The sequence below is a fragment of the Amycolatopsis sp. lyj-346 genome (assembly GCF_046548975.1).
Taxonomy (GTDB): Bacteria; Actinomycetota; Actinomycetes; order Mycobacteriales; family Pseudonocardiaceae; genus Amycolatopsis.
Genome location: NZ_JAJPWT010000026.1, coordinates 1 through 56,753, shown reverse-complemented (window position 1 = coordinate 56,753; position 56,753 = coordinate 1). Strand labels below are relative to the sequence as shown.

Here is a 56,753-nt window from a genome sequence, read left to right as displayed (position 1 = left end):
CCCAGCCGGCGCAGCCACTCGTCCTGGCCCACCGTGGGCCAGTTCGCGGTGCCGTCGCCGACGACTCCCAGTTCCAGCGCCGCCTCCAGGATCGGGCACAGCGCGAACACCACGCCGAAGCCGAAGGTCAGCGTCAGCAGGTCCCGCACGGTGATCGAGCGGGCCGCCGGGACGGTGTCGTCCAGCGGCGCGTCGATCCGGGACAGCACCCGCCGTCCGGCCAGCTCGGGCAGCCACGTCTCGACCGGGTCGTCGAGGCGCAGGCGGCACTCCTCCACCAGGATCATCGCCGCGGCGGCGGTGACCGGCTTGGTGAGCGAGGCCATCCGGAAGATCGTGTCCCGGCCCATCGGCGTGGTGCCGCCCTCGTGCAGCGTGCCGAGCGCCTCGACGTGCACCTCGTCGCCGCGGCCGACCAGCGCGACCAGCCCGGGCACGGTGCCGACCTCGACGTGCCTGCTCAGCACGTCGCGGATCCGGTCCGGCGCGGACAACCCGCCGCCCGTCATCGTCCAGTTCCCCGCTCGATCCCAACTCACTGTCTGTGACATGCCTCCGAGCATCGTGGGGATGCGGCCCGGGAACAACGGCGGTTCTGGCATCGTCTGGATAACACGGCACTTATCGATCCTGGGGGCAGGACTTGGAACTGCGGGACATCGAAATATTCCTGACGCTCGCCGAAGAACTGCACTTCGGCCGCACGGCGGCGCGGTTGCACGTCTCACAGGCCCGGGTGAGCCAGGCGATCAAGAAGCAGGAGCGCGGTGTCGGCGCCCCGCTGTTCGAGCGCACCAGCCGGTCGGTGCGGCTCACCCCGGTCGGCGAGCAGCTGCGCACGGACCTGTTGCCCGCCTACCGGTCCCTGCGGGAGGGCATGGCCAAGGCCCGGCTGGCCGCCGAAGGCAAGACCGGCGTGCTGCGGGTCGGCATGCTGCCGGCCAACGCGCACGACCTGCGGCCGTACTGGGAGGCGTTCCGCGCCCGGCATTCCCGGTGGGGCCTGCACATCCGCCACAACCCGTTCGTCAACGCGTTCGCCCCGATCCGCAACGGGGACATCGACGTGCTCGTGGCCTGGCTGCCGGTGGAGGAACCCGACCTGACCGTCGGCCCGACCGTCTACACCGAACACAGCGTGCTGCTCCTGGCCCCGGACCACGAACTGGCCGGCGAGAAGTCGGTGTCGCTGGAGGTGTTCGGGGACCACGGCATCCTGCAGGGCCCGCCCAGTCCCGATTACTGGGCCGACGCCTTCACCCCGTTCCAAACGCCGAGCGGCCGGGCGATCGACCGCCGCCCGCCGTACATCGCGAGCCTCGACGACATCTTCACCCACGTCGGGAACGGCGACGGCCTGCACAACCTCGGCGGGCACGTGGCGCGCTACCACGCCCGGCCCGACATCGTGTACGTGCCGATCCACGACTGGCCGGGCCTGCGCTGGGGCCTGGTGTGGCGCAGCGACACCGACAACGAGATGGTGCACGCGCTGGCGGCCGTGGTCCGCGACCTCGGCGTCAGCGGGGGGTGAACCCAGCGTGGTCACCTCGACGCTGCCCCCGGTGACGGGGCGGCCAGAGGTGGACCGGCAGGTCGTCCGCCTTCCCCGGCACGACGGCGGCCCGTTCGTGGCCGTGGCGGTGGCCGGCCTTCAGCCGGCCCGCCAGGACGACGTCCTCGTGCAGCGGGCCGGTCGTGAAGGTGAGCCGCTGCGCATGGACCTGACCGTTCACGCGGGACTCGTCGCCGCGGGCCTCGGTGTGTCCGCGGTACCGGGACTCGTCCTCCCGCTGATGACGTTCGCCGGCCTGCGCCACCGGCCGCTCGGCCACCCGCGCACCGAACGCACCATCGCGGTGGTCCGCGTCCCCCACCGCCCGCTGGCCCCGGCGGCGACCGCGTTCCGGGCGGCCATCACCCAGGCGAGCCGGTACGGCATCCCGCTTCCGGCCGAGACGAACTGGCTGTGATCCACCTCGAATGTTCGTCGATTCTTTCGATTATTCGATTGCTTCGACCAGCACTCTTCCGCACCCGGGATCATCGCCGGGTGCGAGCGTTGACGGCGGGTATCAACCATGTTGGAATATGTCCCCCAATGGGCATGAGAGGTAATCCGCCATGACTTCCCGAGCAACGAAGCTCCGGTCCGTCTTCCTGGCCGCCGCACTGGCCGTCACCGCGAGTGTGTCCGGGATTAATCCGGCCACCGCCGCCACTCAGGCGAATGCTTCACAGATCGTCGCCGACATGGGCGCCGGGTGGAATCTGGGAAACCAGCTCGAAGCCAACGCCAACGGCGTCCCCAGCGAAACGGCGTGGGGGCTGCCGACCGTGACCCAAGCCCTCATCGACAAGGTCAAGGCCGCCGGGTTCCGGACCATCCGGATTCCGGTCTCCTACCTCAACCACATCGGCGCCGGCCCGAACTACCAGGTCAACGCCGCCTGGCTGAACCGGATCCAGCAGGTCGTCGACTACGCCTACCGGCGCGGCATGTACGTGCTGATCAACATGCACGGCGACGGCTACAAGAGCATCAACGGCGCCTGGCTGATCTGCGATGCCGCCGACCAGGCCACCATCAAGGCCAAGTACCAGAAGGTCTGGCAGCAGGTCGCGGCCCGGTTCGCCGGCTACGACCAGCACCTGATCCTCGAGTCCATGAACGAGGAGTTCGACGGGCAGTACGGCAACCCGACCCAGCCGTGCTACTCCAACATCAACGCCTACAACCAGATCTTCGTCGACACCGTGCGCAAGACCGGCGGCAACAACAGTTCCCGGTGGCTGCTCGTCCCCGGCTGGAACACCAATATCGATTACACCGCCGGCAACTACGGCTTCCGGCTGCCCACCGACCAGTTCCGTTCTCCCAGCATTCCCGCGAGTGAAAAACGGATCATGATTTCCGTCCACTACTACAGCCCGTGGGACTTCGCCGGCGAGGAAAACGGCACCATCACGCAGTGGGGCCGGGGCGCGACCAATCCATCGAAGAAGTCGACGTGGGGGCAGGAAGACTACCTCAACGCCCAGCTGAAACTGGTGTACGACGCCTTCGTCGCGAAGGGTTATCCGGTCGTCGTCGGCGAATACGGGGCCATCGACAAGTCGGCGTTCGATTCCTCGAACAACCGGTACCGCGCCGACTTCGCCCGCGCCATCGTCTCGACGGCCAAGAAGTACGGCGCGGCCACGGTCTACTGGGACAACGGCCACAACGGCCAGTACGGCTTCGGCCTGTTCGACCGGCGGTCCTACGCGGTGACCCAGCAGGGCATCATCGACGCCATCAAGGCCGGCCTCGCCGGCTGACGACCACGCGTTCCAGACGGTAGAGCGGGCAGGCGCGCCGAGGGGGGAGGAGGCGCACCTGCCCGCGGGTGAGACGCTAGCGGACTCTCCGGCGGTTCGCCGATCGAGCGATCGGCGAGGCCGTCACCTGCAGGTCTTCCCGTTCACCGCGAAGGCCGCCGGCTGGGGGTTGCTGCCCGTGTAGCTGCCGTTGAAGCCGATCGAGACCGACTTGCCCGGCGCCACCGATGCGTTCCAGGGCAGCGCCGTGGCGGTGACGTCCGCTCCGGACTGCGCCCAGGTCGCCGACCAGCCCTGGGTCACCTTCTGGTTACCCGCGAAGGCGAACTTGAGCGCCCACGTCGGCCACGCCGTGGTCCCGGTGTTGGTCAGGGTGAGGTAGGCCGTGAAGCCGCCGGACCAGTTGTACCCCGTGTAAACCACCGAGCAGCCGCCGCCGGAGGGGTCCGGCAGCGTCGTGAACTGCGTCGACGCCGAGTCCGGGCCGGTGAGGCCCGCGCCGTTGCGGGCCACCACGACCAGGGTGTACGCCGTCGAGGGCGTCAGGCCCGCGAGGGTCGCGGACGTCCCGGTGACGGTGGCGAGGACCTTCCGGGTCGCGCCGGTCACGCCGACGACGTCGTAGTTCTTGATCCCGCTCTCCGCGTCCGAGGACGCCGTCCAGGTCACCGTCGCGCCGGTGGCGGACACCGCCGACACGCTCGGCTTGCCCGCCGCGGCCGGGGCGGTCGTGTCCACCGCGGACGGCGACTTCTCCGCGGTCCAGTTCGCCAGCCAGGCCAGCGCCGAGTTCCAGTTGACGGCCACCTCGTTCACCGAATACGCCTGGATGTCGTCGACGAAGCAGCGCTGGGGCGCGCAGCCGGTGAGCAGCCGGGCCGCGGTCGGGTCCTGCAGGCCGCTGTTGGGCCCGCCGGACAGCGCCCCGGGCGGCGCGATCGGCAGCGCCGGGTCCAGCTGGTGCGCCCAGAACCGGTGGTGCACGTTCTGCACGGCCTGGTCACCGTGGCCGGAGACGTAGGAGTGGTTCGCGGGGTTGCGGCCCAGCAGGTAGTCCATGGCCTGGAACGCACCGTCGCGGTACTTGTCCTGCTTGGTGAAGTCGTGGGCCAGTGCGAGCACCACGCCGTTGTTGGCCACGAGGCCGTTGGATCCCCACTCGTACGTGCCGTCGGCCGTGCGGTAGGGCGCGGGGTAGCCCATGCCCGCCATCTGGGCGAGGTGGCTGTCGGCGGTCGTGGTGATCGCCGACTTGATCGCCGCGACGTCCGCCGCCGGCAGGTCGGTGGGCACCAGCGCGAGGGTGATGTCCCCGAGTGCGCCCGTCGAGCCCCAGTCGAAGCCGTGGGTGTTGAAGCTCGCGCCGCGGTAGAGCGAAGACCCGGTGACGTCGGCGCGGTACGCGCTCTTCGCCGTCGTCGCGAACAGCTCCGCGGCCGCCCAGTAGAACTCGTCGGTCACGGTGTTGTCGCCGTAGGCCCCGCCGCCGGTGCCGTCGTTCGGGTCGGCGAGCACGGCCGGGTTGGCCTTCGCCGCGGCGTACGCCTTCTCGGCCGCGGCCAGCAGCTTCGCCGAGTACGCCGGGTCGATCGTCCGCCACAGCCGGGACCCCTGCGCCGCGACCGCGGCCATGTTCAGCGTGGCCGCCGTGCTCGGCGGGGAGAGCCGGCGCGGCTGGCTGTCCAGTTCCGGCCGGGTGGGCAGGCTGGTCCACTGCGCGTCGTGGATCTTGTGGTGCACCATGCCCGCGTTCGGCTTGCCGTCGGGCACCTGCATGGAGAGCAGGAAGTCGACCTCCCAGCGGGCCTCGTCGAGGATGTCGGGCACGCCGTTGGCGCGCTCCGGGATGGCCAGCTTGCCGTCGCCCAGCGCGCTCGCGTCGCCCAGCTTCAACGCACGCTCGTACTCGTCGAGCAGCTGCCAGGTCGCGATGCCGCCGTTGACGACGTACTTGCCGTGGTCGCCCGCGTCGTACCAGCCGCCGCGGACGTCGAGGGTGTAGCCGCAGTTCAGGTCCGACCGGCAGGGCACGTTGTTGTCACCCTGGTTCGGCGCGACGTTGACGTGCCCCGCCGGGCGCGCGTAGGTGGCCCCGACGTACTGGGCGTCGATCGCGACCCCGCTGCGCTGGTGGTAGAAGAACGCCAGCGCGTCGTAGCGCAGCTTCTTCAGCCCGTCCGCGGAGATGTCGAACGGGAAGCTCGTCTCGGTGCCGACGGCCAGCGTGTACCCGGTACCCGCGGTGTCGTAGGCCGAGAAGTCGATGACGTGCACGTTCTCGCCGGAGGGGGCGTCCGCGCCGCGGGGCCGGGTCTGGCCGGTGGTCACCGCGGTGCCGGCGGAGTTGCGCAACGTCCACGTCACGGGCGTCGCCGAATTGCTGATCACCGTGGCGTGCTTGGGCAGGCCGGGCGTGTAACTTTCCTGGTTCACCCGGATGCCGCTCGTGGGTGGCAGGCCACCGGGCGGGATGACTCCGCCGATCAGTGAAATGTTGTCCAGGCAGACGGTGTTGTCCGCCGCCTGGCCGCCGAACCAGAAGGCCAGCTGGCCGTTGCCCGCGTTCGGGAAGTCCAAAGTGGACGTGAAGGTGACGGTGAAGTGCTGGGTGGCGGGGGTGACCGTCAGGTCGGTGCGGGAGATCTGCCGGTAGGGCGAGACGGCCTCGCCCGCGACGGCGGAGATCTGCTGGGTGGTCGTCGCGTGCGCGTCGAACTCCAGCGTGTACTCCTGCCCCGCCTCGAAGGGGACGCCGTTCTGGCCGGCCAGCGCGTCGTAGCCGTTGGCCGTGCCGCCGGTGACGTCGGTGCAGAACTCCCCGCCGGTGACGCGGCCGGTGGTACCCTCACCGGCCCACCAGGGGTCGGGGGTGCTGCCGGCGAAGGTGCCGTTGAGCAGCCGCTCGTAGTCCGCGGCCGCGGCGGGCACGGCACCCGCCGTCAGCCCGAGCGCCGTCACCCCCAGCAACACCAGACCGGTCCGGAATCTCCTTGCCCGCATTCGCCATCTCCTCGTCGTCGAGCTCGGCGGAAATCTTTCGGGGGCTCCGGGTGGCGGAGCCACGGACGTCACTGAGTGGGAGCGCTCCCAGGCAGGGAACTGTAATCATTCGCGCACGCCTTTGGCAATGATCCACAGAAGGAGGGTGGACGCCGCACCGGCCGTCCTCTATACATACGTGGGCCACCGGGTCGGTCGAGCCGAAATTTTCGGTAAGTTTCACGACCGCCGGTGCGAACGGAAATGTTAACGCTAACTTCAGGTCCGCCCGTCCGGAAAGGGGCACCGATGCCCGCACGAACCCGTTCACGGATCCTGCACTTGTTCACCGCGGCGGCCGCCGCGGTGTCGTTGTCCGCCGCGGTCCCGGCGGCCGCCGTCGCCGCCCCCGGGAGCCCCGCGGTGACCCCGCCGCTGGGCTGGAACAGCTGGAACAGCTTCGGCTGCAACGTCAGCGAAACCACCATCCGCCAAGCCGCCGACGCGATGGTCTCCTCCGGCATGCGTGACGCGGGCTACCAGTACGTCGTCGTCGACGACTGCTGGTTCGACCCGCAGCGCGACGCACAGGGCAACCTGCGCGCCAACGCCTCGAAGTTCCCCGGCGGCATGAAGGCACTCGGGGACTACATCCACGCCCGCGGCCTGAAGTTCGGCATCTACCAGGTCCCCACCGACAAAACCTGCGCCCAGCGCACCGGCACCTACCCCGGCTCCACCGGGAGCCAGGGCCACGAAACCCAGGACGCCCGCACGTTCGCCTCCTGGGGCGTCGACTACCTCAAGTACGACTGGTGCTCCCCCGCCGGCACCCGCGACGAACAGGTCAGCCGGTTCGCCCTGATGCGCGACGCCCTGCGCGCCACCGGACGGCCGATCGTCTACAGCATCAACCCCAACAGCTACCACGCCATCACCGGCGACAAGTACGACTGGGGCCAGGTCGCCGACCTGTGGCGCACCACCGAAGACCTGCTCGACATCTGGCAGAACGGCAACACCAACAGCTACCCCATGGGTGTCGGCAACGTCCTCGACGTCACCGCCCCGCTGGCCGCGCAGGCCGGTCCCGGGCACTGGAACGACCCGGACATGCTCGTCGTCGGCCGCCCCGGCCTGTCGCTGACCGAGTCCCGCGCCCACTTCGCCCTGTGGGCCCTGCTGGCCGCGCCGCTCATGGCGGGCAACGACATCCGCACGATGTCGGCCGACATCAGCGCCGTCCTGCGCAACCCCCGCCTGCTGGCGGTCAACCAGGACCGCCTCGGTGCCGGCGGCCGCCGGGTCCGCGACGACGGCAACGTCGAGGTCTTCGCCAAGCCGCTCGCCGACGGATCCGTCGCCGTCGGCCTGCTCAACCGCGGCAGCGGCACCACGAACATCAGCACCACCGCGGCCCAGATCGGGCTCGCCGGGACGTCGTTCACCCTGACCGACCTGTGGACCGGCGGCACGTCCGCCACCAGCGGCGCGATCAGCGCGAGCGTGCCCGCCCACGGCGTCGCCGCCTACCGGGTCTCGGGCGGAACCCCGCTCGCCGCCACGACGTCGCGGCTGCGAGGCACCGGTGCGAACCGCTGCCTCGACGTCGACAACGCCTCGACGGCCTCCGGCGCGGGCACGCTGATCTGGGATTGCCAGACCGCCGCCAACCAGCTCTGGACGACCTGGGAGAACGGCGAAATCCGCGTCTTCGGCGACAAGTGCCTCGACGGCACCACCAGCGGCGCCCGGGTGTTCAGCCGCTCGTGCACGGGGCAGAGCAACCAGAAGTGGACCGTCGGTCAGGACGGCACGATCCGCAATGTCCAGTCAGGACTGTGTCTGGACGTCGAAGGCGCCGCGACCGCCAACGGGAGCCGGGCGATCCTGTGGACCTGCAACGGCCAGGCGAACCAGCAGTGGAGCCGCGTCTGACCGATCGCCGGCGGGTGCGCCCCAATGTGGCCTTCGGTGCGTTGAATCAGCACTGCGGCGCGAAGCGCCTCCGTTGAGGGTGGTGGCGGGGGCATGGATGGAGCACCGAAGGCCACATTGGGTGCACTACCGGACCGCTGTCAACGTCGCCTTCTCACCTGACCGAGGGACACGGCAGCCGTAACGCGCGGGCGGTAACGGAGCGATAACGAGAGGTACGGAACCGCTCGACCGCAGGAGAACTTTCGCGTGGAAACACCGTGCCGAGGCCCCATCGACGTCACCCGGGTCACCGGGTTCGACACCGGCACCGCCGACCCCGACGACCTTCGCCGCGCCGTCACGGCGTCACCCGGCTACACCCGCGCCGCCACCGAGCAGCAGGCGGCGGTGCTGGACATCGTGCTGCGGGTGGGCACCACGCCCGTTCCGGAGCCGAGACGACGGCGCGGGGTCGTCGGGAGGCTGCTCGGCCGCCGGTGAACTCCCGGGCACGAAAAAGCCGCGACCGACGTGTCGGTCGCGGCTTTTGCCTGCGCCGGGTGGGACCGGCTCACCGGCTCTGCCCGGTGGCCGGTCCCACCCGTGCCGGCGTCGGCACCAGGTCGCTGCGTGCCCGGAACCGGAGTTGTGCGGCTCGCTCCCGGTTCCCGGCACGCCGCACGACTTCAGGCGCGGCGCCGGATTCCGCGCCCCGGCCGGCTTCCGCACACACAACGGGCAGCCGCGGCGCGGGGACTCAGTGACCCTGGCTGGTGCCACCGTCGGCGAGGCCGCCCGAGGCGCAGTTCTCCGGGTTCTCGCCGCTGGCCTCGTGCGCGCCCGGCGACAGGATCGGCACGCCGATGCCGTTGAGCGAGTTCTGGATCGGCACCTGGACGCCGAGCACGTTGATGTTGTTGTCGCAGACGCCGAGCACCGCGTTGACGTTGTGCAGCACGTCGGTGTTGTTCAGGTTGAGCAGGCCGAGCTGGCCGGTGTGGCCACCGTCGTGGTGGTCGTGACCGCCCGGCGTGCCGGCGGCCGCGACGCCACCGGCCAGGAAAGCCCCGGCCGCCATGGCAGCCGTGACGAAACCAACCTTCTTCAGCATTTGTTCTCCTCGATCGTTCGGTAAAACGTCCGTGCATCGGACAGGACGGCGGCGAGGTGTGTGTTGCCCGTCCCGCGTGAGGAAAACGTACTGAGAGAATGGGGACCATTCCACTTCAAGCCACCATTGGGTGCGCACCGCAAGCCGCTGACCGCGCCGTGATTGGCCCGATCGGGTCAGCGGGTTTATTGGCGGAGCCCGGCATCGCGCCGACGCATCACGCGGTTGTGGCAATCCCTCCGTCGACGGGAACGACAGTGCCCGTCAGGTAAGCGCCTGCCCGGCTGGCGAGGAACACGGCGACCCCCGCCATGTCGTCGTCGCGGCCGATCCGGCGCAGCGGGGCCGACGCCGCGATCGCCTCGCCGAGCTCGTCGAGGGTTGCCGCCATCATCGCCGACGGGAACGGTCCCGGCGCCACCGCGTTCACCGTGATGTGCTGCGGGCCCAGTTCCTTGGCGAGCACTCTGGTGAGCTGGTGCAGTGCGGCCTTGCTGCTGGAGTACGAGTAGTTGGGCCGCTGGGGGATGTGGATGGCGGCGATGCTGCCGATGTTGATGATCCGCGCGGGATCGTCGGCGGTCCCAGCGTGGCGAAGTGCCGGCAGCAGCGCCTGCACCAGCCAAAACGGCGCCTTCAGGTTGAGGTCGACGACCGTGTCCCATGCCGCGTCCGGGAACGTCGCCAACGGCTCGTCCCACATCGCGCCCGCATTGTTGACGAGGATGTCGAGACCGCCGGCGTCGGCCGTGACCAGGTGAGCGAGGCGCTCACACTCGTCGTGCCGGGACAGATCGGCGGGGACCGCCCGGACGTCGCCGTGTTCGGACAGCTGTTCCTGCGCCCGGGCGCAGGCTTCCGCGTTGCGTGAGCTGATGACCACGCGGGCGCCCGCCTGGAGGAGCCCGCGCGCGATCATCATCCCGATGCCCCTGGTACCACCGGTGACGAGGCCGCGTTTACCACTCAGATCGAAAAGCTCCGTGTGCGTCACGAATTGGCTGTTCACCACTTGCCGCCTTTCCCCGCGATCTTGTCCCGAACGACGCTAAGGGCTGGAGCGCGCTCCAGGTCAACCGTGACCGCAACCCCATGGTCGCGTTCGCACAATCGTTCAGGCCACAACCACTCGAACAACCGCGACCGAATCACGGGCGAAGCCGTAGGCTCAGCGCACGGAACTCGTTCCTCCGACCTCGGGAACGGGTTTCCGGCTGGTGAACCGGCGAGGCGTGAACCCCTCAGCCGAGCCCGCAGCCGGGCGACGCCCCGGCCTCGCCGGTTCCCAGCGGTCAGCCCGAAGGGACGGGCAGGTGGTGGCACAACACCGCGCGGACCGCGCGTTCGGCGTCCGCATCGGACAGTCCCGGCCCGGCGTTGCTGCCGGCGGCCACGACGACCGCGGCCACGTCGCGGAGCTTGACGTTGCTCGACTGCGACAAGGTGACCAGCACGCCGAACGCCTCCGCGGGGGAGCAGCCGCGCAGGAGCATCACCATGCCCTTGGCCTGCTCGATCACCGGCCGGGTGGACAGCGCCTCGCGCAGCTGCGCGTTCTCGACCGCCGGGTCGACGTCACCGGCCACGGTCGCACGCTCCCGCCTTGCCTCGCCCAGCGAAAAGCCGCCGCACGGAACGAGCATCCGTGCGACGGCTTCCCACCGGGTCGGTCAGTGGCCCTGGGCCGTCCCGCCGTCGGCGATGCTGCCGCTGGCGCAGTTGGACGGCGTCGAGCCTTCGGCCTCGTGCGCCCCCGGCGACAGGATCGGGACGTCGATGCCCTGGGCGACGTCGTGCAGCGGGACCTGCACCCCGAGCACGTTGACGTTGTTGTCGCAGACGCCGACGACCGCGTTCACGTTGTGCAGCGCGTCGAGGTTCTGCACGTTGGCCAGGCCGAACTGCTCGCTGTGGTCGGACGGGTGACCGTCAACGGTCACGGTGGCCGCGGAGGCCGAGCCGCCGAACGCGGCCAACCCGGCGGCCAGTGCGGTCGCGACGAATCCGAGCTGCTTGATCACAGGAAGAACTCCTCAACTGCCCGCCCGCCACGGGGCGGTACTTCACGGCGCGACTGCAGCCGCGCCATTTACGGAAATCATTTCTTTCCGCCGGGGGCGGAAATTCACTCGCCCTGGCTGGTGCCGCCGTCGGCGAGCCCGCTGGAGGCGCAGTTGTACGGCGACTCGCCGCTCGCCTCGCTCGCACCCGGCGAGAGGACCGGCACGCCGATCCCGTTGAGCGACTCGTGGATCGGCACCTGGACGCCGAGCACGTTGACGTCGTTGCCGCAGAGCCCGAGCGTGCCGTTGACGTTGTGCAGCACGTCGGTGTTGTTCAGGTTCACCAGGCCGACCTGACCGGTGTGGTCGTAACCGTAGTGGCCGTGGTGGTGGCCGTGCTCTTCGTCGGGCGTCCCGGCGGCCGCGATCCCGCCGGTGACGAATGCCCCGGCGGCCATGGTGGCGGCGACGAAGCCGATTTTCTTCAGCATGGATTCTCCTCGATAAGACAATTGCCAAGGCGGAATTCAAGGCAATGATCCGCCTCGGTGGGAAAACCGTACTGAGGGCCCGCCCGGCGTTCCAGCCGGTTCACCGATCGTGTGGGGTGCGCGGACCCCTGACCGGGGTTCGTATAGCTCGAACGGGTGGCCCACCCCGGGACCTCCAGGATTCGGCCGGACGCGCGGCCGGTGATCACTGAACCGTTACTACGCAACGTGTTCCACCAACCGAGCCACCCGTGCATGTCACGCTTTGGGGTTGCTCGCGGCCCGCGGTTCCGTGTCGGAGCGTGACGAATTCCCGAACCCCATCCTTCGAAAGTGAAGCCACTTCCGCGTTCCTACGCTTTGCCGGGTCACCCGGTACGCGGTGCGGGACGTGAGGAGTCGTTCGTGGTGGATTACGCGGTGCTCGTGGCGTCCGCGGTGCTCTACGCGGTGGGGATCGTCGCGCAGAGCGTCGCGGCGCGGCGGGCCGGGAACCGGCCGGGCGCGGGGCTCGGCCTGCTGGCCCGGCTCGCCGCCGATCGCCTGTACCTGCTGGGTTTCGCCGGCCAGGTCGGCGGGTTCGCGCTCGCCTTCTTCGCGCGTGCTTCCCTGCCGCTGTACCTGGTTCAGGCCGCGTCTTCGTCGGCCATCGGGCTGGCGACGGCGTTCGGGATCGTCGTGCTCGGGTGGCGGATCCGCACCGGGGAAGCGATAACGCTGGTGCTGCTGGCTTCCGGGCTGGTCGTGCTGGCCGGGTCGTCGTCGGCCTCGGTCGCCACGGACCTGCCGCCCGCCGGGGTCGCCGTTCTCGCGGTCGTGGTGCTCGGCATCGGGCTGGCCATGGTCCCCGCGGGCCGCGCGGGGACGTTCCTGCCGGCCGCCGTCCTGTCCGGACTCGCGTTCGCCGTCGTGGCGGTCGCCAGCCGGACCCTCGCCCACCTCGATCTCGCTGCCCTGCCGGGGAATCCGCTGACCTGGCTGATGCTGGCGGCGGCCGTGCTCGGCCAGGCTTCGATGGCGTCCGCCCTGCAGCGCGGGCCGGCGGCCGCGGTGGTGGCCACGGCCGACGCGACCACGATCGTGCTGGCGTCGGTCACCGGGATCGCCGCCCTCGGCGACCACGTCGCCACCGGGCAGGGACCGTGGGTGGCCGCCGGGCTCGCCGTGGTCGTGTGCGGTGTCCTGCTGCTCGGCGTGCAGTCGCGGGCCGGCGCGCCCGCCCTCGCCGGGGAGGCCGCGTGACCCCGCGGCCGCTCGCGAGCGTCTCGGTCGACCTCGACAACCTGTGGGCCTACCTCAAGACCCACGGTGATCCGGGCTGGCGCGACCGGCCCAGCTTCCTGCCGTCCGCGGTGCCGCGGCTGCTGGAGATCCTCGGCGAGCAGCGCCTGACGACGACGGTCTTCGTCGTGGGGGCCGACGTCGTCCGCGAGGACGGCGCCAAGGCGGTCGCCGAGATCGCCGCGGCGGGCCACGAGGTGGCCAACCACTCCTTCGGCCACGAACCCTGGCTGCACCGCTATTCGCGCGAGCGGCTCGAAGACGAGCTGAGCCGGACCGAAGACGCGATCGCCGCCGCGGGCGCGCCCCGGCCGAGCGGGTTCCGCGGTCCCGGCTACAGCGTCACGCGCGACCTGGTCGAGCTGCTCGCCGAACGCGGCTACGCCTACGACGCCAGCACGCTGCCGACGTGGATCGGCCCGCTGGCCCGCGCGTACCACAACCGCACGGCGAAAGCGCCGGAAGAAGGGCTCGACGAGCTGTTCGGCGGCGTCTCCCGTGCACTGGCGCCGGTGCACGCCTACCGCTGGCAAACCTGCGTGGGCAGCACGCTCGTCGAGCTGCCGGTGACGACGATGCCGCTGCTGCGCACGCCGATCCACGGTTCCTACCTCCTGCAGCTGCACGAAATCTCGCCGCGGCTGGCCCGCGCGTACTTCCGGACGGCGCTGCGGCTCTGCCGCGCCCGCGGGGTTTCGCCGTCGCTGCTGCTGCACCCCACCGACGTCCTCGGCGCCGCCGACGCGCCCGGGATGGAGTTCTTCCCCGGGATGGCGACACCGGGTGCGCGGAAGCTGGCCTGGCTCGGCTGGGTGCTGTCGGCGCTGCGGGAGCACTTCGACGTCGTCGGCACCGGGGAGTACGTCCGCCGGACCACTGTGCGGCGCACCCGGCCGGTGACCAGATTGGACGCCGGGAGATGACGATGGTTGCGGTCGTCAGGCCTGCCCGGCGCGAGCACCTCGAGACGGCCCTGCTGCGGGCCCTCGCGTGCGCGACCGTTGCCTTGGCGCCGGTCGAGGGTTACCTGACGGCCGTGCAGGGCCAGCTCGGCAAGGTCGCGCCCGCGCTGCTGACCGTCGTCTGGCTCGCCGTGCGGATCCGGCGGCGGCAGCCGCCCCGCCCGACGCCGCTGCACGCGGTCCTCGCGCTTCTCACCGTGGTGCTCGCGGCGACCGCGGCCCGGCACGCGGCGAGCCCGTTCACCGCCGAGTACACCCTGCGCTGGCTGCCGTTCCTGGTGGTCACCGCGGTGCTCGCGGACGTCGCGAGCCGGGAGGTCCCGATCCGGTGGCTGCTGCTGGCGGCGGCCGCCGGCGCGACCGTCGCCGGCGCGGGCGCCCTCTACAGCCTGGTCGCCGAGGGCGAAGCCCGCGCCAGCGGCCCGCAGCCGGACCCGAACGACCTGGCCTACTTCCTCGTCGCCGCCGTCCCGCTGCTCGCGGCGCTGCACCGCCGCGGCCGGGGGTTCCTCCTGACCGTGGCGGGCGTCGTCCTGGTGGCCGGTGCGACGGCGACGTTCTCCCGCGGTGGCGCACTCGGCCTGACCGCCGCGGTCGGCTGGCTGCTGCTGCGGCGGGTGCTGCCGTGGCGGGTGCTCGCCGCCGCGGCCGTGGCGGTTGCCGGGCTGGGGCTGGGTGCCGTGCTGTTCGCCGGGCCGCAGCTGGACCGGGCGCTGCAGGAGAAGAGCTTCATCGCCGCGTCCAATGTGGACACCCGGGAGCTGCGCTGGCAGGCGGCGGCCCGGATGCTGACCGCCCACCCCGGGCTGGGCGTCGGCCCCGGCGGGTTCCGCGAGCACTACGCCGCCGAGTCGCACAACGCCGAGGTCGACGAGCAGACCCCGGTGGCGCACAACATGTACCTCGAGGTCGCCGCGGAACTCGGCCTGCCCGGGTTCGCGCTGTTCGCCGGGGTGGTCGGTGTGGCCGCGGTGGCGAGCGAGCGGACGGTCCGGCTGGCCGGACCCGGGCCGCGGCGGACGGAAGCGGTCGCGATCCAGGCATCGCTGCTGGCCGTGCTGGTCACCTCGACGTTCCTGTCCGAGCAGTACTACCTGCCGTTGTGGTCGCTGGCAGCGCTGGCCGTCGCGGCCGAAGCACGGATTCGCAATCCGGCCAAAAGCAGGCCGCCCCCCGAATGCGGCACGTGACCGTTGCTACGAAGCCATTCGGCCGTGGCTGTGGCCGGATTGCGAACGATCGACACAGTGCCGAGGAGAGGGGAGCGCCGATGCGGGTGCTGCACGTGATCAGTGAGATGGGGGCGGGCGGGGCGGAGACGCTCGTGGCCGGCATGGTGGCCCGCGGCGAGGAGTACGGCTGGGTGTCCGCTGTCGCCAGTGGCGGGGGTTTCCGCGCCGACGCGCTGGCCGCGGACGGCACGCCGGCGTTCCCCGTGCCGCTCGCCCGCCGCAGCAAGGCGGGCGTGCTGAAGGCGGCCTGGGCCACCCGTCGCGCGATCGCGCGGTTCCGGCCCGACGTCGTGCTGGCCCACAACGTCGGCGCGAGCCTGGTGGCCCGCCTCGCGCTCGCACCGGGACGGCGGCCGCTCACCGTCTTCCACGGCGTCGCCGACGAGGACTACCCGGCCGCGGCCCGGATCCTGCGCCGCACGTCCGGCCGGGTCGTCGCGGTCTCCGCCGCCACCGCGGACCGGCTGGCCGCGGCGGGTCTGGAGCGGCCGGTGGTGATCCCCAACGCGGTGTTCCCCAGCCCGCCGGTGTTCGGCCGCGCGGAGGTCCGCGCCTCCCTCGGCGTCCCGGAAGGCACGCCGGTCGCGCTCTGCCTGGCCCGGCTCGAACCGCAGAAGCGCCACGACGTGCTGCTGGACGCCTGGGCCGCGGTCGGCGGCGACGCCGTGCTGTGGCTGGCCGGCGACGGCAGCCTGCGCGCGGACCTCGAGCGGCGCGCGCAGGCGCTGGGCCGCCGGGTGGAGTTCCTCGGCACCCGCGCGGACGTGCCCGACCTGCTCGCCGCGGCCGACGTCACGGTGCTGACCAGCGACTGGGAGGGCCTGCCGCTGGCGGTGCTGGAGTCGATGGCGGCCGGACGGCCGGTGGTCGCGACGGACGTCGGCGGGATCGGCGGTGTGCTGGCGAGTGGCGGCGGGATCGTGGTGCCGCCCGGGAACCCCACCGCGACGGCCGCCGCGCTGAACACGCTCCTGTTCGACTCGGTGGCTCGGGAAACCGTGGCTGCCGAAGGAATCCGGGCCGTCGAGCGCGACTACGACCCGCACCCGCTCATGAAGTCCTACGACGAGTTGCTCCGAGGTGCCCGATGAAGTCCCGCACTGTTGTCCTGAGCGGCGCCGTGGCGCTGCTGGTGGGTGCGCTCGTGCTGATCGCCGGCCTGACGCGCGCCCCGGAGTACCAGGGCCGGGTGAGCCTGCTCGCCGGCCCCGCGGCGGCGGACGGTGCCCCCTACGGCGAAGTCGTCTCGCTGGCGTTGCCCGCGCTGGTCGAACTGGCCCGCAGCCCCTCGGTGCTGCAGGCGGCGGCACCGGTGTCCGGGTACGGCCCGGACGAGCTGGCCGGGCACGTGTCGGTCGAGCTGGTCCCGGCCTCCGGCCTCGCGCGGCTGTCGGTGCGTGCGCCCTCGGCGGAGCAGGCGGGCGCGGCGGCGATGGCGCTGGGCAAGGCGATGATCGACGCGGACCTGCTCGCACCGGCCGGGAAGCTGCGGACGCTGGACACGCGGCCCGAGGTGATCGCGGTGGCACCGGACGTCCCGCTGGTGACCGGGCTGGCGTTGGTCGGCGCGATCGCGGCGGGTCTCGCGACGGCGGCCCTGCGCCGCTTGACGCCGGGAGGCGCGGGCCCGGGCCCGGTGCGCCGGGCACTGGCCGCGGCGGGGGTGCACCGCCCGGTGACGGTGTTGCCCGAGGAGGACCCGTCGACCGCGGACCGGCTGGCGGTGCTGTCCCGCGCGGCGGGGCGGCCGGTCCGCGTGCTGCCGGTGACACCGGAGCTGACCGAGACGGCGGCCAAGCTGGCGGCAGGCTTGCCGGAGGAGCGAGGAGAGGGCACCTCGGTGGTGGCGGTGACGCCGGCGGGCCGTCGCCAGGCCGAGCTGACGGCCACGGTGGCCGTGCTGCCGGCGGACGCGGTGCTGGTGGCGGTGGTGCTGGCATGAGCTCGAAGCAACCCACTGCCCCGGTCTCCCCCGGCCCCGGCGGGCGGCCTGCCGCCTTCGCCCGCGGCGCGGGCATGTCTCCGAAGCAGCGGCTCGTCCTTCTCCTCGCGACCCTCGCCGGAACCCTGAGCGCCTGGCACGCCCTCCAGCCGTCCTGGCAGGTTCCGCTGCCGACCGCCGCCGTTCTCGGCGAAGAGCGGCTGCAGGACTTCCGCGACGCCCTCTACTTCCCCATCCGCGAATTCCTCGGCGGCGGCAACCCCTACGACCCCGCCGCGATGTTCGCGCACTGGCCGGTCCGCCAGGACTTCAACCTCTACCAGCCCTACCACCTGCTGCTGCACGCACCCTTCGCGCTGCCCGGCTACCGGGCGGGCGCCGTCGCGTTCACCCTCGTTTCGCTGCTGCTGCTGGTCGCGCTCGCCGCCATGACCGCCCACGCCGTCCGGCGGTACGTCCCGGTGCCGTTCGCCGTCGGCACCGCCGTCGTCGCCGCGCTGCTGGTGACCAGCCAGGTCGGGAAGGCCCAGCTCTACGTCGGCCAGATCAACCCGCTGATCGCCATCGGCGTGGCCGGTGCCCTGCTCGCCCGGCGCGACCGGCCCGGGTGGGCGGCCGTCGCGCTCGCACTCGCCTGGCTCAAGCCCCAGTACGGCTTTCCCCTGGCCGTCCTGCTGTTCGCCCGCGGCTCGCGACGGGTGGCGCTGACGGGCACCGCCGTCGCCGCGGCCGCCAGCCTGCCGGTCGTGGTGCTCCTCGTGGTGCGCGGCGGCGGCATCGGACCGTTCCTGGACGTCGTCGTCGCGAACCTCGCCCACGCCCGCGGCACCGACTACGGCGCGGTGGACTCCGTCACCGCGCAACGCATCGACGTCGCCGCGGTGCTGTTCCGCGTCACCGGCTGGGCGCCGTCCGGCGTCGAGCTGGTGGTGCTGGCCGGGGTGCTCGTGACGAGCGCGCTGCTCATCCGGGCCGCCACGGCGCCGGTCGCCGACCTGCTGACCGTCCTCGCCGTCGTGGTCTGCGTGGTGCACCAGCCCGGTGACGTGCTGATCGCCGTGCCCGCGATGGCCGCCGTGGCCGCGCTGTGGTGGCGGCACCGGGCCGAGCCGGGGTGGGGCGCGGCGGGGCTCGCGGTCCTCGCGCTCGCCGTCCCCTTCGCCCATCTGTACACAGTGGACTCCGCCGTGATGTCGGTGTTCGGGTCGCGGGCCGCGGTCACCGTGGACGGGGTCGCGGTCGTCGTCGCGTGGGGCCTCGCCGTGGTCGCCGCACGCCGGGTGCGGGCCGCGTGACGACCGCGCTCGGGACCCGCGCGGTCCGCGGCTCGCTGTGGCTGGGCGTGGTCAACCTGGTCAGCAAGAGCAGCCAGATGCTGGTCACGCTGGTGCTGGCCGCCCTGTTCACCGAGGGACAGCTCGGCGCCGTGGCGCTCGCGGTGGCGCTGGTGAACCTCGGCCAGGTCGTCCAGTCGATCGGGGTCTACGACGTCATCGGCCGCACCGAAGGCGATCCGCGCCGGACGGCGGGCACGGTGCTCACGCTGAGCGTCGGCGCCGGGATCGTCCTGGCCGTCGCGCTGGCCGCCGCGGCCGGGCCGCTCACGGCGTTGCTCGGCACGCCGGACGCCGCCGGGCTGGTCCGGCTGGCCGCGCTCGGCCTGCCGTTTTCGGCGGCGGGCGGGGTGCAGATGGGCCTGATGCACCGCGAGCTCGACTTCCGGCGGCGGCTGCTGCCCGACGGCGGGAGCGCGGTGCTGGGCGCGGTGCTGACGGTCGTCCTCGCCGCGTGCGGCGCCGGCCCGCTGTCACTGGTGCTCGGGCTGCTGGCCACGGCGGTGTCGCAGCCGCTGCTGGGCGCGCTGGCCCGCGGCGGCGTCCGGCCGTGCTGGGACACCGCGGCGGCGCGCGAGGTCCTGCGCTGGGTGGCCGTCGTCGGGCCGGCCGCGGTCGTCGGCGCGCTGCTGGTCAACCTCGACTACTTCGCGGTGGGCCACGTGCTCGGGCCGGACGCGGTCGGCGTCTACTCGCTGGCGTACCGGCTCGCCTGGGTCCCGTACATCATGGTGGCGGTCGTGCTCGGCGCGGTCGCCTTCCCGGTGTTCACGCGGCTGCGGCGCGAGGGGGCACCGCTCGGCGGCGCGGTCACCCGGTTCACCCGCGCGGTCCTCGTGGTGACGGGCGGCCTGTACCTGGCGCTCGCGGTCCTTTCCGGCCACGTCGTGCTGCTGGGCGAGCGGTGGGCCGCCGCGGCCGGCCCGCTGGTGCTGCTGTCGGGCTACGGCGCGGGGATCTGCCTGCTGCAGATCTGGTACCAGGCGGTGAAGGCCACCGGGCACGTCCGCCGCTACCTGGCCCTCGAGACCACGCACCTGGTCCTGCTGGCGGCGGGGCTGGCGACGCTGACCCACGCCGGGATCGAAGCGGTCGCCCTGGTCCAGTGCGCGGCGGCGTGGCTGGTGGTGCCGCTGGCGTGGCGGGTACTGGCCGGGCTGGGCGTGGCGCCGCCGGTGGCCGAACTGGCCGGGATGTCGGCCCGGGTGGCCCTCGCGTGCGTCGCGGGCGCGGTGCCCGCGGTGGCTCTGGGCCGGTGGTTCGGGGACTCGCTACCAGGAGCGGTGGCCGAGGCCGCGGTCCTCGTCGCCGGCTACGCCGGGGCGACCGTGCTGCTGCAACGGACCGCGCTCACCGAACTCCGCCGAGGAGGCCTCCGATGAGGTCACCACAGGCAAGCACGACCGCCGGTCGCCGAGGAGGTCTTCCGTGAAACTCGTGCACGTCTCGCAGCCCGTGACCGCAGGGGTGGCCGCGGTCGTGCTGGAACTCGCCGTGGCCCAGCGAGACCGCGGCTGGTCCGTCACGATCGTCTGCCCACCGTCCGGCCGGCTCGCCGGCCGCGCACGGGACCTCGGGATCGAGGTCCGTGGCTGGACCGCGCGCCGCGCACCCGGGCCCGGCTCGCTCGCCGAAGCCGTGCGGCTGCGGCGGCTCCTGGCCGACCTCGATCCCGACGTCGTCCACCTCCACAGCTCCAAGGCCGGCCTGGCCGGACGGCTGGCCGTGCGCGGTGGCCGCCCGACGGTGTTCCAGCCCCACCTGTGGTCCTTCGAGACGGCGAGCGGCCCCCTGCGCCGCGCGTCCGCCGCGTGGGAGCGGTTCGCGTCGCGGTGGACCGACCTCGTCGTCTGCGTCAGCGACGACGAACTCACCGCCGGCCGGGCCGCCGGGGTGACCGCCGAGGCGGAGGTCGTCTGCAACGGCGTCGACACCAGCCGGTTCGTGCCCGGCGACCGGACGGCGGCGCGGCGGCGGCTCGGGCTGCCCGAGCACGCGCCGATCGCCGTCTGCCTCGGGCGGCTGGCCGAACTCAAGGGCCAGGACCAGCTGCTGTCGGCGTGGCCGGAGGTGCTGCGGCGGCTGCCCGGCGCGCAGCTCGTCTTCGCCGGCGACGGGCCCATGGGTCCCGTGTGGCGCGAGCGGCACCCGGTGGCGGGGCACGCGTCCGTGCACTGGCCGGGGCACACCGACGCGCCGTCGGCCTGGTACACCGCCGCGGACGTCGTCGTCCTCCCCTCCCGCGCCGAAGGCATGGCGCTGGTGCCGCTGGAAGCGATGGCGTGCGCGCGGGCGGTCGTCGCGTTCGACGTCGGCGGGATGCGCCAGAGCATCGCGGACGCGGGCGCGGTGGTGCCGGCCGGCGACGTCGGCCTGCTCGCCGGCGCCGTCGTCGCGCGCCTCGCCGACCCTGGGCTGGCCCGGCGCGAAGGCGAACGCGGCCGCCGCCGCGTGGAACTGTCCTTCGAGCGGGGCCGGATGACCGATCAGATCGCCGCCCTCGTCGACAAACTCACCCCGTCGGAGCGTCTCTCGTGACCCGCATCGCCTATCTGCTCACCCAGGACCGCGGCGGCCCGGTGGACGTCACCGTCCGGCTGGCCGCGACGCTCGCCGCCGACGGCCTCGACGTCCGCGTCTTCGGCCCGGTCCCCGCGCGGGGTGCCGCGCTGCTCGGCGGCCACCACGAAGAACTCGCGGTCTCGGACAAGGAAGACCTCGCGGCGGCGGGCCGGGCCCGGGCGGCGATCCGGGCGTGGCGGCCCGACGTCGTGCACGCGCAGGACCGGCGCGCGGGGCTGGTGATCGCTGGCCTGCGGTTCGCCCGCGGCCCCCGGCCCGCACTGGTCCAGACCTATCACGGCGTGCCCGACGACGTCGCGGAGCCGTGGTTCCGGGGCGAGCGCGGGGCGGCCGGACCGTCGGGCTACACGCGAGCGGTGCTGGCCGCGGACGCCGTCGTCGCCCGCGTCCTGGACCGGACGATCGTGCCCGCCGAGGCGATGGGGGCCTTCCTGCGCCGCCGCCTGCGGGTGCCCGCGGGGCGGCTGGTGCACGTCGACAACTGCGTCGAGCCCGCCGAGCCGCACCCGCCGCGCGGGCCGGTGCGGCACCTCGTCTTCGCCGGGCTCCTGGTGGCCCGCAAGGGCGTGCTCGACCTGCTGGCCGCGTTGTCCGTCCCGGGCGTGCTCCCGCCGGACGCGCGGCTGACGGTGGTCGGCGACGGCCCGGAGCGGGCGGAGGCCGAACGGGTCGCGCAGCGGCCGCCGCTGGCGGGGCGCGTGACGTTCCTCGGCTTCCGGCCGGACGTCCCCGCCCTGCTCGCCGGCACGGACGCGCTGGTCCTGCCGTCCACCATGGAGCAGCAGCCGCTGGTGGTGGCCGAGGCGATGGCCGCGGGCAAGCCGGTGCTGGCGACGGCCACCGGCGGCGTTCCCGCCATGCTCGACGTCCCGGGCGGCCCCGCGTTCCTCGCCCCACCGGGTGACGTCCCGGCGCTCGCCGACCGGCTACGGGCCCTGTTCGCGGAGCCGGACCCGGCGCGCCTCGGCCGTCTCCTCGCCGAACGCGCCCACGCCCGCTACCGCCCGGAGGCCTGCGCCCGCCGTCACCTGGACCTCTACGACCGGCTGACCGGCGTGCGCGCGGCCATCACCGGGCCCAGAGCCGGCCGATCCGGAACTCGTCGCGGATGACCCGCCAGGTACCCCGTTTCACGAGTTGCTGCGGATCCACCAGGACGACCGCGTCCGCGGCTTCCAGCGTGAGCGGCGGCGGGGCCGGGGTGGACGTCGGCGTGGGCGTCGAAGTGGCCGAAGCCGAAGTGGTGGGCGAAGCCGTAGTGATGGTCAAAGTCGGCGTCGGCGTCGGCTTCGGCTTCGGCGTCGGCGGTGGCGGTGGGGCGCCGGGCTTGACCAGCCCCTCCGGGGGCGCCACCGTCTGCGTCGACGCCGTCGTGTTGACCGCGACCCAGCCGTGGGTGAACGTCCGGGTCCAGACGCCGTTGGACAGCCGGCTCGCCGCGTCGATCGCCTCGCCCAGCCCGCTGTCCTGCAACGTCGACCACTCGGGGCTGCGGTAGTCGTCCGTCGTCGCGCGGGTCCAGCAGGTGCGGGGGCCGGCGAGCAGGGCCGCGCTCGCGTAGCCGGACCGCTCCTCACGCGCGTTGTGCGTCCTCGTCACCAGCAGCAGCAGGGACTCGCCGAGGGCGGCCTGCGCGCGCAGTTCCTGGAACTCGTTGCCGCGGAAGGTCAGCAGGCCGCCGGTGCCGCCGCTCTCCCGGAACCCGAAGTTCTCCTCCATCGCGCCGCCGAAGCGGGAGTGCGCGGTCCAGCGGCCCGGTACCAGGTGCGTCTCGGACACGTTGGGCACCAGGAGCTTGTCCGCGTTCGTGAGGGCGTCACCGGCCTTGGCCAGGAACGTGTCCAGGCCGTCGCGGAGCTTGCGGTCGGTCTCCGCGACGTTCGCCGTGCCCGCCAGCACCGCGGACGAGTAGTGGCTCAGCGAGTTGAAGTCGTTGTCCGCGAGCACGCCGTCCCAGCCCTCGCGCTTCACCTCCGCGGCGACGGCGTCGGTCCAGGCCTGCTGGTAGTCCGGGTTCCACACCGTCATCTGCCAGTGCTTCGGGTAGCCCTGCCACTCGATCCGCCGTCCGTTGACGTCCTTGGCGAACCACTCGGGGTGGTGCTCCTGGGCGGCGACGTACCCGATCCCGCTCGGCAGGAAGGCCGCGTCCTGGCCGCCGTCGACCGCGCCCGCGTAGTTGCGCGTGCTCGAGAGGTCCTTGTACACCAGCACCTTCACCCGCGGGTTGAGCTGGTGCAGGCGGCGCATGGCGGCGCCCTGGTCGGCGTTGAGCACGACGACCTGGTAGCGCTTGGCCGCCAGCTCGATCTCCTGCGCCGTCGGCGGCTTGCCGATCCCGTACCACCACGCGCAGGGGGCCAGCGGCTTCGGCGGCGGCGCCGCGATCTCCTGCGCCGAGCTGGCGACGCAGCCGGTCAGGCAGGTGGCCAGCAGCACGGCCGCGGCCGTGCGGCACCCCACCGGGTGCCGTCGCATCAGCGTTGCCTTCGGCACAGCAGTTCTCCCACCGTGAGGATGACGATCTTGACGTCGAGCCACAACGACCAGTTCGCGATGTAGTAGTTGTCGTAGCGCGCCCGGTCCGCGATCGAGGTGTCGCCGCGCAGGCCGTGCACCTGCGCGAGCCCGGTCAGCCCGGTCGGCACCCGGTGCCGGGCCCAGTACAGGTCGTGGACGGCGGAGAACTCGTGCACGAACACCGGCCGCTCCGGCCGCGGGCCGACCAGCGACATGTCGCCGCGCACGACGTTCCACAGCTGCGGCAGTTCGTCCAAAGAGGACCGCCGCAGGAAGCGGCCGACCGGGCCGACCCGGCGGTCACCGGCGACCGACCAGCGCGTCTGCGAATCGTCGACGGCGGCCTGCCGCACGCTGCGCAGCTTGAAGAGCACGAACGTGCCGCCGTCCATCCCGACCCGCACCTGCCGGAAGAGGACCGGGAACCCGCTCTCCACCGCGACCGCGAGCGCGCAGACCGCGATGACCGGCGCGAGGACGACGAGCGCGGCCGCGGCCAATGCGGTCTCCACGGCACGCTTGACCCACCAGCTCGGACGCCGGGTCGGCGCGCCGCCCAGCCACACCAGCGGGTAACTGCGGAGCCGGTCGACGCCCGGCCCGTCCGGGCAGAGCTCGAACAGGTGCGGCAGCACCAGGGTGACGCAGCCGAGGCGGTGGGCGGTGATGGCGGCGTCGACGATCGCGCCGTCGCGGTCGTCGGCGGGGGCGAGGATCACCGTGCCCGCGCGCAGCCGGGCGATGGCCCCGCCGAGGTCGCCGTCGATCCGCTCGACCGGCAGGCCGGCGGGCACCGGCTCCGGCTCCGGGCCGGACGCCGCGACGCCGACCGGCAGCAGCCCGAACTCCGGGTGCTCCAGCATGGTGCGGACCAGCTCGCCGCCGATCCGGCCGGACCCCACCACGACGGCGCGGTCGCAGCGCCGCAGCCGCCGTCGCCCCCACCGGCCGAACGCGAAGACGGCCGGGCGGACGGCTTCGCTGAGCACGGCGAAGCACAGGACCACTTCCTGCATCAGCGCCGTGTCGGCGCCGCCCATCCCGGACACCAGCCCGAAGCCGGTGACGAGCGCGAACGCCAGCGCGGTGGCGGTGACCGAGCGCGGGAGGTCCTGCAGCCACGAGAGCCAGAGGCGGCGGCGGTGGACGCGGCCGGCCACCCGGGCCCCGGCGAGGGCCACGGCGGTCACCGCCGCGCACACCGGGCCGGGCCCGGTCCACAGCACGGCGGTCAGCCAGGCGGCGCCGTCGACGGCGCCGAGCAGCACGGCCACGGCGTTGACCCTGGCGAGCAGCGGGCGGGCGCGGACGGCGTCCCGCGGCCGGTCACCCGGCCGGATCCGGCGCTGGGCCGGCACGGCTTCGGTGACGACCGTGTCTCTGAGTTCAGTCACCGGTCTCGACCTCTACTTGACATGAGGATTCCATTCTCGCTTTCTTCACGACTCAGCCATTCGAGGCAACACCGGCACGATCGAGTGAATTTTTCCGTGCAGTTCCGGAAATGCACTCGATCGGGGCGCCCTACCAACCCGATCCGGTGATTTCCGGAAACAGAAAGTCGTTCTGATGACGCGCATCCTTCCGAGGGACTTCCGGGGCCACTAAAGAAACCACACAACATAGCCGAATAGGACTCGACAGCCGCACCAAACCCGAGTCCAGCCGGGTGACGGGCAAACCGAGCAGAACCAGACGAGGGGAACCGTGGCGCGCGAAGAGACCACTCTGGCCACACTGTCCGAACCGGACCGCACCGGACCGGATCCCGCCGGGGGACGGACCGGCGGGCGGGCGCACGTCGTGCTGCCCGCGTTCAACGAAGAAGCGTCCCTGCCGCCGTTGCTGCACCGGCTCGCCGACGTGGCCCGCACCGAGGAGGTCACCGTCTGGGTCGTCGACGACGGCTCCGCCGACGCCACGGTCGCCGTGGCGGAGTCGGGCTACGGCGGGCTCGACGTCCGCGTCGTGCGGCACCTGGTGAACCTCGGGCTCGGCCGCGCCGTGCAGTCCGGGCTGCGGGCAGCGCTGGCGGAAGCCGGCCCCGACGACGTCGTCGTCGTGATGGACGCCGACGACACGCACGACCCGGCGCTGATCCGCGCGCTGCAGGCGGAGATCACCGCCGGCGCGGACGTCGCCATCTGCTCCCGGTTCGTCCCGGGCGGCGACGACCGGACCGCCCCGTTCGGGCGGCGGCTGCTCTCCCGCGGCGCGGCGCAGCTGTTCCACCGCGCCCTCGACGTCGACGGGGTCCGGGACTTCACCAGCGGCTACCGCGCCTACCGGGCGTCGCTGCTGGCCCGCGCCTCCGCGCACTGGGGCGAGCGGCTCATCGAAGAGCAGGGCTTCGCCTGCATGGTGGAACTGCTGCTCAAGCTGCGCCACTGCCGCCCGGTGATCACCGAGGTGCCGCTGGCCCTGCGGTACGACCGCAAACAGGGACCCAGCAAGCTGAAGCTGCGGCGGACCGTCGTGCAATACCTGAAACTGCTCGTCCGCGACCGGCTGAGCCCGGCGCCCTACCGGAAGCTGTGACCCCGGTGACCCACTCCGGCTCCCCGCACGTCGCCGTGATCGGCGGCGGCATCTGCGGCCTCGCCGCCGCCCACCGCCTCGCCCACCGCGGCACCCGCGTGACCCTGCTGGAAAGCAGCGACCAGCTCGGCGGCCTCGGCACGTTCTTCGCACACGGCGACCGGTGGCTCGAGCGCTTCTACCACTGCATCATGCCTTCGGACGCGAGCCTGCTGGCCCTGCTGGACGAACTGGGCGTGCGGGACGCGGTGCGGTGGCGCGAAACGACGATGGGCATGGTCGTCGACGGCCGCCGCCACCCGTTCAACTCCGCACTCGACCTGCTCCGGTTCTCGCCGCTGCGGCTGCACGACCGCGTGCGCTTCGGCGTGGTCTCGCTGCTGCTGCGCCGGTTGGGGCGGAACCGCGACCTCGACACCCTCCGCACCGAGGACTGGCTGCGCGGGCTCTACGGCGACGTCGTCTGGGAGCGGCTCTTCGCGCCGATGTTCGGCTCGAAGTTCGGGCCGGCCTTCGGCGACGTTCCCGCGTTGTACCTGTGGCAGCGGCTGGGCCGCGAGCGCAACGTCGCCACCCGCGGCTACCCGGACGGCGGCTACAAGACGATCATCGACGCCCTGCGGACGTCGATCGAGGACGCCGGCGGCACGGTACGCACCTCGACGCCGGTCCGGCGGCTGCACAGCACCGGTGGCCGCTCGGTCCTCACCCTGACCGGCGGCGAGGTCCTGGACGCCGACCACGTCGTCTCCACGGTGCCGCTCCCCCTGCTGCGGCGCATCGCCGACGACGCGCTGGCCGCCCGGCTGCCCGCGACCGACCTGCCCTACCAGGGCGTGGTGACCGGACTGTTCTTCCTCCGGCAGCCGGTCACCGAGCACTACTGGACACCGGTGCTGCACTCGGGCACGGAGTTCGACGGGGTCGTCGCGATGTCGGCGCTGGCCGGCCCGTGCGCCGGAAGCCACCTGGTGTACGTCATGCACTACACCGACCGCGACTCCCAGCTGTACCTCGACGACGACACCGCGATCGCGGCGCGCTGGTCGGCGCAGCTGCGCGGCCTGTACCCGGAACTCGGCGCGGACGGCATCGAGGAGGTCCGGGTGTTCAAGGCACCGTTCGTGGAACCGGTGTACCCGCTGGGCTACGGAGCCACCCGGCCACCGGTGACCGTGGACGGCACCGGCCTCCTGCTGGCCACCACTGCCCACGTGTACCCGGAGGTGACGAGCTGGAACTCGAGCGTCACCCTCGCGAACGAGGTCGTCGGCGTGCTCGAGGCTCAGCCCGCGCTCACCGAACCGGCGCGGTGAGCGAGCAGGGCGTCGAGCTCGGTCACGATCCGGGCGGTCGCCGAGCCGTCGCCGTACGGTGACGGGAGGTGCCGGAGGCGCTCGCGGTGGCCGGCCACGTCGTCTAGCCAGCGGGCGACCTCGGCTCCGATGGCCGGGCCCGGCAGGACGCGTGTTCCGAAGGTCCCGGCGATCTCCGGGCGCTCGGTGCTGCGGCGCACCACGACCACCGGTCGCTTGAGGACACTCGCTTCCTCTTGGATGCCGCCGGAGTCGGACACGATCACCGCCGCCTCCGCGGCCAGTGCGAGGAATGCCGGGTAGGCCTGGGGTTCCAGCTCGACGAGCGGGTCGAGCAGGTGCCGCAGGCCGGCCTCCTCGACGCTCTTGGCCGTGCGGGGGTGCAGCGGGAACACCACCGGCAACGGCAGGCGGCCCAGCTCACGCAGGATCACCGCCAGCCGCCCGGGGTCGTCGACGTTCTCCGGCCGGTGGATCGTGGCCAGCACGAACCGGTCCCGCTCCAGGCCGCGGGCCGCCAGCACCGCCTGCCGGTCCTCAGCGGACGGGAGGGCGGCCTGCAGTGCCTCGACGACGGTGTTGCCGGTGACCGCGATCCGCTCGGCGGGCACGTTTTCCGCCAGCAGGTTGACGCGGTTGAGCTCGGTCGGCGCGCAGCACAGATCGGCGAGGTGGTCGATCAGCACGCGGTTGTGCTCTTCGGGCATCGCCCGGTCGTGGCTGCGCAGCCCGGCTTCGACGTGCACCAGCGGGAGATCGTGCGCATTGGCCGCCAGCGCGCCGGCCAGCGCGGACGTCGTGTCGCCCTGGACGACCACCACCCGGCCGGGCCGGTCCGCCAGCACTTCGTCGACCGCGCTGACCGTCCGGCCGAGCTGGCCGCCGCGGCGGCCGGCGCCCACGCCGAGTTCGTGGAACCGGTCGGACGGCGGCAGGTCCGCGCGGATGCGCGAGTACAGCGACCGGTCGTAGTGCTGTCCCGTGTAGACGACGGCGCACTCGTCGCCGAACACCCGCATCAGCGGGGCGAGCTTGATCAGTTCGGGCCGCGTGCCGCAGACCAGCGTGATTCCCCCGGTTCCGGCGGGCCGCGCGGCCGGGGAACCCCCGGTGGCTTCACGGAAATCTGCGGTGGTCGTCGACATGCGGTGCGGTCCTTTCGGGCGGTGAGTTCGCCGCACGCTACTGACCGGAACCGCGGAACCGGTGGCGACTCAGTCGATCGTGTGACGACGCGGTGTCGCACCGGGGGAATGCGGACGCCCTAGAATGACCCGATCGGAATACCGGACAGGACGGCCCCGCTCTTGCTCAAGAAATTCGCGGTACTGGCGCTCGTGGCGCTCGCGGCCGGCGTTTCCGCCTCCGCCTCCGCTCCCCGTGCCGACGCGGCACCCAACCTCCTGCTCCCCGACCTCCGCCAGGCGCCGCCGGGGTGCGCCGGCGGCAGTACCGGCGAGCTCCCGCTGTGCACCGCGTGGGACGTGTGCCCGGTCAACGACCCGGCGGCCCCCAACGGCCCCTGCGTGACCCCGTCGGTGGCGAAGGCCGTCCGGCTGCGGTTCACCAGTGCGGAAGAGAACATCGGCGACGGGCCGCTGCTGCTCTACGGCCGCCGCGAGAGCACGAAGCAGGCGACCATGACGGTCCGGCAGGCGCTGCGCAACGGCACCGACGGCTCGATCCCGGGCAGCTACGCGGCGGCGCAGCGCGCGACCGGCGCCTTCACGTACTACGAGCCCGCCGTCGCCCACCAGCACTGGCACCTGATGAACTTCGAGCACTTCGCCCTGGTTTCCCGGCAGGGCAAGACGGTGGTCACCGACCGCAAGAACGGCTTCTGCCTCGGCGACCGGTTCCGGGTGCACGACGCCGGCCGCCTGTCCCACGTCCCGGGCGACACGGGACCCGACGCCGACCTCGCCAAAACCCTGCGCGGCAACATGTGCCGCCACCACGAACCCACGGCCCTCGAAGTGCTCGAGGGGATTTCGGTCGGCGCCGGCGACGACTACAAGTACCCGGTGGACTTCCAGTGGCTGGACATCACCCACGTCCCGGCCGGCACGTACGACCTGGTGAACACGGTGAACGCCGACCGCACGCTGCTGGAGACGAACTACCGCAACAATTCTTCGGCGGTCGCGCTGTCGGTTTCGTGGCCGCAGGGAATGCCGCGGCCGGACGGGACGATCCCGGCCGCGCCGGTGGTCAAGCTGCTGCGCAGCTGCCCGGGACAGCCCCGCTGCGCCTGACCCGCGGGGGGACCCGGGATCACGCCGCCGGGCCGGCTCCCGGCGGTCCCGGCCGCACGCCGGGGTCGCGGACCTCGTCCGCCGGCTTCACGCAGACGCAGAACAGGTTGTCCTCCGGGTCGGCCAGGACGGCCCAGTCGTCGGCCGGGTCGTCGTCGACGTGGCGCACGAACCGCGCGCCCAGGCCGATCAGCCGGTCGACCTCGCGCTGCTGGTCGTCGGCGTAGAGGTCCAGGTGCATCTGGTCCCGCGTCGCAACCGGGGTCGAGGCCCGCTGCAGCGACAGGTTGACGTGCGGGCCGCGCAGCAGGCGGAAGTCAGCGGCTTCGGACGCCGGCTCCAGGTCCAGCGCCGCGCTCCAGAACCGGGTCATGGTGTCCAGGTCGCTGCAGTTGATCACCGTGCTGCCCAGCCTGATGGCCATCGTCGTCTCCCCGTCCCGCAGGTGCGCTCCGCCACCGGCTACCCGCTCGGCCGGGTGGCGAACCCGAGGTCCTCACCACCCCCGCCGGTGCAGGTAGGCGGCGATCCGCACGCGCAGGGCGCGGATGTCGGCCAAGGCCACGGTGAACGAGCCGCCCGGCTCGGGCTCCGGCGGGTCGCACGGCCCCCAGACGTGGACGAACCCGTCCTCGGGGTCGTACCGGGGTTCCGACCAGACCGGTTCGCCGTCGAGCGTCAACCGGCCCGCGCGGGCCCGGGCGGTCCAGTAGGTCGGCAGCTTCATCACCTCGCCGAGCGCCTTGGCGAAGCCGGGAAGGTCCTCTTCACGCAGGGCCAGCCCGCCCGCCACCCGGGGTGTCCCGGGCGGACGGCCCGCGGGGACGTGCGTGAAGGTGGCCTGCTCGCCGGAGGTCCGAATCGTCCACTGGGGCAATTCGGTCAATGTGGGCACGGTTGCTCCTCGTCCTCGCCGTCCCCCAGAGCACCACCACCCTAGTTGATCTCCGTACGGACGTCGACAGACCCTGGCGAGGCCACAATTGAAAGCGCTTTCCACAAATGGTCGAATACCCGACCGGCGGAGTCGCGGTGACCCTCCCCTGGTCACCTCCACTCCGCCGGTCAGGGCTCGAAGGCCCCGAGATCCGGGGCCTTCCCGGCGTGGGGCAGGCCCACGTCGACGCCGCTGTCGATCAGGCCGATGCCCTCACCGGGCCATCGCGAAACTCGGGTGCGGCGGCTGGTTGTAGGCGGTGTTCTGCCACGCGACGGCCTCCCGGTACTGCCGGTCCTGCATCAGCGAAACGTGCGAGATGCTCGTCGGGTCCGTGGTCGAGTAGATCCGCAGCGCCCGGTTGTCCGAGGTCGCCCAGATCACTTCCTCGCGCCAGTCGCCGAACAGGTCGGCCTGCAGCGCCGGGTTGTTCTTCGTGCCGTTGTTGGCGTGCACGCCGGAGCCGGTCAGCAGGCGGGTGTCGCCGCCGGTGCCGTACTTGTCGATGTGCGTGCCGTCCAGCAGCTCGCGCTGGGCGTCGCCGTCCCACCAGATGACGAAGTTCGTCGACGACGGCTTGCGCCCGATGTTCTGGCCGCTGGTGTTCAGCAGCCCGGACACCGAGGACGACCACGACTCGGCGCCGGGGCTGCCGGCGTAGATGTCGTCCGACACGCCGCGGCCCGTGTCGCAGTTGCAGGACGGGTTCTGCCAGATGATCTGCCCGGTCCTGGCGTCGGCCATCCAGGCGGCCGGCTTCGACTTGTCTTCGTCCACCTTGAACTCTTCCAGACCCGCGCGCGCCGGGATCAGGTCACCGACGTGCATGGCGTCACCGTGCCCGTTGCGGGTGTTCCACAGTGGACGGCCGTTGTCGTCGATCGCCATGGCCCCGAAGACGATCTCGTCCCGGCCGTCGCCGTCGACGTCCGCGGTGGCCAGCTGGTGGTTGCCCTGGCCGGCGTACTGGGAGCCGGCCGAGTTCGAATCGAACTTCCACCGCTGGGTCAGCGCGCCACCGCGGAAGTCCCAGGCCGCGATCACGGTCCGGGTGTAGTAGCCGCGGCTCATGATCAGGCTCGGGCGGGAGCCGTCCAGGTAGGCCGTCCCGGCCAGGAACCGGTCCACCCGGTTGCCGTAGTTGTCACCCCACGAGGACACCGTGCCGCGCGGCGGGTCGTAGTTGACCGTGGCCACCGCGGCGCCGGTCGGCCCGCTGAACACGGTGAGGAACTCCGGGCCGGACAGGATGTACCCGCTCGAGTTGCGGTAGTCGGCGCTCGCGCTGCCGATCACCTGGCCGGTGCCCGACCGGGTGCCGTCCGCGGTCTTCATCGCGACCTCGGCCCTGCCGTCGCCGTCGTAGTCGAAGACCTGGAACTGCGTGTAGTGCGCGCCGGCCCGGATGTTGCGCCCGAGGTCGATCCGCCACAGGCGGGTGCCGTCGAGCCGGTACGCGTCGACGTAGACGTTGCCCGTGTAGCCGGCCTGCGAGTTGTCCTTGGCGTTGGTCGGATCCCACTTCAGCACGAGCTCGTACTGGCCGTCGCCGTCCAGGTCACCGGCACTGGCGTCGTTCGCGGTGTAGGTGTAGCTCTCGCCGGACGGGGTGGTGCCCCCGGACGGCGGCTGGATCGGGACGTCCCGGGTGCTCGCGGCGACGCCCTGGACGCTGTTCAGGGCTAACGAATCCTCCGCGGCGAAGGCCGCCATCCGCTCGACCCCGCCGGCCACCGCGCGCACGGTGTACCGGGCGCCCGCCGGCGCGCCGGCGTCCACGAAGCTCGTCGGCCCGCTGACCGGGGCCGCGGTCACCCGGGCGCCGTCGCGGTAGACGTTGAACGCCACGCCGGCCGGGTCGTCGGCGAGCAGCCGCCAGCCGACGGTGTTGCCCTGTGCGGTGTGGACGCTGACCACCCCGCGGTTCAGCCGGTCGATCTGCGGCGCGGTCACCGCGCCGGCGGCGGCCGGGGCGGGCACGAGTCCCGCCGCCACCACACCCGCGGCCGCGAGGACCAGCCGCTTGCGGAAGTTACGCATGGCTCCTCCAATCAGGGATTTCAGCGCAGGTGGGCGACGAGCGGGAGGTTCTGCTCGCGGACGCCTTGCACGACCAGGTTCGCCATCTGCGTCGCGCCGTACGCCGAGAAATGCGTGTTGTCGGTGACACCGTCGGTGGCTTGGGTCAGGTAGAGCTTCTGCGACGCCGACGGCCCGAGGGACTCCACCAAGGCCTTGCTCTTGGCCGTCAGGTCCAGCACCGGGACACCCGCGCTCCGGCCCAGCGCCCGGATCACCGCCGGCAGGTCGGCACCCACGCCGTTGACGTGCAGCGCGGTCGGGGTCAGCGTGGTGCCGCTGAACAACCGCCGCACCGGCGGCGTCACCAGCACCGGCACACCGCCGCGCTCCCGCACACCGCCGACCAGCTTGGTCAGGTTGTCCCGGAACGCCGTCGCCGACGTCTGCTTGTCGTTGTGCCCGAACTGGATGAACACCAGGTCCCGGCTCTTGATCAGGGGCTTCATCCGCGGGAACAGGGCACTGTTGGCCAGGAAACTGCCCGAGCTTTCGCCGGAGTCCGCGTAGTTGGCGACCACGGCACCGGCCCGCACGGCGGTGGGGAGCAGCTGCCCCCAGCCGGTGTAGGGCGCCACCGGCTGGTCGCAGACGGTCGAGTCACCGGCCAGGTACGTCACCAGCGGGGCGGTGGCCGCCTTCACCGTCAGCGAGCCGATCGCGGGCGCGCTGCCACCGAAGGTGATGTCCAGACCCGCGGTCCCGGTGCCGCCCTGGCCGGTGGGCTGCCCCTCGGGATTGCGCACGTTGACCGTGACCGTCATGGGAACGACCTGGCCCGCGTTCGTCGGCACGGCGGTCAGGACCTGCCGCCGTGCCTCCACCGACATCGAGGTGTTCGCCGCTCTGGTGGCGCTGCCGAGCCCGGCGGTCACTTCGTAGTTCCCCGGTGCGACGGCGAAGTGGCACTTGATCGGCGCGGTTCCCGAGCACTGCGGGGGAAGCGCCTCCCGGACGGCCGCGGCCACCGCGGGTGCGGGAACCAGGGTGGCCGCGGCCAAGCCGGCGAGGACGACCGCTCGCTGCCTGAGTGACAAGAGGACTCCTTTGTCCTTGGTGCGTACAGTCCTTGGTGCGTACAGTCCTTTTCGGATACGGTCCTTTGTGGATACGGATCAGCCGGCCGAGCAGGTGCTGCCGTTGAGCGTGAACGCCGTCGGCGCCGGGTTGGTGCCGCTGTAGGTGCCGTTGAAGCCGATGCCCGCCGAGGCGTTCGGCGCCAGCGTGCCGTTCCAGCTCAGGTTCCTGGCGGTGACGGCACTGCCGGACTGGGCGAAGGTGGCGCCCCAGCCGGGCAGGGTCACCTGCTGGCCGCCGGCGAAGGTGAAGGCCAGCGTCCAGCCGTTGACCGCGCTGGTGCCCGTGTTGGTGATGGTGACGTTGGCGGTGAAGCCGTTGCCCCCGCCCCAGTTCGAGGCGGCGTAGACCACCTTGCACGCACCGTTCCCGCCACCCGCGCTCGTCGTCGCCGTCGCGATCCCGGAGCCGGCCGAGGTGTTGCCGGCGGCGTCCCTGGCCCGCACCTGGTACCGGTAGGTGCTCGAGGCCGTCAGCCCGCTGTCGGTGAACGACGTCGTCGCGGCCGAACCGACCACGGCGAACGTGCCCCCGCTCGCCCCCGGCGCCCGGAGGACGTCGTAGCCGGTGACGCCGACGTTGTCCGTCGAAGCGGTCCAGTTCAGCGTGACACCGCTTGCGGTCACGCCCGAGACGGCCAGGGTGCCCGGGACGGACGGGGCCTGGGTGTCCACCTGGCCGCCGCCGAAGATGGTGGCTTCCTTCGAGGTCTGCCGGACCCCGTTGGCGCCGGTGAGGAACCGCTGACCCCACTCCGTCAGGCTGGCCGGGTCGAAGTTGTTCGTCATGTCGAGGTAGCCGACGTCGCTGCTGTTGCCGCTCCACGACCAGCCGAGGTAGCCGAGGCCGCGGGCCTGCGCCTGGGCCATGATCGTGTCCTCGTCCGGGTTGCCGTCGCTGTGCAGGTGCCCGAACTCGCCGACGACCAGGGGCAGCCCGGCCGTGCGGAAACTGTCGAAGTACGCGTTGACCTCGGCGGCGGTGTCGTAGACGCCGTACATGTGGATGGAGAAGACCGTGTTGCGCTGGGGATCGGCGTTGAACACGGTGCCCGCGTTGTCCCGCATGATGTTCTGCCAGTCCTGGCCCCACATCGGCGCGTCGGCCATCAGCAGGTGCTGCAGCCCGGCGGCCCGCAGCCGCTTGATCGCGTTGCCCGTCGCGGTCGGCCAGGTCGCGCTGACCTGCTGGTCGTTGCCGAACGGCTCGTTGCCCAGGTTGATGACGACGTAGTTCTCCTGGCCCTTCAACGCGTTGGCCACACTGATCCAGTAGCTGGCCGCCTGGTCGAGGGTGGCGGCCCCGCTCTGCTCGCCGTAGCCGGTGGTGTCGTGCACCTCCAGGACGCAGATCAGCCGGTTCTGCTTGCACTGTCCGATGACGGCGGTCACTTCGGCGGCCGGCGTCGGCCCCCACCGCTGCCCGCTGCCGAGGACCACCCGGACCGTGTTGGCGCCGAAGGACTTGATGTCGGCGAAGGCGCGGTTCTGGCCCGGGTACCAGACGTAGGCGTGGTTCACCCCGCGCATCACGAACGGCGAGCCGTTGGCCTCGAGGATCCGGGTGCCGTCGACGTGCAGCCCGGTCGCGGCGGGTGTGTCCGGGCCCAGCGCCGCCACCAGCGCGGGGTACCAGCGGCTCTCGATCTTCTGGATGCCGGTGGTGCTGTTCGGGTGGACGCCGTCACCGGTGTCGGTCGCGGTGTTGAACCCGGTCCACTGGTCGACGACGGTGATCGGCGACGCGGCCGTCGAGTGCGCCTGCGCCCAGCCGGGAATGGCGTTGTTCAGGTCGACGACCCGTTGACCGCAGGCGGCGCAGTTGGCCGGGTTCATCGGGATGATCTTCGCGACGATCAGCTTGGTCGCCGGGTTGGCGGCCCGCATCTGGGCGAGCAGGGTGCGGTAGGCGTCGAGGATCGTGCTCGCCGGGATGTTGCTCCAGACGTCGTTGGTGCCCAGGTGCATCAGGACGATGTCCGGGCGCGTCGCCGACAGCCAGCCGGGCAGCTGGTTGTCCCGGGCGATCCCGGTCGCGAGGAACCCGCCGTGGCCCTCGTTGTCGCCATCGTGGGTGAAGCCGCAGCCCGACGCCGGCAGGGTGCCCACGAAGTCGACGTCGGTGTGGCCGGTGTCCTGGAGGTGTTTCCACAGCAGTGCGCGCCAGCAGCCGGGCGACCCGGTGATGGAGTCGCCCAGCGCCATGACCCGCGTGGGCGCCGCCGCTGTGGCCGCGGTGGCCGCGGACGGCGCCACGACGGCGCAGGCGGCCAGCAGCAGGCCGGCTACGAGCGCGCGGAGGAATCGCCAGTTCATTACCGACCTCCTGGAGAACCACTCGACAGGATCGTTTGGAGCTGGGAGCGCTCCCACGGTAACACGACGGACACGAGCGGAACACCGGCAGCGAGACAGAAACCGGTCAACCTGCTTAACGTTAAGCTGGCCCGCCCGGTGCCCAGAAAGCGTTTTCTCTGCATTGGCGAGAAAGTCCTCATCAGACAGACGCACACGGCCACCCCGTCCCCCTCGGCCGCCGCGGGCGGCGGCTGGACTCGCGGACCACCAGCTCCGGGGTGAACACCACGTGCCGGTGCTCGTGCTCGGACGGCGCCTGCGATTCGGCGATGACCAGGGCCGCGGCCGCGCGGCCGAGCTCGTGCCTCGGCTGGCGGACCGACGTCAGCGGCACCGCCGCGGCCGCGGCGAAGTCGATGTCGTCGTAGCCCACGATCGCCAGGTCCTCCGGGACCCGGACGCCCGCGCGGACCGTGGCCTGCAGCAGCCCCAGTGCCAGCAGGTCGTTCGCGCAGAAGACGGCGTCGGGCCGCACCGCCCTGGCCAGCAGCTGCTCCCCGGCCCGCAGGCCGCACGCCACGTTGAGGGCCGGGGCAGGCAGCACCTCCAGCACCTCCGGTGGCCGTCCCGCCAGCCGGATCGCGTCGCGGGCCCCGCGGTGGCGTTCGGCCGCCTGGTGGAGGCCGGCCGGGCCGGTGACCATCACGATGCGCTCGCACCCCTCGGCCAGCAGGTGGGTGACCGCGACCTCGCCGCCGTGGCGGTCGTCGACCGCGACCGAGCACAGGTCGTCCGCCGCCGTCGGGTGGTCGAGCAGGACCACCGAGATCCCCCGCTCCCGCAGCCACCGCACGAGCTCCGGCGCGGACTGCACCGGCGTGATGAGCACCCCGTGCACCCGCTGTGCGGCCAGCAGCTCGACGTGCGCGCGTTCCTTGGCCACGGATTCGCCGCTGTTGCACAGGATCACCGCGTGCCCGGCCTCGCTGGCCGCCTCTTCGACGCCGCGGGCGACGTCGGTGAAGAACGGGTTGCCCACGTCGAGCACCACCAGGCCGAGCGTGCGGGCGGTGCCGGAGCGCAGCTGACGGGCCGGCTCGTTGCGGACGTACCCCAGCGCGTCGATGGCGGCGAGGACCCGCGCCCGGGTGGCGGCGGCGACCACGTCGGGGCGGTTCAGCACGTTGGACACCGTGCCGACCGACACCTCGGCCCGGACGGCGACGTCCCGGATGCCGATCGGCGGCTTCACCGGCGCTCCCGGGTGCCCACCGCAACCGCGGCCAGCACGAGCAGGCCGGGCGCGACCACCACGAAGGCGGGCGCCTGCCCCACCACGACGGCCACGACGACGATCGCGACGACCAGCCCGATGCTGCCGCGCCAGTCCAGCACCGCTTCCCGGCCGGCCGCCGCCAGCACCTCCGGCCAGCGCCGGCCCGGCCGCCAGGCCGCTGCGCCCCGCAGACCGGTCGCGAGGAGCGCGGCGAGCACCAGTCCCAGCACGGCCCCGAACACCCGGCCGCCGGGCAGCCCGCCCAGTACCGCCACGACGTCGACGCCCCCGACGACCAGCAGGCCCGCCGGGGCCAGCACGGCCACCGGCTGGGCGAGCGCCGCACGGAACAGCCTGCCGAACCGGCGCACGGACGGCGTCCGGCCGTCCGCCGCCACCTCGGCCAGCAGTACCGAACCGGCGGCCGCCGCGGCCAACGCCGTCACGACGAACACCGAGGCCACACAAACCAGCACACCGACATACAGCACCTCGGCCAGCAACCCCAGCGACCGAGCGCCCCAATGTGGCCTTGGTTGCGTTGAACGCACCGAAGGCCGCCTTGGGTGCGTTGAACGCACCCAAGGCCACCTTGGGGCGCTCATCCCTTCAGTCCCGACGTCGCCACGCCCTCGACCAGGTAGCGCTGGAAGGCGAAGAAGAACAGCCCGATCGGCAGCAGGGCGAGCACCGACATGGCGAACATCGGGCCGAACGCCGACTGGCTCGTCTGGTCGACGAAGATCTGCAGTGCCAGCGGCAGGGTGAACCGGCCGGGGTCGTTGAGGTAGATCAACTGCGAGAAGAAGTCGTTCCAGGTCCAGATGAACGTGAAGATGGCGGTGGTGATCAGCGCCGGGCGCAACAGTGGCGCGATCACGTACCGGAACGTCCGCACCGGCCCGCAGCCGTCGATGGTCGCGGCTTCGTCCAGCTCCCCGGGCAGGGCGCGGATGAACTGCACCATCAGGAAGACGAAGAACGCGTCGGTGGCCAGGAACTTCGGCAGGACCAGCGGCCAGAACGTGTTGACCAGCCCCAGCTTCTGGAAGATCACGTACTGCGGGATGAGCACGACGTGCTGCGGCAGCATGATGGTGGAGAGCATGAACCCGAACATCGGCCCGCGGCCGCGGAAGTGCAGGCGGGCGAACGCGTAGGCGGCCAGTGAGCACGACACGACGTTGCCGATCACCGCGCCCACGGAGATGACCAGCGAGTTGGCGAAGTAGTGCCACACGCTGTACCCGGCCACTCCGCCGAACACCTGCGTGTAGTTGTCGCCCGTGGGGTGCGACGGCAGCGGCGAAAGCCCGGCCAGCACTTCCTCCGCGGGCTTGAACGACGCCGAAACCAGCCAGCCGACCGGGTACAGCAGCACCAGCAGGATCAGCACCACCAGCAGGTGCCACGCCCACGACCGGCGGGTCATCGGCCCTCCCCCGCGTAGAAGACGAACCGGCGCGAGCCGCGGAACAGCAGCGCGGTGAGCACGCCGATCACCACCAGCAGCACCCAGGCCATCGCCGAGGCGAAGCCCATCCGGAAGTCGGTGAAGCCGCGCTGGTAGAGGTACAGCGTGTAGAGCAGGGTCGAGTCGCTGGGTCCGCCGCGGCCGCTGCTGACGACGAACGCGCCGGTGAACGACTGGAACGCGTGGATGGTTTCCAGGACCAGGTTGAACAGCAGCACCGGGGACAGCATCGGCAGGGTCACCGACCGGAACCGGCGGACCGGGCCGGCGCCGTCGAGTTCCGCCGCTTCGTAGAGCTCCTGGGGGATCTGCTTGAGCCCGGCGAGGAAGATGACCATCGGCGCGCCGAACTGCCAGACGGCCAGCGCGATCACGGCCGCCAGCGCGAACTGCGGCTGGTCCACCCAGCCGCCCGTGCCGAGGCCGAACGCGGCCAGCACCCGGTCGGCCGTGCCGCCGGTCGAGAACATCGCGCGCCACACGAGGGCGAGGCTCACGCTTGCGCCGAGCAGCGAGGGCGCGTAGAAGGCCGAGCGGTACAGCCCGGCGCCGCGGCGGGCGCGGTTCAGCAGCATCGCGACGGCCAGCGCCAGTCCGAGCTTGAGCGGCACCGACAGCCCGACGTACCGGGCGGTGACGCCGGCGGCGTGCCAGAACCGGTCGTCCCGGGTGAACATCGTGACGTAGTTGTCCAGGCCGACCCAGCGCGGCGCGTCGAACAGGTCGTAGTCGGTGAACGACAGGTACAGCGACGCGATCATCGGGCCGATGGTCAGCGCCAGCACGCCGATCAGCCAGGGTGACAGGAACAGGTACCCGGTGCCCTGGCCGGCCCCGCGACGCGGTCGCCGGGGCTCGGCACGCCGCGGCGTCACCGGCCGGGCCGGCACGGTCTGCGTCATCGCCGGAGTCCCCTCAGGACCCGAGTGACTGCTGCGCGGTCTGCACCACGCGCGCGGCCCCGTCGGCGGCACTCACCCGGCCGAAGATCACGTCGTCGTAGCCGCGCTGGAAGTCGCGCTTGACCGCCGCGGACCCGGTGGGCCACAGGCCGGTCGCCGGGCCGATCCGGTCGGCGACCGACTTTTCGTAGTCGCACACCGCCTTCGTGGCGGCCTGAGCGGCGCCGCAGACCTGCTCGCGGATGGCGGTGTTCGGCGGCAGCCCCCGCGCCACGCCCAGCAGCTTGCCCGCTTCCGGGTCGTTCACCAGGAAGCTCAGCAGCTTCGCGGCCGCCTCCTTGTGCGCCGAGCGCTGCGCGACGGCGAAGGTGACCGGCGGCATGGCGGCCATGCCGGAGGCCGGGCCGTCGGTGGGCAGCGGCGCGGCCTTGATCCCCGGGCCGTAGCTCGACAGGTACGCGCTGAGGCTGGAGTCGTAGTTGAGCTCCGATCCGGCACGCTTGGTGACCAGGCCGGAGTTCGGCATCGAGCCGTCCATCTTCGTGGTGACCTCGGGTGCGGTGACGGCCTTGGCGGCCCGCAGGTCGCCGGTCAGCGTCCAGAACCGCGTCAGGTCGGCGGCGGTGAACCCGAGCTTGCCGTCGTCGGTGTAGAGCTGCTTGCCGTGCTGGTGCAGCCAGACCTCGAACCAGTCGACGGCCCAGCCGAAGTCGGTCGTCCCGGCCACGCCGGTCGCCGCCACCTTGCGCAGGCCTTCGCCGAACTGCGCCCAGGTCCAGCTCCTGCCCGGCCCGGACGGCGGCTCGACGCCCGCCTTGGCGAAGACGCCCGCGTCGTAGGCGAGCATCTGCGTGGTCTGGCCGCCGGGCACGGCGTACTGCTTGCCCTCGATCTTGCCGCCGGCCAGCAGCGCGGGCGCGATCCCGGTGACGTCGATGGTCTTGCCCGTGTACGAGCTCAGGTCCTCGAGCACGTGCCGGTGCTGGTACTCGCCGAGCGTCGCGCGGTCCAGCTGGATCAGGTCGGGCGACGCACCGCCGGCGACCTGGGTGGAGAGCTTCTGGAAGTAGGCGTCGTAGCCGGCGTACTCCGTCTGGACCGCGATGCCCGGATTGTCCTTCATGAACAGCTCCACCGCGGCCTTGGTGGCCTTCGCGCGGTCTTCGTTGCCCCACCACACGAAGCGGATCGTCGTGCGCCCCGACGTGTCACCGCCGCCACCGCACCCCGTGACCAGCCCCGCCAGCGTGACCGCCACGGCCGCCACCAGACCGGCCCGCACCCCGAACCGTCCGTTCATCGGATTTCCTCCCGAATTCGACCTTGAATCGGTTCAAGCACGGTAAGCGCCCCTCGTTCATGGCGTCAACCAGCAAAAAGGACGAAGAAAGCGCTGTCTGCTTCGAATGCGTCGAAGGATTCCGGCGAACGGCGGTCATTGATCAACCCCGCGAGAAAGCGCTTACTTACGGGCTGGACTGATCGGGTACCCGAGGTTGACAACCACGGAATCGCCTGGTTTGAATCGGTTCATCGCGGCGGTGACGAGCTGACCGGAGGCCGACGATGTCCTCGCAGTCCCCCTTCACGAGAAGATCCTTCCTCGGCGGCGTGTCCGCACTGGCGGCGACGGCCGTCGCCGCACCCGCGGCCGCGACGGCGGCGAACGCATCCACGGCGTCCGGCGGCGAGGTGCGCCTGCACTGGCTGGACGGCAGGCCCGCCGCCCCGGTGGGCTGCGCTTTCGGCGTCCCGTGGCCGCGGGGAACGCTGGCCAGGACCACCCCGCTGGCCCTGCACGCCGCCGACGGCACCGGAGTGCCGGTGCAGTCGTGGCCGCTGGCCTACTGGCCGGACGGCTCGGTCAAGTGGACCGGGCACGCCGTGACGTCGTCCGCCGGCGCGGACACCTTCGCGCTGGCACCCGGGACACCCGCGGCGCCGCCGGCCCCGGTCACCGTGCGCCGGTCGCCCCGCGAAATCGTCGTGGCCAACGGGACGGTGGAGCTGAAGCTCGCCACGACCGGTGCCGTCGCCGTGCCGTCGCTGGCCCGGGCCGGCCGGGTCGTGGCGCGCGACGGCGAGCTCGTGCTGCGGCTGCAGGACCGGCCGGACGACCCCGACGACGCACGGGCACCGCGCCGGGAGGACTGGACGGGCATCGTCGAACGCGCCGAGGTCGAGCAGGCGGGCCCGGTGCGTGCGGTGGTGAAGCTGACCGGCCGGTACCGCCGCGACCGCGGCCGCGGCACCCGCGCGATCCTGCCCTGGACGATGCGGATCTACCTCGGCGCGGGCGACGATTCCCTGCGCGTCGTGCACAGTTTCCGCTGGGACGCCGACGAGAACCACGATTTCGTCCGCGGGCTCGGCCTGCGCTTCTCGGTTCCGCTGACCGACGAGCCGCACAACCGGCACGTCCGCTTCGGCACGGCCGCGGGCGGTGTCTGGGGTGAGCCCGTCCGGGTGCTCACCGGCCTGCGCCGCGACCCCGGCTCGGCGGTCCGGAAGGCCCAGACCGACGGCACCGCCACCCCGCCGGTCGCGCAGTGGGGCCAGCAGGTGCGGGACGGCTACCAGAAGCTGGCGCTGTGGAACGACTTCACGCTGTTCCAGGAGTCCGCCCGCCACTTCGCCGTGTGGAAGCGGACCAGCGCCGCGGGCAGCTGGCTCACGCACGCGGGCCGCGGCGACCGCGCGTCCGGCTTCGGCTACGTCGGCGGTCCGGCCGGCGGGCTGGGCTTCGGGCTGCGTGACTTCTGGCAACGCGCCCCGCGCTCGCTGGACGTCCGCGGAGCCGCCACGGACACCGCGACGGTGACCCTCTGGTCGTACTCCCCGCTGGCGCCGGCGATGGACCTGCGCACCTACGACACCGTCGCCCACGGGCTCGATCTGTCCTACGAAGACGTCCAAGAAGGCTTCGCGACACCGCAGGGCGTGGTGCGTTCGACCGAACTGCGGCTGTGGGCACTGGCGGCCACCCCGTCCCGCGACACGATCGCCGCGCTTTCGGCCACGCTGACCGCGCCGCCGCAGCTCGTCGCGGACCCGGGCACCTACCACGCGGCCGGGGTGTTCGGCCGCTGGAGCCTGCCCGACCGCAGCACGCCGGCCCGCGCGGCCCTCGAGGACGGCATCGCCCGCGAGATCGGCTTCTACGCCGACCAGGTCGGCGAGCGCGAGTGGTACGGGTTCTGGCACTACGGCGACGTCATGCACACCTACGACGCGGACCGCCACGAATGGCGCTACGACGTCGGCGGGTACGCCTGGGACAACGCCGAACTCGGCACGGACGCCCTGCTGTGGTACGCCTTCCTGCGTTCGGGCGATCCCCGGACGTTCCGGCTGGCGCACGCCATGACCCAGCACGTGTCCGAAGTGGACACCCACCACGGCGGCCGGTTCGCCGGCCTCGGGTCGCGCCACGCCGTCGTGCACTGGGGCGACGGCGCCAAGGAGGCGCGGGTCGGCGAGTCGTTCACCAAGCGGTTCTCCTACTACCTCACCGCCGACGAGCTGCTGGGCGACCTGATCCGGTCGTCGCTGCAGGTGGACGAGACGCTGCGGACGGTGGACCCGCTGCGCGCGGTCCTGCCGCCGCAGACGAAGGCGCCGGCCCGCGTCCGGATCGGACCCGACTGGTACGCGCTGGTCAGCAACTGGCTGACCGAGTGGGAACGCACCGGCGACGTCCGCTGGCGCGACCGGATCGTCACCGGCATGAAGGACATCGCGACGTTCCCGGCCGGGCTGTTCACCGGCGAGGCGGGTGGCGCGGTCGGCTTCGACCCGGCGACCGGCCACCTGGTCAACCTGGAGAAGGGCGACTTCGAAGGTGGCTACAACCTTTCGATGGCCTTCCTCGGCGAGCAGATCCTCTGGGAAGCCCTCGATCTGGTCGACGTCCCGGAGTTCCGCCGGACCTACCTGGACTTCGCCCGGTACGCCCAGGCGCCGTCGGCCGAGAAGATCGCCCGCTACGGCCGCGACTTCAACCCCGGGCTGTTCAAGACGATCTACTCACGCGTCACGGCCTGGGCGGGCGAGCAGCTCGGCGACGCGAGCCTGCGCAAGCGCGGCTGGGACCAGTTCACCGGCGACCCGGCGGGCAAGCCGTGGCCGCCCGCCGAACGCGTCACCGGTTCCGCCGTCGCCGGCCCGGTGACGGAGATCCCCACGCGGACCACGACGAACCCCGCCGGCGACTTCGCCACGTTCGCCACCAACGACTTCGCCCAGCGGAACCTGGCCACCATCGCCCTGCTCGCCATCGCCCCGGAGGAAGCGCCGTGAAGATCCTCGGACCCGCCCTCGCCGTTCTGCTGGCGTCCGGTGCACTCCCGGCCACCGCGGACGCGGCTCCACGGTGGAGCGTGTGCGCCGGCTCGTGCTCGTTCGACGTGCCCGCGGGCGATTACCGGATCGACGTGGACCTCGGCGGCCGGGACGCCGGGTCGACCGGCCTCGACGTCGAGGCGCGGCGGATCGCGCTCGCCCCGGTGGCCACCAAGGCGGGGCAGCACGTCCAGCGCTCGGTGACCGTCGAGGTGCGCACGCCCGAGGGCATGCCGAGCGGCCAGGACGGACCGGGCACCCCAGGACTCCAGGTGTACCTCACGGGTGCGGCGCCCCAGCCGGTCCGGATCGCCGTGACGCCGGTGCCGAAGACCCCGCGGGTGTTCGTGATCAGCGACTCCACCGCCTCCGACTGGGCCAACCTGCCGAAGAACGGCTGGGCCCAGGCCCTGCCGGAGTTCTTCCGGGCCGGGCCGAGCGTGCGGAACTACGCCCAGTCCGGTGCGAGCACGGTCAGCTACCTCGACGATCCCCGCTACTTCGCCCGGGTTCGGCCGATGATCCGGCCCGGCGACACGGTCCTGATCCAGCTGGCGCACAACGACAAGCAGACGCCCGAGGACGTCTACCGCGCCAACCTCGCCACCCTGATCGCCGGGGTCCGGGCGCAGGGCGGGGCGCCGGTCATGGTCACACCGCCGGTGCGGCACCGGTTCGGCCCGGACGGCAAGCTCACCCCGCTCGGCCTCGTCGTCAGCAACATCGGCGTCGACCTGCCCGCGGTGATGCGGGACGTCGCGGGAGAGCAGAAGATCCCGTTGCTCGACCTGACCGCACGCAGCCAGGCACTGCTGGAAAGCCTGGGCGAAGCCGCGTCCTGGCCGCTGTACCTGACGCTCGCGCACGACGGCGTCGACGACGCCAGCCACCTCAGCCGGTACGGTGCCGAGCAGTTCGCCACGCTCGTCACACAGGCGATGACCCAGGCCCGGTTGCCGCTCGCGCGGTTCCTGCGCCACTGACCTCCCCCGACGGGTGACACCCGTTTCCTCGCGCCCCGCCGTGGGTATCTCCCCTGCGCCGGCAACCGACCATGCGTGTGTGCGTGCGCGCTGCGCGAGGTGAGGTCATGGTGACGACGACAACGGGCGAAGGCGAACCCCTTCCGATCAGCATCGAAACCACCGACGTCGGCGAGCTGGAAGCGGCCGTCGGTGTTCTGCGGGCCCTGGATTACCGGCAGGGCGGCGGGTTCTGCCGCGACGCCGTCCGGGTGGTCAAGACGGCGAGCTTCCTGCTGCACTGTGGCACGGTCCCGGATCCGTTGCGGGCCAGGCTCTACACGGTACTGGCCGACGTGCACAACCTGCTGGGCTGGACGGAGTTCGACATCGGACGCGGCGAACCGGCGCGGCGCCGCTTCGAACGCGCGCTGGACCTCGCGGGCGAGGCGGGCAACGACAACCTGGTGGCGAACATCCGGTACCGGCTCGGCCGCGTGCACCTGCACCGCCACGACGTCAGCGGTGCGCTGGCCGAGTTCGCCAAGGGCCGGGCGGCCGCGCGCCGCTCGGATTCCGGCCGGGCCACCGCGATCCTCGCGGCGAACGAAGCGTGGGCGTTCGCGATGGCCGGAGACGAGCGGGCGGCCCTGGCCCGGCTGGCCGAGGCCGAAGCGGCGTTCGCGGAGGCGGGCTCGTGGCCGGAACCGAGGCCGTGGGAGGCGTTCTTCCGCGAGACGGACATGGCGGCGATGCGCGGCACGGTCCTGACGGAACTGGCCACCGCGGTGGCGGCCCGCCACAGTGGCGAGGCAATCACCCAGCTGACCGAAGCGGCGGACTGCTACGGCGCCGACATGGCCCGCAGCCGGTCGCTGACCTTGATCATGCTGGCCCAGAACCACGCGATCCGCGGTGATTTCGACGAGGCCACCCGCATCGGCGAGGAGGCGGTCGACCTGGCCGGGCAGGTGGGCTCGGTCCGCCCGAAGGACCGGCTGGCCCCGCTGGAGCGGCTGCTGCACGAGCACCGGGGCGACCCGGCGGTGCGGGGCCTGGCCGACCGGATCACGCGGTACCGGTCGGAGCCGCTGATCTGAGACTGCCGGATACCTGCTCGGCCCGCCCTCGGCGGCACCACCGCCCAGAGTGACTCCGTTCGGGTCGTCGCCGGATGTTTTGCGGTCGGAAGACCGGGGTACCACCGATCCGGTGCGGCCCGGCCGCACGACGAACGGAGAAGGGATTCCCAGTATGCAGCCCAGGGGTGATCGTGACCGCTGACGGCAACCGGGTCCGGCCTCAGGACCTCCTGCGCGTGACGGCCCACCACACCGGCGGCACGGTCGTGCTGGCGGTGGCGGGTGAGGTCGACCTGCTCAGCGCCCCCGTACTCGGCGACGCGGTCACCACGGCCCTCGCCGACGCGCCGGAACTGCTGGTCATCGACCTGACCGAAGTGTCCTTCCTCGCGTCCATCGGCATCACGGTGCTGCTCGAGGCGCGCCGCACGGCCGGCTCCGGCACCCGGATCCGGGTCGTCGCCCCGGAAACCGGCGTCGTCCACCGCACCCTCCGGCTGACCGGCCTGCTCGAGGCGCTGGCCGTCGCCGTCACCCGGGACGACGCACTCACCGGATGAGCACCGGCCGGGCGAACCGCGCCACGGCGGTTCGCCCCGCCGGTTCGCCCGGCGGCGGACTCAGCCGTGACTGGCGGCGAAGCCGACCGCCACCCAGCCGGCACTCTGCCGGCGCATCTCGAAGCCGTACGCGATCGCCCCGGGGTCGCTGCCGTGCAGTGCCTTCACGCTTTCCCAGGTGTAGTCGCCCGGCTCGTCCGGGCGGTACGGCGCCGACCAGTACTGCGGTGACGTCGTTGCGCCGCAGCTGCGGTGCCCCCAGAACCGGACCGATCGGGTGCTGTCGGTGAAGACGGTCCGCGCCGTGTCGTCGATCGTCCACCAGTCGCGGCAGTCCGAGCTGCTCGCCTGCGCGGGCGCGGCGGCGAACACCCCGCCCAGCAACGAAACCGCGACCGCCACCACACCAAAACGCCAAGAACGCATCGAATACCCCCAGTTTGATCTTGCCTGCCGCCAGGGTACCCGAAATGCTCCGTTGCGTCGCTCGATCCACGCTTCCGCCGGGTCGGTGGCAGGATGTCCGGGTGAGCATGCGCGCCAGGAACAACGTGACCGTCACGGGCCGCGAAGACGGACCTGCTGTCCTGCTCGCGCACGGGTTCGGCTGTGACCAGAACCTGTGGCGCCTCGTCGTCCCGGAACTCGCGCGGCGGTACCGGGTGGTGCTGTTCGACCACACCGGCGCCGGGCGCTCGGACCTGTCCGCCTGGACCCCCGAGCGCTACGGCAGCCTCGACGGCTACGCCGACGACGTCCTGGCCATCTGCCACGAGCTGGACCTGCGGGACGTCGTGCTGGTGGGCCACTCGGTCAGCGCGATGATCGCGGTGCTGGCCGTCAACCGCGAACCGGACCGGTTCGCGAAGCTGGTGCTGCTCACCCCCTCGCCGTGCTACCTCGACGACGGCGACTACCGCGGCGGGTTCAGCCGCGCCGACATCGACGAGCTGCTCGCCGCGCTCGAGTCGAACTACCTGGGCTGGTCGGCGACGATGGCGCCGGTGATCATGGGCAACCCGGACCGCCCGGAGCTGGGCGAGGAGCTGACGAACAGCTTCTGCCGCACCGATCCGGCGATCGCGCGCGTCTTCGCCCGGGTGACGTTCCTGTCCGACAACCGGGCCGACCTGGCTAAGGTCGCCGTGCCGACGCTGGTGCTCGAGTGCGCGAACGACGCCATCGCGCCGCCCGAGGTGGGGCGGTTCACCCACGAGCAGATCGACGGCAGCACCCTGGTCACGCTGGCCGCGACCGGGCACTGCCCGCAGCTGAGCGCGCCGGAGGCGACGGCCGCCGCGATCACGGCGTTCGTGAGCGGGCCGTGATGTGCGAGGACCACCCCGGGCCGGGTGGTCAGGAGAGTGCCGCCCCGGAATTCTCGGCCTTGCTGGAGGACAGCGCGGAAGACCTCTACGAACACGCACCCTGCGGGTACCTTTCGACGCTGCTCGACGGCACGATCGCGAAGGTCAACGCCACGCTGCTCGGCTGGCTCGGCTACGAACGCGACGACGTCGTCGGACGGCGCCGGTTCGCCGATCTGCTCACCGTCGGCGGCCGGATCTACCACGAGACGCACTTCGCGCCGCTCCTGCGCATGCAGGGCGAGCTCGGCGGGGTCGCCTTCGAGCTGAAGGCCGCGGACGGGAGCCGGCTGCCGGTGCTGGTGACGTCGACGGTGAAGACCGGCACCGACGGGCAGGCGCAGCTGATCCGCACCACGATCTTCGACGCGCGCGACCGGCGGGCCTACGAGCAGGAACTGCTGCGGGCACGCGAAGAAGCCGAGCGCGAACGCGACCGGGTGCAGCGCCTCGCGCGGACGCTGCAGCAGACCCTGCTGCCGCCCGCACTGGCCGAGGTGCCCGGTGTGCAGGTCGCGGCCTACTACCACCCGGCGTCGGCCGACGAGGTCGGCGGCGACTTCTACGACCTGTTCCCGCTGACCGGCGACACGTGGGGCTTCTTCCTCGGCGACGTGTCCGGGAAGGGCGCCGCCGCGGCCGTGGTGACGTCGCTGGCGCGCTACACGCTGCGCGCCGCGGCGGTGCACGACCCGGACCCGGCCCGGGTGCTGGACCGCCTGAACACCGTGCTGCACCACGAGTACCGCGGCTCGGACCCGCGCTACTGCACCGTCGTCCAGGGCCACCTCCGCCCCGGGGACGGCGGCGCGGCGATCACCCTGGCCACCGGCGGCCACCCACCGGCACTGCTCATCCGCGCCGACGGCACGTCCGCGTTCCTGCCCGTCCCGGGCGGCCAGCTGGTGGGCGCGCTGGCCCACGCGCGCTTCGCGGCCGTGGACGTCGTCCTGCGCCCGGGCGACACCCTGCTGATGTACACCGACGGGCTGACCGAAGCCCGCACGCAGAGCCGCGTCCGCTACAGCGAAGAGCAGCTGCAGGAGCACCTGACCGGCCTGGCACCGACGACGGCACCCGCGGTGATCACGGCGGTGACCGGCCTGCTGGCAGGCTTCGGCGAAGGCGTCGAGGACGACACGGCCCTGCTGGCGCTCAGCATCCCGCTCCCCGGAGGCGATCGACCGTGACCGGCACCCGCTTCTCCGTCACGACCCGCACCACCGTCGCCGGCGCCGTGGTGACCATCGAGGGCGAACTCGACGTGGCGACCGCACCCCACCTCCGCACCGCGGCGGCGGCCGTCACCCTCGGCGAGGGCGGGCTGCTGGTGGTGGACCTGGCCGGGGTGACGTTCTGCGACTCCAGCGGAATCTCCGCCCTCATCGCGGCCCGCAACCTCGCCGAGGCGGCCGGCGCGGGCCTCGCACTGGCCGCCGTCCCCGACCGGCTGCGCCGGACCTTCGGGCTGATCGGCCTAGGAGACTTCTTCCCGACCTACGCGAGCGCCGAAGACGCCCTCGGAGACTGACAACCCCGCAGCAAGCAGGCCGGCACCGGCCCATCCCAAGCGCCCCAATGTGGCCTTCGGTGCGTTGAACGCACCGAAGGCCACCTTGGGTGCGTTCAACGCAACCAAGGCCACATTGGGGCGCTGGGGACCGGACCGGGAAGTGCGGGGCCGAGCTCCGCCGGCACCCGCGCCCAGCGGCGGGCGGGCGGGCGGATCAGGGCAGCCGGTACACCGAAACGTGCGATCCCGACTCCGCCGTGAACTCCCCGCCGGTCCAGTCCGCGTGCCGGGACTCCAGCTCGAACCCGGCCAGCCGCCCCATCAGGTCGAGCTCGGCCGGCCAGATGTAGCGCTGCGGGCAGCGGCTCAGCCGGGCCTGCCGTCCCGAACCGAACGTGAAGTGGTTCGAGACGAGGTGCTGGCGCACGGTGTCGTAGGTGTCCACCCCGATGCCCCCGGAATCGGCGTGGAAGACCAGGGCGTCCTGGCCCGGCGGAAGCCGCCGCAGCTCGGGGACGCCCAGCTCGATCACGAACCGGCCGCCCGGGTCCAGGTGGCGGGCGGCGTTGCGGAAGCACTCGACCTGCTCGTCCTGGGTCAGGAGGTTCCCGATCGTGTTGTACACCAGGTAGACCAGCGAAAACCGGCCCGGCGCGGTGGCCGTCGCCATGTCGCCGGCGACCACCGGGATCGGCGCCTTCTGCCGCAGCCGGTCCAGCATCGGCTCGGACAGCTCGATGCCGGACACGGCCACCCCGCGCTCGGCGAGCGGGACGGCCACCCGGCCGGTGCCGATCGCAAACTCGAGCGCCCGGCCGCCCCCGGCGAGGGCGGCGAGCCGGTCCACCACCGGTTCCACCACCTCCGGCGCGAACACGCCCTCGCCCGGGGTGTCGTAGCGCTCGGCGGTCTCGACGTCCCAAATTTCGTCCTGTCGCACGCCCTCCACCATCGCCGGGAGCCACGGAAACTGTCCAACCAATTAAGACTTGCCCGATTTCGGGCAAGAATTTGGGTTTCGAACCACGGCAAGGCATGATGGCTCGCGTGGAGGACACCGACATCGTCGAGCGCGTGGCCGCGTCCACCGGGCTGCCGCCCCGGGTCGCCGCCCGGGTCGTCGACGACGTCCTGGCCTTCTACCGGACTCCCACCGAGGACTACGTGCGCCGCCGGCACGCCGAGCTGCAGGCACAGGGCCGGAAGAACCCCGAAATCTTCCCCCTGATCGCCGCCGAGCTCCGCGGCCGCCTGGTGGCCGCACCCGTCCTCTCCGAGCGGCAGCTGCGCCGCATCGTCTACGGCTAGGAAGAGGTACGCCCGTGTGCGGGATCGTCGGCTACATCGGCGGCCAGAACGCCGCCCCCATCCTGATCGAGGGCCTGACCCGGCTGGAGTACCGCGGGTACGACTCCGCCGGCATCGCCGTCCTCGGCACCAAGGGCGGCGCCCAGGTCCACCGGGTCGTCGGGCGGGTGCGGAACCTCGCCGCGGCGCTGCCCAAGCGGCTCGCCGGTAAGGCGGGCATCGGGCACACGCGCTGGGCCACGCACGGGCCCGCGTCGGAGGCCAACGCCCACCCGCACACGTCCGAAGACGGCCGGATCTCCGTCGTCCACAACGGCATCATCGACAACGCCGACTCGCTGCGGGCCCAGCTCGCCGACGCCGGCGTCACCCTCACCTCCGAGACCGACACCGAGGTCCTCGCCCACCTGATCGCCCGCGCGAACGCCGAAACCCTCGAAGACGCCGTCGTGGAGGCGGTCTCGCGGATCACCGGCACGTACGCGATCGCCGTCACCGACAGCGCGTACCCGGACCGCCTGGTCATCGCGCGCAACGGCTCGCCGCTGATCATCGGCGTCGGCGAACGGGAGATGTTCGTCGCCAGCGACCTCGCCGCGCTCGTGCGGCACACCTCGCAGGTCGCCCACCTCGACGACGGCGAATTCGCCACGGTCTTCGCCACCGGCTACCGCACCTTCACCGTCGACGAGAGCGACACCACCAAGCCGGCCACCGAGATCGACATCGACGCCGAGGACCTCGACCTGGGCGGCTACCCGCACTACATGGCCAAGGAAATCCAGGAACAGCCCGAATCCGTCGAGCGGATCATCCGCGGCAGGCTCGACGACCGGTTCGGCGTCGCCCGCCTCGACGGGCTCAACCTGACGCCGCGCGAGCTGCGCGGGTTCGCCCGGGTGAAGATCCTCGGCTGCGGCTCCGCCTACTACGTCGGCCAGATCGGCGCGACGATGATCGAAGAACTCGCGCGGATCCCGGCCGACGCCGAAGCCGCGTCGGAGTTCCGCTACCGCAACCCGATCATCGAGGCCGACACCCTCTACATCGCGGTCAGCCAGTCCGGCGAGACGATCGACACCGCCTTCGCCGTCGAGGAGATCAAGCGCAAGGGCGGCCGCGTCGTCGGCTTGGTCAACGTCGTCGGCTCGACGATCGCCCGTGCCTGCGAAGGCGGCGTCTACCTGCACGCCGGCCCGGAGATCGCGGTCGCCTCGACCAAGGCGCTGACCAACATGGCCGTCGGGTTCGCGCTGGTCGCGCTGGCCCTCGGCCGGGTGCGCGACCTGTCCAATGCGGACGGTCAGCGGATCATCGACGCGATCCGCGCGCTGCCGGGCCAGATCAAGTCCATTTTGGACTTCGAGCCCGAGATCGCCGAGCACGCGAAGACGGTCGCCGCCGCGAAGAGCCTGTTCTTCGTCGGGCGCGTCCGCGGCTACCCGGTGGCGCGGGAGGGTGCGCAGAAGTTCAAGGAGATCTCTTACCGCCACGCCGAGGCGTACCAGACGTCCGAGCTCAAGCACGGACCGCTGGCGCTGATCGACGAAGCGCTCCCGACCGTCGCCGTCGTGCCGTCGGACGAGCTGACCGGGCGCAACCTGGCCGCGGTCCAGCAGATCAAGGCCCGGGGCGGCGCGGTGCTCGCGGTGACCCACGAAGGCGTCGACTTCGGCGAACTCGACGTCCCGCGGATCGTGGTGCCCAAGACCGAGCCGGAGCTCGACCCCATCCTGCTGACCATCCCGCTGCAGCTGCTCGCCTACCACGCCGCGCTGACGCTGGGCTACGACATCGACAAGCCGCGCAACCTGGCCAAGTCCGTCACGGTCGAATGAGCCGGGCCCCAGCGCCCCAATGTGGCCTTCGGTGCGTTGAACGCACCGAAGGCCACCTTGGGTGCGTTGAACGCAACCAAGGCCACATTGGGGCGCTCTCGGCGACCGGCGAGAGTGGGGCGAGGTCGGCGGGGTTCGGTCAGGGTTGTCCGGCGAGGACCGCGCCGGCGATCTCCGGCCGGCGCAGCCGGGCCTGCTTGGGCATGTTCCAGCCGAGCACGCCGGTGACGGCACCCCCGCGGCGGTACCGCGCCACGAACCGGCCCTCCCGCGGGTCACCCTCCACAACGGACACTTCGGCGTCCGCGGACAGCGTGCCGTGCACGTGGATCCGGGCGTCGAACTGGTTGGTCCAGAAGTAGGGCACCGGCGTGTACGGGCGGTCTTCGCCGAGGATGTTCCCCGCGACGGCGACCGCCTGCTCGGTGGCGTTGGTCCGATTTTCCAGCCGCAGCAACGCGTCGAACCCTTCGTGGTGCCAGCGCGCGACGTCGCCGGCCGCGTAGATCCCGTCCGCCGCCCGGCACCGGGAGTCGCACACGACGCCGTTGTCGCACAGCAGCCCGCTGCCCGCCAGCCACTCCGTCGACGGCGCGGCCCCGAAGGCGACCACGACGACGTCGGCGGGCAGCACCTCGCCGGAGGCCAGCCGCACCCCGGTGACGCGGCCGTCTTCCGCGGCCAGGCCGGTGACCGCGGAGCCGAGCCGCAGGTCGACGCCCCGGCTCGCGTGCAGCTCGGCGAGCAACCCGGCCGCCAGGGGACCGAACTGGCAGGCCAGCGGCGCGGGCTGGGGACCGGCCAGGGTGACCGGCACGCCCGCCGCGCACACGGTCGCGGCGATCTCCGCGCCGAGCACGCCGTCCCCGACGACCACCACCCGCTTGCCCGGCACGAGGTCCGCGCGCAGGGCCAGGGTGTCGTCGAGGGTGCGCAGCACGTGGACGCCGTCGAGGCCGTCCTGCCCGGGCAGGGTGCGCGGGCGCAGCCCGGTGGCGAGCACGACGGCGTCCGCGGTCAGGGTCCGCCCGGCCGCCGTGTGGACGGTCCGCGCGGCGGCGTCCAGGCGCACCGCCGGATCGCCGAGCACGAACTCGGTGTCCAATGCCGACAGTGCGGCCGGCGTCCGCAGCTGCGTCTGCCCGGGCGTCCAGCTCCCGCCGAGGACCTGCTTGGACAGCGGCGGCCGGTCGTAGGGCAGGTGCGCCTCGGCCCCCAGCACGGTCAGCCGCCCCGCGTAGCCCTTGCGGCGCAGGGCTTCCACGGTGGCGAGACCGGCGGCCGAGGCGCCGACGACCAGGACGTCGCCGGTCATCCCTCCTCGCTGACCGAGATCGCGACACCCGGGCACACGCTCGCCGCCTCGCGGACGACTCCGTGCAGCTCTTCGGCGGGGTGCTCGTCGAGGAGGATGACGATGCCGTCGTCGTCGCGCTGGTCGAACACGTCCGGGGCGAGCATGACGCAGGTGCCGGCGCCGCAGCACTTGACTTCGTCCACGGTGACCTTCATGGCGGTTCCTTTCGTCGTCCTTGTTTCGTGACCGGCGCGAGCCACAGCCCGGCCAGTACGTCGGTGAGAGCGGTGGCGGTGGCGCGCCAGCCGGCTCTCGGGGTGCCCGCGCCTCCGGCGAGGGCCCGTTCCCGCTCGGCCATCGCGTGCACCACCACGAGCCGGGTGAGGTCGTTGCGTTCGGCGCGGACTTCGGCGGGCAGCCCGGGCAGGCACCGGCAGAGCCCCGCGACGGTCCGCGCCAGCGACGGAGACGTCAGCGTCTCCTCGATGGCGACCGTGCGCAGCGACGGCTCGGTCATCACCTGGGCGGCGAACCGGGCGAACCAGGTCGGCGTGCCCAGCTCGGCCAGGTGCTCGGTGGTGGGGTACACCAGGCACCCGAGCCAGTCGCGCAGCGGCGCGCGGTCGCCGATGTCGTCGAGCCGGCGGTGGCGCAGCCGTTCGACCGGGCCGGTGTGCTTGCGGACGATGGCCCGCACGACGTCGGCCCGGGTGCCGAAGTGGTAGCCGACGGCCGTGTTGTTGCCCTGCCCCGCCGCCTCGCTGATCTGCCGGTTGGAAACGGCCAGCACGCCGTGTTCGGCGTAGAGGCGTTCCGCCGCGACCAGGATCCGCTCCCGTGTCGCCTGCGCCCGGTCCGTCACCAGCGGACGGGTAGTTCCCGCAGCCCGCCGACGGCGAGCCCCTCGACGCGCCGCAGCTCGTCGGCCGGGACCGCGAGTTCCAGCGACGGCAGCTTGCGCAGCAGCACCTCCAGGACGACCTGCAGCTCGGTGCGGGCCAGCGGCTGCCCGAGGCACGCGTGCGCCCCGGCACCGAAGGCCAGGTGCGGGTTCGGGCTGCGGGTCAGGTCCATTTCCGAGGCGTGCTCGAAGGCGTCCTCGTCGCGGTTGGCCGCGGCCATGCTGCACATCGCGCTGGTGCCGCCCGGCAGCACGGTGTCGCCGACCTCGAAGTCCTCGGAGAGGTAACGCAGCATGCCGACTCCCGCGTTGGCGTCCAGCCGCAGCGTTTCCTCGACCGCCGTGCGCACCAGCGAGGGGTCGGCGAGCAGCTGCTCCCACCGGCTCCGGTCGGCGAGCAGCATCGCCGTCATCTTCGCGATCATGTTCGCCGTGGTCTCGTGGCCGGCGATGAGCAGGCCGATGCCGGTGGCGGTCAGCGTCGCGTCGGACCAGCCGACGCCCTCGGCGATCAGCGCGCTGAGGATGTCCTCGCCGGGCTCGGCCCGCTTGCTCGCGATGTGCGCACCCATGTACCCGCCGAACTCCGCCTGCGCGGCGTCGAACTCGGCTTGCGTGTAGCGGGTCATGCTGAGCATGACGTCGGACCAGTGGGCGAACCGGTCGCGGTCGGTGTCCGGCACGCCGAGCATGTCGCAGATGACCCAGACCGGCAGCGGGAAGGCAAGGCCCGCCTTGAGGTCGCCGGGCGCGCCCTTCGCGACCATCTCGTCGATGAGCTGCTCGGCCATCGCCGCCATGCCCGGCCGCAGCGCGTTCATCCGCTTGGCGGTGAACCACTTCCCGATCAGGCGACGCCACTTCAGGTGTCCCTCGCCGTGCTGCGGGAGCACGGTCGCCATCTCGCTGTTGAACACCCCGCCCGATTCGGTGTCCGCGACCCTGGCCGCGTTGTCCGACGGCGTCGGCCGGGTGAACCGCGGGTCGGACAGGACCCTCTTGACGTCGCCGTAGCGGGTGATCAGGGCGGCTTCGTCCCCGCTGGCCAGCGCGACGCGCGCGACCGGGCACTTCTCCCGGAACTCGGCCCACTCGGCCGGCGGCTCCAGCGCGGTGGCGGCCTCGAACGGGAAACGCGGCAGCGGGTCGGTGTGGCTTGGCGTCATCACGGGCCTCTCGTTGGTGAATGTCCCCTGTCTCCGAGCATGGCGACCATTCTCGATTAAGTCAAGCAGTTGACTTAATCAATGGAGCCGGATCCGCCCGGTACGCTGAGACGTGTACCTCTTCGCGAAGGAACGCCCTGGTCGACGGGCCGGGGCACGCGGGGAGGCCACTCCGCGAAGCAGGTGGTCTGGATGGACCATGCCGAGATCGGCGAACGGCTGGGCAAGATCCGCCACCGGAGGGGCGTGAGCCTTGACACTGCCGCCGGTCTGGCCGGCATCAGCAAGGCGTACTGGTCGATGCTCGAAAACGGCAAACGCCGCTTCGAGCGGCGCCGCCTGCTCGAAGATCTCGCCGGCGCACTCGGCTGCGCGGTGGCCGACCTCACCGGACAGCCGTACCTGCCAGGCGACCAGGTCAGCGCCGAAGCCCTGGCGTCGCTCCCCGTTACCTTTTTCGTGGCTCCCGACCAGGGAGTTGTGGTCGCCAGGCCTGGCATGACTGACGCCCCCAGTCGAACCCATGATCCGGGGGGTGGTGTCACCGGGCCTGGTGGCATCGAGGGACCGCTGATAGGGACACGGCCA

53 protein-coding genes (1 of these 53 running past the window's edge) are annotated in these 56,753 nt (G+C 72.2%); 27 read left to right on the top strand and 26 right to left on the bottom strand.

The window, feature by feature from the left end:
• Positions 1-551, bottom strand: partial view of a serine hydrolase domain-containing protein gene (locus ACLJQE_RS42740; RefSeq protein WP_410645578.1) — the 5' portion only. It extends 688 nt beyond the left edge of the window; the window shows 551 of its 1,239 coding nt (coding positions 1-551); the start codon lies at positions 549-551; the stop codon falls past the left edge of the window.
• A 92-nt stretch (positions 552-643) separates the two neighbouring features.
• Between ACLJQE_RS42740 and ACLJQE_RS42735 the strand changes: the two genes are divergently transcribed.
• From ACLJQE_RS42735 to ACLJQE_RS42725, 3 genes are all read left to right on the top strand, one after another.
• Complete coding sequence (locus tag ACLJQE_RS42735) at positions 644-1,534, top strand: LysR family transcriptional regulator (protein WP_410645577.1); 891 nt, start codon at positions 644-646, stop codon at positions 1,532-1,534.
• 31 nt (positions 1,535-1,565) lie between these two features.
• Positions 1,566-1,973: a LysR substrate-binding domain-containing protein gene (locus ACLJQE_RS42730; RefSeq protein ID WP_410645576.1), complete on the top strand. Its 408-nt coding sequence runs from the start codon at positions 1,566-1,568 to the stop codon at positions 1,971-1,973.
• 151 nt (positions 1,974-2,124) lie between these two features.
• Positions 2,125-3,321 (top strand): glycoside hydrolase family 5 protein, encoded by a 1,197-nt coding sequence (locus ACLJQE_RS42725; RefSeq protein WP_410645575.1) that lies wholly within the window; start codon positions 2,125-2,127, stop codon positions 3,319-3,321.
• 123 nt (positions 3,322-3,444) lie between these two features.
• Here the strand turns inward: ACLJQE_RS42725 and ACLJQE_RS42720 are convergent, their stop codons facing one another.
• Positions 3,445-6,321: a glycoside hydrolase family 9 protein gene (locus ACLJQE_RS42720; protein ID WP_410645574.1), complete on the bottom strand. Its 2,877-nt coding sequence runs from the start codon at positions 6,319-6,321 to the stop codon at positions 3,445-3,447.
• Between the two features lie 288 nt (positions 6,322-6,609).
• Here ACLJQE_RS42720 and ACLJQE_RS42715 point away from each other — a divergent pair, with 288 nt between their 5' ends.
• Both ACLJQE_RS42715 and ACLJQE_RS42710 read left to right on the top strand, forming a co-directional pair.
• Positions 6,610-8,238: a glycoside hydrolase family 27 protein gene (locus ACLJQE_RS42715; protein ID WP_410645573.1), complete on the top strand. Its 1,629-nt coding sequence runs from the start codon at positions 6,610-6,612 to the stop codon at positions 8,236-8,238.
• 249 nt (positions 8,239-8,487) lie between these two features.
• Positions 8,488-8,721 (top strand): hypothetical protein, encoded by a 234-nt coding sequence (locus ACLJQE_RS42710; protein WP_410645572.1) that lies wholly within the window; start codon positions 8,488-8,490, stop codon positions 8,719-8,721.
• A gap of 256 nt (positions 8,722-8,977) precedes the next feature.
• Here ACLJQE_RS42710 and ACLJQE_RS42705 read toward each other — a convergent pair whose 3' ends face one another.
• The 5 genes from ACLJQE_RS42705 to ACLJQE_RS42685 form a co-directional block, all read right to left on the bottom strand.
• Positions 8,978-9,331: a hypothetical protein gene (locus tag ACLJQE_RS42705; protein ID WP_410645571.1), complete on the bottom strand. Its 354-nt coding sequence runs from the start codon at positions 9,329-9,331 to the stop codon at positions 8,978-8,980.
• A gap of 217 nt (positions 9,332-9,548) precedes the next feature.
• Positions 9,549-10,340 carry an SDR family oxidoreductase gene (locus tag ACLJQE_RS42700; RefSeq protein WP_410645570.1) on the bottom strand — a complete coding sequence of 264 codons (792 nt, stop codon included), beginning with the start codon at positions 10,338-10,340 and terminating at the stop codon, positions 9,549-9,551.
• Between the two features lie 283 nt (positions 10,341-10,623).
• On the bottom strand, positions 10,624-10,974 hold the full coding sequence (locus ACLJQE_RS42695) for an ANTAR domain-containing protein (RefSeq protein ID WP_410645569.1): 351 nt from the start codon (positions 10,972-10,974) through the stop codon (positions 10,624-10,626).
• Positions 10,975-11,001: 27 nt separating this feature from the next.
• Complete coding sequence (locus ACLJQE_RS42690) at positions 11,002-11,352, bottom strand: hypothetical protein (protein ID WP_410645568.1); 351 nt, start codon at positions 11,350-11,352, stop codon at positions 11,002-11,004.
• 104 nt (positions 11,353-11,456) lie between these two features.
• A complete protein-coding gene (locus ACLJQE_RS42685; RefSeq protein ID WP_410645567.1) occupies positions 11,457-11,825 on the bottom strand; it encodes a hypothetical protein in 369 nt (122 codons plus the stop codon).
• 405 nt (positions 11,826-12,230) lie between these two features.
• Between ACLJQE_RS42685 and ACLJQE_RS42680 the strand changes: the two genes are divergently transcribed.
• From ACLJQE_RS42680 to ACLJQE_RS42640, 9 genes are all read left to right on the top strand, one after another.
• Positions 12,231-13,067: a hypothetical protein gene (locus ACLJQE_RS42680; RefSeq protein WP_410645566.1), complete on the top strand. Its 837-nt coding sequence runs from the start codon at positions 12,231-12,233 to the stop codon at positions 13,065-13,067.
• A complete protein-coding gene (locus ACLJQE_RS42675) occupies positions 13,064-14,029 on the top strand; it encodes a polysaccharide deacetylase family protein (protein WP_410645565.1) in 966 nt (321 codons plus the stop codon). Before ACLJQE_RS42680 ends, ACLJQE_RS42675 begins: the two co-directional genes overlap by 4 nt.
• A 2-nt stretch (positions 14,030-14,031) precedes the next feature.
• On the top strand, positions 14,032-15,258 hold the full coding sequence (locus ACLJQE_RS42670; protein ID WP_410645564.1) for an O-antigen ligase family protein: 1,227 nt from the start codon (positions 14,032-14,034) through the stop codon (positions 15,256-15,258).
• Positions 15,259-15,338: 80 nt separating this feature from the next.
• Positions 15,339-16,391: a glycosyltransferase gene (locus tag ACLJQE_RS42665; protein WP_410645563.1), complete on the top strand. Its 1,053-nt coding sequence runs from the start codon at positions 15,339-15,341 to the stop codon at positions 16,389-16,391.
• Positions 16,388-17,242, top strand: a complete 855-nt coding sequence (locus ACLJQE_RS42660) for a hypothetical protein (RefSeq protein ID WP_410645562.1) — start codon at positions 16,388-16,390, stop codon at positions 17,240-17,242. The genes ACLJQE_RS42665 and ACLJQE_RS42660 overlap by 4 nt, the downstream gene beginning before the upstream one ends.
• A complete protein-coding gene (locus ACLJQE_RS42655) occupies positions 17,239-18,537 on the top strand; it encodes a glycosyltransferase family 87 protein (RefSeq protein ID WP_410645561.1) in 1,299 nt (432 codons plus the stop codon). Before ACLJQE_RS42660 ends, ACLJQE_RS42655 begins: the two co-directional genes overlap by 4 nt.
• The gene (locus ACLJQE_RS42650) at positions 18,534-19,958 is read left to right on the top strand and encodes an oligosaccharide flippase family protein (protein ID WP_410645560.1); all 1,425 of its coding nucleotides are present in this window, start codon (positions 18,534-18,536) and stop codon (positions 19,956-19,958) included. The genes ACLJQE_RS42655 and ACLJQE_RS42650 overlap by 4 nt, the downstream gene beginning before the upstream one ends.
• A gap of 46 nt (positions 19,959-20,004) precedes the next feature.
• Complete coding sequence (locus ACLJQE_RS42645) at positions 20,005-21,114, top strand: glycosyltransferase (protein ID WP_410645559.1); 1,110 nt, start codon at positions 20,005-20,007, stop codon at positions 21,112-21,114.
• Positions 21,111-22,271: a glycosyltransferase family 4 protein gene (locus ACLJQE_RS42640; RefSeq protein WP_410645558.1), complete on the top strand. Its 1,161-nt coding sequence runs from the start codon at positions 21,111-21,113 to the stop codon at positions 22,269-22,271. The genes ACLJQE_RS42645 and ACLJQE_RS42640 overlap by 4 nt, the downstream gene beginning before the upstream one ends.
• Here ACLJQE_RS42640 and ACLJQE_RS42635 read toward each other — a convergent pair.
• Together ACLJQE_RS42635 and ACLJQE_RS42630 are read right to left on the bottom strand one after the other, a co-directional pair.
• Positions 22,228-23,655 carry a putative glycoside hydrolase family 15 protein gene (locus tag ACLJQE_RS42635; RefSeq protein WP_410645557.1) on the bottom strand — a complete coding sequence of 476 codons (1,428 nt, stop codon included), beginning with the start codon at positions 23,653-23,655 and terminating at the stop codon, positions 22,228-22,230. The genes ACLJQE_RS42640 and ACLJQE_RS42635 overlap by 44 nt on opposite strands.
• Positions 23,637-25,073, bottom strand: coding sequence for an exopolysaccharide biosynthesis polyprenyl glycosylphosphotransferase (locus tag ACLJQE_RS42630; protein ID WP_410645556.1), 1,437 nt, complete (start codon positions 25,071-25,073; stop codon positions 23,637-23,639). Before ACLJQE_RS42630 ends, ACLJQE_RS42635 begins: the two co-directional genes overlap by 19 nt.
• 313 nt (positions 25,074-25,386) lie before the next feature.
• Between ACLJQE_RS42630 and ACLJQE_RS42625 the strand changes: the two genes are divergently transcribed.
• Both ACLJQE_RS42625 and ACLJQE_RS42620 read left to right on the top strand, forming a co-directional pair.
• Positions 25,387-26,217, top strand: coding sequence for a glycosyltransferase (locus tag ACLJQE_RS42625; protein ID WP_410645555.1), 831 nt, complete (start codon positions 25,387-25,389; stop codon positions 26,215-26,217).
• A gap of 5 nt (positions 26,218-26,222) precedes the next feature.
• Positions 26,223-27,533 (top strand): NAD(P)/FAD-dependent oxidoreductase, encoded by a 1,311-nt coding sequence (locus ACLJQE_RS42620; RefSeq protein ID WP_410645554.1) that lies wholly within the window; start codon positions 26,223-26,225, stop codon positions 27,531-27,533.
• On the opposite strand, the gene wecB is transcribed toward ACLJQE_RS42620, so the two are convergent.
• Positions 27,503-28,678: a non-hydrolyzing UDP-N-acetylglucosamine 2-epimerase gene (gene wecB, locus ACLJQE_RS42615; RefSeq protein ID WP_410645553.1), complete on the bottom strand. Its 1,176-nt coding sequence runs from the start codon at positions 28,676-28,678 to the stop codon at positions 27,503-27,505. The two genes, ACLJQE_RS42620 and wecB, sit on opposite strands and share 31 nt — an antisense overlap.
• 162 nt (positions 28,679-28,840) lie before the next feature.
• Here wecB and ACLJQE_RS42610 point away from each other — a divergent pair, with 162 nt between their 5' ends.
• Entirely contained in the window at positions 28,841-29,788 is a 948-nt protein-coding gene (locus ACLJQE_RS42610) for a lysyl oxidase family protein (RefSeq protein ID WP_410645552.1), read from the top strand.
• Between the two features lie 19 nt (positions 29,789-29,807).
• Here ACLJQE_RS42610 and ACLJQE_RS42605 read toward each other — a convergent pair whose 3' ends face one another.
• The 10 genes from ACLJQE_RS42605 to ACLJQE_RS42560 form a co-directional block, all read right to left on the bottom strand.
• On the bottom strand, positions 29,808-30,212 hold the full coding sequence (locus ACLJQE_RS42605; protein ID WP_410645551.1) for a VOC family protein: 405 nt from the start codon (positions 30,210-30,212) through the stop codon (positions 29,808-29,810).
• A 72-nt stretch (positions 30,213-30,284) separates the two neighbouring features.
• Entirely contained in the window at positions 30,285-30,683 is a 399-nt protein-coding gene (locus ACLJQE_RS42600) for a hypothetical protein (protein ID WP_410645550.1), read from the bottom strand.
• A 255-nt stretch (positions 30,684-30,938) separates the two neighbouring features.
• Positions 30,939-32,765 carry a rhamnogalacturonan lyase gene (locus ACLJQE_RS42595; protein WP_410645549.1) on the bottom strand — a complete coding sequence of 609 codons (1,827 nt, stop codon included), beginning with the start codon at positions 32,763-32,765 and terminating at the stop codon, positions 30,939-30,941.
• 20 nt (positions 32,766-32,785) lie between these two features.
• Positions 32,786-33,841 (bottom strand): rhamnogalacturonan acetylesterase, encoded by a 1,056-nt coding sequence (locus ACLJQE_RS42590; protein WP_410645548.1) that lies wholly within the window; start codon positions 33,839-33,841, stop codon positions 32,786-32,788.
• Between the two features lie 78 nt (positions 33,842-33,919).
• Complete coding sequence (locus tag ACLJQE_RS42585; RefSeq protein WP_410645547.1) at positions 33,920-36,196, bottom strand: cellulase family glycosylhydrolase; 2,277 nt, start codon at positions 36,194-36,196, stop codon at positions 33,920-33,922.
• 181 nt (positions 36,197-36,377) lie between these two features.
• Positions 36,378-37,430 carry a LacI family DNA-binding transcriptional regulator gene (locus ACLJQE_RS42580; protein ID WP_410645546.1) on the bottom strand — a complete coding sequence of 351 codons (1,053 nt, stop codon included), beginning with the start codon at positions 37,428-37,430 and terminating at the stop codon, positions 36,378-36,380.
• Complete coding sequence (locus ACLJQE_RS42575; protein ID WP_410645545.1) at positions 37,427-37,930, bottom strand: hypothetical protein; 504 nt, start codon at positions 37,928-37,930, stop codon at positions 37,427-37,429. The genes ACLJQE_RS42580 and ACLJQE_RS42575 overlap by 4 nt, the downstream gene beginning before the upstream one ends.
• A gap of 125 nt (positions 37,931-38,055) precedes the next feature.
• A complete protein-coding gene (locus tag ACLJQE_RS42570; RefSeq protein ID WP_410645544.1) occupies positions 38,056-38,886 on the bottom strand; it encodes a carbohydrate ABC transporter permease in 831 nt (276 codons plus the stop codon).
• Entirely contained in the window at positions 38,883-39,830 is a 948-nt protein-coding gene (locus ACLJQE_RS42565; protein WP_410645543.1) for a carbohydrate ABC transporter permease, read from the bottom strand. The genes ACLJQE_RS42570 and ACLJQE_RS42565 overlap by 4 nt, the downstream gene beginning before the upstream one ends.
• 13 nt (positions 39,831-39,843) lie before the next feature.
• Positions 39,844-41,130 (bottom strand): ABC transporter substrate-binding protein, encoded by a 1,287-nt coding sequence (locus tag ACLJQE_RS42560; protein ID WP_410645541.1) that lies wholly within the window; start codon positions 41,128-41,130, stop codon positions 39,844-39,846.
• A gap of 266 nt (positions 41,131-41,396) precedes the next feature.
• Between ACLJQE_RS42560 and ACLJQE_RS42555 the strand changes: the two genes are divergently transcribed.
• The 4 genes from ACLJQE_RS42555 (at position 41,397) to ACLJQE_RS42540 (ending at position 46,775) form a co-directional block, all read left to right on the top strand.
• A complete protein-coding gene (locus ACLJQE_RS42555) occupies positions 41,397-44,129 on the top strand; it encodes a hypothetical protein (protein WP_410645539.1) in 2,733 nt (910 codons plus the stop codon).
• Positions 44,126-45,154, top strand: coding sequence for a GDSL-type esterase/lipase family protein (locus tag ACLJQE_RS42550; RefSeq protein ID WP_410645537.1), 1,029 nt, complete (start codon positions 44,126-44,128; stop codon positions 45,152-45,154). Before ACLJQE_RS42555 ends, ACLJQE_RS42550 begins: the two co-directional genes overlap by 4 nt.
• 110 nt (positions 45,155-45,264) lie before the next feature.
• Positions 45,265-46,233: a tetratricopeptide repeat protein gene (locus ACLJQE_RS42545; RefSeq protein WP_410645593.1), complete on the top strand. Its 969-nt coding sequence runs from the start codon at positions 45,265-45,267 to the stop codon at positions 46,231-46,233.
• Positions 46,234-46,400: 167 nt separating this feature from the next.
• Entirely contained in the window at positions 46,401-46,775 is a 375-nt protein-coding gene (locus ACLJQE_RS42540) for an STAS domain-containing protein (protein WP_410645535.1), read from the top strand.
• A gap of 60 nt (positions 46,776-46,835) precedes the next feature.
• Here ACLJQE_RS42540 and ACLJQE_RS42535 read toward each other — a convergent pair whose 3' ends face one another.
• Positions 46,836-47,177 (bottom strand): hypothetical protein, encoded by a 342-nt coding sequence (locus ACLJQE_RS42535; protein WP_410645533.1) that lies wholly within the window; start codon positions 47,175-47,177, stop codon positions 46,836-46,838.
• Between the two features lie 125 nt (positions 47,178-47,302).
• Between ACLJQE_RS42535 and ACLJQE_RS42530 the strand changes: the two genes are divergently transcribed.
• From ACLJQE_RS42530 to ACLJQE_RS42520, 3 genes are read left to right on the top strand one after another with little or no spacing between them, the layout of a single operon-like run.
• A complete protein-coding gene (locus tag ACLJQE_RS42530) occupies positions 47,303-48,103 on the top strand; it encodes an alpha/beta fold hydrolase (RefSeq protein ID WP_410645531.1) in 801 nt (266 codons plus the stop codon).
• Positions 48,103-49,332: a PP2C family protein-serine/threonine phosphatase gene (locus ACLJQE_RS42525; protein WP_410645529.1), complete on the top strand. Its 1,230-nt coding sequence runs from the start codon at positions 48,103-48,105 to the stop codon at positions 49,330-49,332. Before ACLJQE_RS42530 ends, ACLJQE_RS42525 begins: the two co-directional genes overlap by 1 nt.
• Positions 49,329-49,673, top strand: coding sequence for an STAS domain-containing protein (locus ACLJQE_RS42520; protein WP_410645527.1), 345 nt, complete (start codon positions 49,329-49,331; stop codon positions 49,671-49,673). The genes ACLJQE_RS42525 and ACLJQE_RS42520 overlap by 4 nt, the downstream gene beginning before the upstream one ends.
• A 196-nt stretch (positions 49,674-49,869) precedes the next feature.
• On the opposite strand, the gene ACLJQE_RS42515 is transcribed toward ACLJQE_RS42520, so the two are convergent.
• Complete coding sequence (locus ACLJQE_RS42515; RefSeq protein WP_410645525.1) at positions 49,870-50,595, bottom strand: class I SAM-dependent DNA methyltransferase; 726 nt, start codon at positions 50,593-50,595, stop codon at positions 49,870-49,872.
• Positions 50,596-50,690: 95 nt separating this feature from the next.
• Between ACLJQE_RS42515 and ACLJQE_RS42510 the strand changes: the two genes are divergently transcribed.
• Together ACLJQE_RS42510 and glmS are read left to right on the top strand one after the other, a co-directional pair.
• Positions 50,691-50,963 carry a hypothetical protein gene (locus tag ACLJQE_RS42510; protein WP_013229189.1) on the top strand — a complete coding sequence of 91 codons (273 nt, stop codon included), beginning with the start codon at positions 50,691-50,693 and terminating at the stop codon, positions 50,961-50,963.
• A 14-nt stretch (positions 50,964-50,977) separates the two neighbouring features.
• Positions 50,978-52,801 (top strand): glutamine--fructose-6-phosphate transaminase (isomerizing), encoded by a 1,824-nt coding sequence (glmS, locus tag ACLJQE_RS42505; protein WP_410645523.1) that lies wholly within the window; start codon positions 50,978-50,980, stop codon positions 52,799-52,801.
• A 139-nt stretch (positions 52,802-52,940) separates the two neighbouring features.
• Here the strand turns inward: glmS and ACLJQE_RS42500 are convergent, their stop codons facing one another.
• Genes ACLJQE_RS42500 through ACLJQE_RS42485 form a run of 4 tightly spaced genes read right to left on the bottom strand, consistent with a single transcriptional unit; the run spans position 52,941 to position 56,165 of the window.
• On the bottom strand, positions 52,941-54,116 hold the full coding sequence (locus ACLJQE_RS42500) for an NAD(P)/FAD-dependent oxidoreductase (RefSeq protein ID WP_410645521.1): 1,176 nt from the start codon (positions 54,114-54,116) through the stop codon (positions 52,941-52,943).
• Positions 54,113-54,313, bottom strand: a complete 201-nt coding sequence (locus tag ACLJQE_RS42495; RefSeq protein ID WP_410645519.1) for a ferredoxin — start codon at positions 54,311-54,313, stop codon at positions 54,113-54,115. The genes ACLJQE_RS42500 and ACLJQE_RS42495 overlap by 4 nt, the downstream gene beginning before the upstream one ends.
• Positions 54,310-54,960 (bottom strand): TetR/AcrR family transcriptional regulator, encoded by a 651-nt coding sequence (locus tag ACLJQE_RS42490; protein ID WP_410645517.1) that lies wholly within the window; start codon positions 54,958-54,960, stop codon positions 54,310-54,312. The genes ACLJQE_RS42495 and ACLJQE_RS42490 overlap by 4 nt, the downstream gene beginning before the upstream one ends.
• On the bottom strand, positions 54,957-56,165 hold the full coding sequence (locus tag ACLJQE_RS42485) for a cytochrome P450 (RefSeq protein ID WP_410645592.1): 1,209 nt from the start codon (positions 56,163-56,165) through the stop codon (positions 54,957-54,959). Before ACLJQE_RS42485 ends, ACLJQE_RS42490 begins: the two co-directional genes overlap by 4 nt.
• A 192-nt stretch (positions 56,166-56,357) precedes the next feature.
• Here ACLJQE_RS42485 and ACLJQE_RS42480 point away from each other — a divergent pair.
• Positions 56,358-56,753, top strand: a 396-nt coding sequence (locus ACLJQE_RS42480) for a helix-turn-helix domain-containing protein (RefSeq protein ID WP_410645515.1), incomplete at its 3' end; no start/stop codon positions are given.

What these genes read in the sequence shown, in the direction of transcription:
- ACLJQE_RS42605 (WP_410645551.1), bottom strand. Translation starts at nt 30,212, where the DNA reads ATGGCCATCAGGCTGGGCAGCACGGTGATCAACTGCAGCGACCTGGAC.
- ACLJQE_RS42695 (WP_410645569.1), bottom strand. Translation starts at nt 10,974, where the DNA reads ATGCTCGTTCCGTGCGGCGGCTTTTCGCTGGGCGAGGCAAGGCGGGAG.
- ACLJQE_RS42685 (WP_410645567.1), bottom strand. Translation starts at nt 11,825, where the DNA reads ATGCTGAAGAAAATCGGCTTCGTCGCCGCCACCATGGCCGCCGGGGCA.
- ACLJQE_RS42485 (WP_410645592.1), bottom strand. Translation starts at nt 56,165, where the DNA reads ATGACGCCAAGCCACACCGACCCGCTGCCGCGTTTCCCGTTCGAGGCC.
- ACLJQE_RS42655 (WP_410645561.1), top strand. Translation starts at nt 17,239, where the DNA reads ATGAGCTCGAAGCAACCCACTGCCCCGGTCTCCCCCGGCCCCGGCGGG.
- wecB (WP_410645553.1), bottom strand. Translation starts at nt 28,678, where the DNA reads ATGTCGACGACCACCGCAGATTTCCGTGAAGCCACCGGGGGTTCCCCG.
- ACLJQE_RS42570 (WP_410645544.1), bottom strand. Translation starts at nt 38,886, where the DNA reads ATGACCCGCCGGTCGTGGGCGTGGCACCTGCTGGTGGTGCTGATCCTG.
- ACLJQE_RS42705 (WP_410645571.1), bottom strand. Translation starts at nt 9,331, where the DNA reads ATGCTGAAGAAGGTTGGTTTCGTCACGGCTGCCATGGCGGCCGGGGCT.
- ACLJQE_RS42585 (WP_410645547.1), bottom strand. Translation starts at nt 36,196, where the DNA reads ATGAACTGGCGATTCCTCCGCGCGCTCGTAGCCGGCCTGCTGCTGGCC.
- ACLJQE_RS42670 (WP_410645564.1), top strand. Translation starts at nt 14,032, where the DNA reads ATGGTTGCGGTCGTCAGGCCTGCCCGGCGCGAGCACCTCGAGACGGCC.
- ACLJQE_RS42500 (WP_410645521.1), bottom strand. Translation starts at nt 54,116, where the DNA reads ATGACCGGCGACGTCCTGGTCGTCGGCGCCTCGGCCGCCGGTCTCGCC.
- ACLJQE_RS42715 (WP_410645573.1), top strand. Translation starts at nt 6,610, where the DNA reads ATGCCCGCACGAACCCGTTCACGGATCCTGCACTTGTTCACCGCGGCG.
- ACLJQE_RS42665 (WP_410645563.1), top strand. Translation starts at nt 15,339, where the DNA reads ATGCGGGTGCTGCACGTGATCAGTGAGATGGGGGCGGGCGGGGCGGAG.
- ACLJQE_RS42495 (WP_410645519.1), bottom strand. Translation starts at nt 54,313, where the DNA reads ATGAAGGTCACCGTGGACGAAGTCAAGTGCTGCGGCGCCGGCACCTGC.
- ACLJQE_RS42565 (WP_410645543.1), bottom strand. Translation starts at nt 39,830, where the DNA reads ATGACGCAGACCGTGCCGGCCCGGCCGGTGACGCCGCGGCGTGCCGAG.
- ACLJQE_RS42595 (WP_410645549.1), bottom strand. Translation starts at nt 32,765, where the DNA reads ATGCGTAACTTCCGCAAGCGGCTGGTCCTCGCGGCCGCGGGTGTGGTG.
- ACLJQE_RS42725 (WP_410645575.1), top strand. Translation starts at nt 2,125, where the DNA reads ATGACTTCCCGAGCAACGAAGCTCCGGTCCGTCTTCCTGGCCGCCGCA.
- ACLJQE_RS42525 (WP_410645529.1), top strand. Translation starts at nt 48,103, where the DNA reads ATGTGCGAGGACCACCCCGGGCCGGGTGGTCAGGAGAGTGCCGCCCCG.
- ACLJQE_RS42560 (WP_410645541.1), bottom strand. Translation starts at nt 41,130, where the DNA reads ATGAACGGACGGTTCGGGGTGCGGGCCGGTCTGGTGGCGGCCGTGGCG.
- ACLJQE_RS42555 (WP_410645539.1), top strand. Translation starts at nt 41,397, where the DNA reads ATGTCCTCGCAGTCCCCCTTCACGAGAAGATCCTTCCTCGGCGGCGTG.
- ACLJQE_RS42720 (WP_410645574.1), bottom strand. Translation starts at nt 6,321, where the DNA reads ATGCGGGCAAGGAGATTCCGGACCGGTCTGGTGTTGCTGGGGGTGACG.
- ACLJQE_RS42510 (WP_013229189.1), top strand. Translation starts at nt 50,691, where the DNA reads ATGATGGCTCGCGTGGAGGACACCGACATCGTCGAGCGCGTGGCCGCG.
- ACLJQE_RS42660 (WP_410645562.1), top strand. Translation starts at nt 16,388, where the DNA reads ATGAAGTCCCGCACTGTTGTCCTGAGCGGCGCCGTGGCGCTGCTGGTG.